A 56,717-nucleotide genomic window follows, 5' to 3' on the forward strand; every position below is an offset into this window, starting at 1 on the left:
GAGTTGCCCGAGCGCAGCTTCAGCACCCTCGACGAACTGCTCGCGGCGGTGCGGCGCGCACTGCGCCGCCACCACCTACGCCTGCGCTACCCTGGACAACATCCGTGTCCGGGCGCTTAGGCGCCGCGCAGCGGGAGGCTGAGGGTGAAGGTGTTGCCGTCGCTCTCGGCGCGCGCCGTGAGCGAGCCGCCGTGCGCCTCTACGAGCGCGCGCGCCACCGAGAGCTCCACCCAGGTGCCGCGCAGCTGCGTGAAGCGCTGGAAGAGGCGCTCCAGCGTCTCGGGCGGCAGGGGGCTTCCGGTATGGCGCACCTCGAGCTGCACCTGGCCCTGGGCCTTCAGCACCGAGATGCGCACGAGGCTCGCGGCAGGCGTGAGGCGCAGGGCGTCGTGCACCAGGGTGATGACCACCGCGTGCAGGCGCTCCTCGTCCGCCTCCTGCAGCGCGGGCAGGGTGTCCGGCAGCTGCAGCACCACGCGCTGTCCCTGCTGCTCGGCGAGCGGCCGCAGCTGCTCCCACACCTCGCGCACCAGGGCGAGCAGGTCCACGGGGTCTCTGCGCAGCTGCAGCCGCCGCGTGCTCAGGCGCGACATGTCCAGCAGCCCGCTCACCGTGGCGAGCAGGACCTCGGCGTTCGCGGCGATGCGCCGCAGGTAGGGCTGCTGCGCCTTGCTCGGGCTGGTGCTCTCCAGCACGTCCGTGGCCCCGAGGATGGCGTGCAGCGGGCTGCTCAGCTGGTAGGAGGCGCCGCCGAGGAAGTCGCCCTTGAGGCGGTCCACCTCCTGCAGCCGCTGGTTCGCCTGCTGCAGCTCGGCGGTGCGCTCCTGCACGCGCGCCTCGAGGCTCGCGTTCAGGTGGCGGATCTGCTCCTGCGCGTGGCGCTGCGCGGTGATGTCGTTGCCCTGCACGAAGATGCCGGAGACCCGGCCGTCCGGCTCGACGATGGGCTGGTAGACGAGGTCGAGGAAGCGCTCGGCGAGCGGCGCGCCCGGCTCGCGCTGCAGCAGCACGCGCAGGTCGTGCCCCACGAAGGCCTCGCCGCTCGTGAACACCTGGTCCAGCAGCTCGAAGTAGCCCTGGCCGGCCACCTCCGGCAGCGCCTCGCGCACCGGCTTGCCGAGGATGTCCCGGTGCCCCACCAGCTGGTAGTACGAGTCGTTGGCCAGCTCGAACACGTGCTCGCGCCCGCGCAGGAAGGCGGTGAAGCCGGGGGCCTGCTTGAAGAGCCGGCGCAGGTGCTGCGTCTCCGCGTGCAGGCTGCGGTTGGCCTCCTGCACGTGCGCCGCGCGCTGCAGCACCCCGGCCTCCACCAGCGGCGCCGCGGCGGCCTGCTTCAGCTGCTGCAGCTCGGTCACGTCCACCGTGTGCTGGAGGAGGAAGGCCACCTCGCCGCGCGCATCCAGGATGGGGGTGTGCGTGGCGCTCCAGAAGCGCTCCACCAGCACGGGGCCCCCGGGCGTCTCCTTCGGCACCCGGTAGGGGATGAGCGCGAGCGTGTCCGCCTGCCCGCTCGCGAGCACGCGGTGCAGCGACTCGCGCAGCATCGTGGCGCTCGCGTTGTTGGGGTCCGCGGGATCGTTGGGGAAGGCGTCCAGGATGTTGCGGCCGAGCAGCTCCTCGAGCCGACTCGCGGTCACCCGCAGGTAGGCCCGGTTCGCCGCCACGTAGCGCAGCTCGCGGTCGAGCAGCATGTACGGGTTGGGGGAGTGCTCGAAGAGCTGCTGGAAGTCGATGGTGGCGGTCATGCGAGGCAGGAGCCAGAGGACTGCTCCGGGCTCCTGCCTAGCGGATCCGCTCCCCCTGCGCAGGGCCCGTGGAGGGCGCCTGCCGAGGACTGGACAGCCGCGCTACTGCGCCTCGTCCTGCGCCTGGTCGTCGAAGGTGTCGCAGGCCTTCACCTGGCCCGTCTCCAGCCCGCGCCGGAACCAGGTGACGCGCTGGGCGCTGGAGCCGTGGGTGAACGACTCGGGCACCACGCGGCCCTGCGCGCGCTTCTGCAGCGTGTCGTCGCCGATGGCGGCCGCCGCGCGCAGGCCCTCCTCCACGTCGCCCGCCTCGAGCAGCTTGCGCTGCTTGTTCGCGTGGTGCGCCCACACGCCCGCGAAGCAGTCCGCCTGCAGCTCCAGGCGCACGCTCAGCGCGTTGGCGCCGGTGCGGCTGCTGCGCTGCTGGAGCTGGTGCACCCGGTCGCTCAGGCCCAGCAGCTTCTGCACGTGGTGGCCGATCTCGTGCGCCACCACGTAGGCCTGCGCGAAGTCGCCCTCGGCGCCGAAGCGCTGCGAGAGCTCGTCGAAGAAGGAGAGGTCCAGGTACACCTGCTGATCACCGGGGCAGTAGAAGGGGCCCACCGCCGCCTGCGCGTAGCCGCACGCGCTCTCCACCGCGTCGCTGAACAGCACCAGGTGCGGCGGCCGGTAGCGCACGCCCATGGGCTGCAGCAGCGCGGGCCAGGTGTCCTCGGTGTCCGCGAGGATGACCGAGACGAAGTCCTTGGCGCGGTCCTCGCGCGGGTCCGTGGTGCCCGCCGCCGGCCCCGAGCCGCCGTAGCCCTGGTCCTGGTCGCGCCCCGCGCTCGAGGGGGCCTGCGAGGGGTCTCCCCCGAGGAGCAGCGACAGCACCAGGCCCAGCAGACCCAGCGCGCCTCCACCGAAGGCGAGCGGCCGCCCCATCCCGCGGCGGTCCTCTACGTTCGAGCTGCGACGTCCCCCTTCCCAGTTCATGTCCTCTCCTCGCCTGGCCTCGTGCAGGGCTGTCCCGAAAAGCTGGCGCGCGCTCCCCCCTCGCACAAGGGGAGTGCAGGCGGGCAGGCAGGCGGTGAAGCGGCTACCCGCGGGCGCCTACCACCGGACCGAGTCCACGTAGGCGGTGCCGTGCGCGCCATTGCGGCTGCGGAACTCCACGCCCAGCTCCAGCAGCGGCACCGCTGCCCCCGCGGGCACCTGCACGCTCAGCGCGTTCCAGGCGCCCACCCGCAGGTCGCGCAACGGGCGGAAGGTGCCCGTGTAGCGCCAGCGGGAGGCGGGCCCCTCCTGCACGTAGGCCTGCACCGCGTCGAGCCCGCTCGCCGGAGGGATCCACACGTGGAAGGTCACCGTCTGCCCTCCGCGCACCGGAGGCGACGCGACGCGCACGCTGGTCGTCCCCGGCGCGCCGTTGAAGCTCACCCCGAGCGAGCGCGTTCCCGCGTAGACCTCGGTCCCGCTGGGGAAGGGCCGGGCCGCGCCCGGGCCCGCACTGCTCCAGCGCTGCGTGCCCGACTCGAAGCCGTAGGGCGCATCGTCGCCCGGCGCCAGCGGCGCTGCGGCAGTGGCTGCGGTGCCCGAGCCTCCCGTCCCCGCGCCTGCGCCGGTGGCGCCGGGAAGCGCGGCGGCGATGGCGGCGGCCGTGCCCACGCCCACGCTCGCCGAGCGCTCCTGCCACAGGTAGCTGGGCACCTCGTTCGGCCCCGAGACCCGCACGCGCACGGCGTAGGTGCCGCCCGTCGCGGGCGTCGTCCAGGGCCACGTGAAGACGGCCACCTGCCCCGAGGGGAAGCGCTGCCCGCGAAAGGCCTGCTGCGCCACCCGGGCCCCGGCCTCGTTCAGGATCTCCAGGCGCACCTCCACGCCCTCCACGGCCGCGCCGTCGTTGCGCAACGTGGTGGTCAGCGTGCTCAGCGCCCCTGGCGCGACGCGTGTCGGGACGGCGCGGGTGGCGGCGCGAAAGCGCGGTGCAGTCGGCCGCGCGAGGTCCGCCGGTGCCGCGGCGCCCGGCGGGGGCGGGAAGGACTCGACCCGCGCCAGCGCAGGCGGCGCGCTCGCAACGGGCGGCTGCTCACGTGGGGCCTGCGCCCCGGTCGCAGACGGGCTCGTTCCCGCCGGGGGAAGCGCGGCGCGGCCCGCTTCCTGTGTCACGGCAGGCGCTGGCCCGGACGTCGAAGGGCTCGAGGAAGGGCTCGAAGGCGCGGGTGGGGCGGCGGCGCGGCCAGTCGCCGTTGCCACGGCGGCTGCCGGCTGCGACGCCGATGCGTTCGGCTGCGTTGGAGACGGCTCGGAGCGACGGGTCTCCTGCGCCACGGCCGGAGAGGGCTGCGGCGCCGAGGTGCTCGACTGAGTCGGCTCGGTGCGAGCAGTCCCCTGCGAAGCGGCGGATGCAGGCTGCGGCGTGGAGGGGCTCGCCTGCGCCGTAGCGGGTGCGGGCCTCGACGTCGACGCGCTCGGCTGTGTCGCGGCTGATGCGGGCTTCGACGTCGACGCGCTCGACTGAGTCGCGGCGGATGGAGATTTCGAAGTCGACGCGCTCGACTGCGCAGGCTCGGAACGTGCGGTCCCCTGCGCCGCGGAGGGTGAAGGCTGCGACGGAGAAGGACCCGCTTGAACCGGTGGAAGGGCGGCGCGACCTGCCGCCTGCGCCACTTCGGATGAGGGCTGCGCGGCCGCCGCTGGAGCTGCCGCCGGTGACGAGGGTGCGGGGGCAGCCTTCGCCGGAGCGGGCGGCGCTGCCGCGGAGGACGCAGCGCCCTGCGTCGAGCCCGTGGCCTTCTGTGCGGGGCCTGCGGCCTGCGCATCGGCCGTTGCACGGGACGTGTCCTGGGAAGGCGCGGACCCGCTGCTGGCGGCGGGGGAGGACGCAGCGCCCTTCTTCGCGGGCGACGGCGCCGGTCGCTGCGCTGCCGCAGTGCTCCCCTTCTCGGGTGCGGCCCCCGGCGCTTGCTTCGAGGAGCCCGCTTCCTGCGCAGCGGCGGTCTCCGGTTCCTCTCCCGCTGGCGTCGAGCGGGACGTGCCCGCGTCGGGCGCCGGACCGGCGGGTGCAGAAGGGGACGGCGGCGCTCGCGAGGCCTCCTCCGGTGCGGCGCTGGCCTCGCGCGAGGGCTCCGACGCCGCGGGCCCGCTGCCGCCCACGGCTGGCGCCGGCTCGGGACGCTCGGGCGCAGCGAAGGGGCCCGCCAGGGCGAGCCCGGGGCCGGAGAGGAAGTCGTGCGCCCGGCTCTCGAGTTGTTGCGCGCCCGCGAGTGCAGCGTCGGTGCGCTCTGCCTCGTGCCGGGTGCCGGAGGCGCGGCCAAAGAGCAGCGCGACGACGCCGGCGTCGACGAAGCGGCGGCGGTGCGCCCCACCTGCGCTGCCGAAGAAGTACTCCACGTGCCCCGCTGCGGCGCGGCCCGGCTCGCTGCCCAGCGGCACCTGCCACAGCAGCCACCGCTTGCCGCTGCGCTGGCTCACGAGCCCGAGCCAGCGCGCGTAGCGGTTGAAGGAGCGGCTGCGCTCGTCCGCGTCGTCGCGCAGGCTCCAGCCGGTCTTCTGCCTGCGCTCGACGCGGTAGTAGTCCGAGTCCAGGTCCAGCGGGTCGCTCGCGAGCAGCGCGTAGCTCTGGCCCGAGGCCGTGGGGCGTAGGCCCAGCGGCGAGAGGAAGCGCACCACCGCGTCCACCTCGGGCTCGAGCGGACGCTTCGCGGCCTCGGCGTCGTAGAGCAGATCCTGGCCGCTCGCCCACGAGGACACGGAGAGGGCGAGCAGCACGTTGCGAGCTCCGGTCGCCTCGCGCAGGCGCAGGAAGGCCTGGCCCCAGGCGGCGACGGTGTCCGGCAGCTGCGCGAGCTCGGGGAGGCCGCTCGAGCCCACCGCGGCGAAGGCCTGCGGGTCCGCGCCGGTCTGCTCCTGCAGCAGGCCGAAGCCGTTGGGCTCCACGATGACGACGACGGGCTGACCGAACTCGCGCGCGCGCTGCATCAGCAGCCGGAAGTCCGCGAAGTAGTCGCGCATCGTCGCCACCACCTGCGTCTTCGCGTAGAAGGCCGCGTCGCCGCCGCCCGGCTCGCCGCGCAGCTGCGCGAAGGCGAGCACCGGCAGGAGCCCTTGCGCCTGGGACTCGCGCATCAGCTGCAGCGCGCGCGTGCCGTCCGGCCCGGGCCCTGCGCTCGCCCAGCCGCGGGTGAGCACCTGGGCGCGCGCGCTCCAGGGGCGCCCGCCCTGCTCGAGCAGGCCCACGAGCAGGTGCGGCGGAAGGCCTCCGGGCAGGGGGCCCAGCGCAGGGGCTGGCGCCAGCGCCACCAGCAGCGCGAGGGCAGCGAGGCAGCGCGTGTACCGGGGTCCCATCAAGCGGGCAACTCCGCGGGTGCGGGCGGCGCTTCCGCCCTCCGCCCGCGGGACAACCCGGCCGCGCGCCTGCCCGCCCGCTAGCGGCGCTGGAGCAGCGCGTCGAGCGCGGGCAGGCGCTGGCGGCTCTTCAGCGCGGGCGCGAAGAGGTCACCCACGGCGTCCAGCCGCCGCTGCAGCGTCTTCAGCCTGAAGCGCTGCGGGTCGAGGCGGCGGTTCACCTCGCGCCACTCGAGCGGCGCGGAGAAGGGGGCGCCGTCGACCGCGCGCAGCGAGTAGGGGGCCACCATGGTCTTGCCGCGCGCGTTCTGCATCGCGTCCAGGTACAGCCGTCCGCCGCGCTTCTGGATGGAGCGCTCGGTCGTCGCCAGCTCGGGCAGCTCGCGCGCGAGCCGCTCCATCACCGCGCTCGCGAAGGCCTGCGTCTCGGCGTAGCTCGCGCCCGGGGCCAGCGGCACCAGCACGTGCAGGCCGCGCTTGCCCGAGGTCTTGGGCACACTCGAGAGCTCGAGCACCTCGAGCAGCTCGCGCAGGCGCGCGGCGACCGCGAGCACGCTCTCCCAGCCGCCCTTGCCCGGGTCCAGGTCGAAGGCCACCCAGTCCGGCGAGTCCAGCGAGGGGCGGTGGCTGCTCCACATGTGCAGCGTCAGGGCGGACTGGTTCGCGAGCCAGTGCAGCTCGCGCGCGCTCTGCACGTCCACGTGCTCGAGCACCTTGTCCTCGTGCTGCACGGTGAAGGTGGGCAGCCACGCGGGCATGCCGTTGAGCTGGTGGCGGAAGAAGCCGGGGGCGCGGATGCCCGCGGGCCACTGCTGCACGGAGATGGGGCGCTCGCGCAGCACGGGCACCAGCAGCGGCGCCACGCGCCCGTAGTGCGCGAACACGTCCGCCTTCGTCAGCCCATCCGCGGGGTAGAGCACGCGCTCGGGGTGGGTGAGCAGGTCCGCGTCGTCGCCCGAGTCCGGGCCCGGCGCGGCCTTCTTGTTCGCGGTGCGCGCGGCGAGCGGGCGGCGCACGCGCTTGTGGCCCTGGTCGTCCGCAGCGGGAGCCGGAGCCGGAGCTGCCGTCCTGCGCGCGGCCGCGACGCGCGGGGCCGCGGCGCCCTTCACCCGCGGCGCGGCGCGCTCGCGCACCACGTCCTCGGGGCGCTTGTCGTCGCGCAGGCCCTGGAACACCGGGTGGCGCAGCCGCCCGTCCTCCGTCCACTCGGTGTAGTTCACGTTGGCCACGTAGCGCGGCTTCACCCAGACGGCGTCCTTCCAGGCGCGCGCGTCCACCGCCACGGGCGCCCTCACGCGGTCCTTGTCCAGCAGGCGCTTGAGCTCGGTGCGCGTCTTGGCCGTATAGCCGGTGCCGATCTTCCCCACCTCGTGGAAGCCGTCCTGCGCGTGCACGCCGACGATGAGCGCGCCGATCTGCGGCTTGCCGTTGGTGATGGGCAGGTAGCCCAGCAGCACCACCTCCTGCCCCGCGATGACCTTGAGCTTGAGCCAGTCCGGCGAGCGCGAGCCCGCGTACGGCGAGCCCACGCGCTTGGCGATGAGCCCCTCCCAGCCGCGGCGGCGCGCCTCGCTCAGCGCGCGCGGAAGCGGCAGGTCCAGCCGCTCGGAGAGTTGCAGCGGCAGCTTCGCGGTGCCCAGCACGCTCTCGAGCAGCTCGCGCCGCTCCTCGAGCGGGCGCTCGCGCAGGTCCTCGCCGTCCAGCCACAGCAGGTCGAAGGCGACGAAGCGCAGGTCCAGGTTCTCGCCCGTGTCCACGTTCTGCAGGAGCTGGAAGCGGCTGCGCCCCTTTGCGTCCAGCGCCACGATCTCCCCGTCCAGCACCGCCTCGCGCACCCGCAGCTTCGAGAGCGCGTCGGCGAGCGCGGGAAAGCGCGGGGCGAGGTCCACGGCGTTGCGGCTCTGGAACGCGAGCTTGCCGCCGCTCAGGGCCGCGAGCGCGCGGAAGCCGTCGTACTTCACCTCGAACACGTGCGGCGCCTCGGAGGCCTCCGCCGGGGTGGAGAGGCGCGCGAGCATGGGCGGCCACACGCGCTGCAGCAGCGTGGCGGGGCGCGGGTGCTTGCCGGTGGCGAGCGCGCGCTTGCGCACGGGCCCGCGGGTGCGCACGCGGCCGCTCTTCACGGACTCGGGCCGCTCCTCGGTGAGCTCCACGCCGGGGCGCGCGTGCGCGTCCTTCGCCTTGAACATCAGCCACTGCGCCTTGCCGCCGCGCGGCCGCGTGCGCACCAGGTGCCAGCGCCCGCGCAGCTTCTGGCCGTTCAGCTCCACCGTGAGCCGGCCGGCGCGCCGCATCTGCACCTCCTGGCCCGGGGGCACGGTCTCGTAGGTGCCGCTCTCCCAGATGATGGAGTCGCCGCCGCCGTAGGCGTCGTCCGGGATGCGCCCCTCGAAGGTGGCGTAGGCGAGCGGGTGGTCCTCGGTCTCCACCGCGAGCCGCTTCACGCTCGGGTCCGGGCTGGGGCCCTTGGGCACCGCCCAGCTCGCGAGCACGCCGCCGATCTCCAGGCGAACGTCGTAGTGCAGCGCCGTGGCGTCGTGCTTGTGGATCATGAAGCGCAAGGCGCCTGCGCGGCCGTGGGGCGCTTCCACCTCGGGCGAGGGCTCGGAGGTGAGGGTGAAGTCGCGCTTCTTCCGGTAGGTCTCGAGCGCGGCGGTGCTCTTGCGGGCGGCGCTCTTCTTTCGCGAGGTGGTCTTCTTCACCCGGCAAACGTCTGCACGCCCGGGCGCGCTGGCAAATGGCTGCCGGCCCGGCGGCTACTGCACGTTCGGGGTGGGCTCGGAGATGGCCTCCAGCGTGCGGCCGGCGAGCGTCTCGTCCTCCACGTCCAGCGCGAGGTCGCCGAGCGCGACGATGCCCACCAGGTGCCCGCGCTCGTCCACCACGAGCAGCCGGCGCACCTGGAGCTCGCGCATCTGCTCGGCTGCCTGCACCACGTCCTCCTCGAGGCCGCAGGTGAAGGCGCCCTCGCTCATCACCTGGCCCACCTGCGCCACTTGCGGATCCAGCCCCTCGGCGATGCCGCGCACCACGAGGTCCCGGTCCGTCACCATGCCGCGCAGCCGCCCGTGCTCCACCACCGGCAGGGGGCCCACGTTCAGCGCCTTCATCAGCTCGGCGGCCTCCCTGAGCGTGCGCTCGGGGCCGATGCCGATCACCTCGCGCGTCATCACTTCGCGGACCTTCATCGCGCACGCTCCTCACGCAGCCGGGTTGGAAGCAGGGGACTGGGAGGAAGCTGGGCCGTGCGGGGCACCGCGTCGACCGCTGCGCCGCGTGCCGCCTGCCTGGCTGCCCTGCGTGCGAAGCGGCTTGCCACGGGCGCCCCGGGCGCGCGTGCGCATCCTGCTGGGCACGGGAGGTTGCATGCAGGAAGCGCTCGGGTGGGTCAGCTCCTTCGTCCTCGTGCTGACCATCGGCAAGCAGGTCTACAAGCAGTGGCGCTCGGGCACGAGCGAGGGCGTGTCCAAGTGGCTCTACATCGGGCAGATCGCCGCGAGCGTGGGCTTCACGCTCTACAGCTGGCTCGTGCACAACTGGGTGTTCGTGGTGACCAACGGGCTCCTGCTGCTGCAGGCGCTGCTGGGCGCGTGGCTGCACTACCGCTTCCTGCGCGCGGACCGGCGGCGCGCCGCGGCCGGCCCGCAGGCGCAGGCGGCTGGGGAACCGCGCGGCGCGCGGCCCGCGCACGCCTGAGGCCTAGCTCAGGTGGGGCTGGAAGCGGCCGGACTCGCCCTGCTGCTTCAGCGCGCTCGCGTGGTCGCCGTGGCGCGCGCGCTGCCACTCGTCATAGGGCGCGGAGAAGGTCTTGGTGATCTTGTTGTAGGTGCCCAGGATGAGGATGGTGGGCGCCCACTGGCCCACGAAGGCCGCCAGGTTCTTGCGCCCCGTGAGGTAGAGCCCGGCGCTCAGCGCCATGGAGCCGATGGCGAGCGCGAGGAAGCCGATCGAGGGGATGCGCTTGGTCTGCTCCTCGACCATGGTCGTGGTCAGGTCTTCGTTCTTCACGGGGGTGCTCCTCCAATGAGGCATGGGGATGCGCTGAAGGTGGGCACGCCCCCACCTCCCGCGCGCGCCCGCCCTCCTGCCTGCCCTTCGGACCGGCTCCCGGCGCCGCCGGCCCACCCCGCTTGGCCCCGGGCGGGGCGGACCCACCTTCTTGACGCAGCCCGGCGCGCCGCCCCCTCGCGCGCCTGCCGGGCCGCCAAGAGGAGGACAGCGCCGTGGACGACACCGACAAGCGGTCCGAAGAGCAGAGGCAGCCCGAGATCCAGAAGCTGCGCAGCCTCGCGCAGCTGGATGCGGACGCGGTGGGGGCCTACGACGCGGCGATCAGCCGGGTGGAGGAGCCGCTCATCCGCGAGAAGCTGAACGAGTTCCGCATCGACCACCTGCGCCACCTGCAGGACCTCAACGTCTTCATCCAGCAGTTCGGCGGCGAGCCGGTGCAGCTCAAGCCGGACCTCAAGGGCGCGGCGATGAAGATGGCCACCGCGGCCAGCAGCCTCATGGGCACGCACGCGGCGCTCGCCGCGATGCTGGGCAACGAGGAGTTCGCCAACCGCGCCTACGAGTACGCGCTGCGCTTCGAGTGGAGTGGCGAGGTGCGCGGGCTCATCCTGCGCAACCGCGAGGACGAGCGGCGCCACCTCGCGTGGATCCAGGACGCGCTCAAGGACCGGCTCTGGGGCGTGGGCCGCACGCAAGTCCATGCCTGACACCCGGAGGGGCCTCTACTAGGCTCGCGCGCGAGCCCCCTCATGCGCGCCACGCTCTACGAGCCCGACTACGTCTTTCGCGACGGCCACCTCTACGCGGGCGCCCTGCTCGCCGTGGGGCCGGATGGCCTCATCCTCCCGGACGGGCATCTGCCCGAGGACGCCGAGCGCGTGCGGCTGCCGGGCCGGGTGCTCCTGCCCGGCCTCGTGAACGGCCACTCGCACGCCTTCCAGCGCCTCATCCGCGGGCGCACCGAGTACGTGGCGAACAGCAGCACGGGGGCGCCGGGCGTCGACGACTTCTGGAGCTGGCGCGAGGCGATGTACCGCGCCGCCGAGGCGCTCTCGCCCGAGGACATCTACGTGGCGAGCCGGCAGGCCTTCCTCGAGATGGCGCTCGCCGGCATCACCAGCGTGGGCGAGTTCCACTACGTGCACCACCAGCCGGACGGGCAGCCCTACGCGGAGCCGCACACGCTCGCGCTGCACGTCATCCGCGCCGCGCGCGAGGTGGGCTTGCGCATCGCGCTGCTGCAGGTGGCGTACGCGCGCGCAGGCCACCAGGTGGCCCCCAACCCGCGCCAGCGCCGCTTCATCGACGTGGACGTGGACGCCTACCTCGCGCGCACCGCGGCGCTGTGCAGCGCGACCCGCACGGACCCGGGCGTGCGCGTGGGGCTCGCCCCGCACAGCGTGCGCGCGGTGCCGAAGCACTGGCTGCAGGCGCTCGCGCGGGTGAAGGACCGGCCGGTGCACATGCACGTGGCCGAGCAGCCCAAGGAGATCGAGGCCTGCCTCGCCGAGCACGGCTGCCGTCCGGTGGAGCTGCTCGCGGAGCTGGGCATGCTCGGGCCGCACTTCACCGCGGTGCACGCGGTGCACCTGGCGGACGGGGAGGTGCGCGACCTGGGCAAGAGCGGCACCACGGTGTGCGCGTGCCCCTCCACCGAGCGCAACCTGGGCGACGGCGTGGTGCCCGCGGACAAGCTGGTGGCGGCCGGGGCGCGCATCAGCTTCGGCTCGGACAGCCAGGCCACGGTGGACCTGCTGGACGAGGCGCGCCAGCTCGAGGGCCACCTGCGCCTCGTGAGGCTGCGCAGGGCGGTGCTGGACCCGGGCGGCGGGCGCCCCGAGGGGCTCGCCGCGCGGCTGCTGGAGATGGCCACCGTGCACGGCGCGCACAGCCTCGGGCTGGGCAGCGGGCGGCTGGTGCCGGGGCACGCGGCGGACTTCTTCACCGTGGACCTCGCGCATCCCTCGCTCGCGGGCGCCACGCCGGGCACGCTGCTCGCGAGCATCGTGCTGGGGGCGGAGAAGGGCGCGGTGCGCGAGGTGGCGGTGGGCGGCGAGCTGAAGGTGAAGGACGGCGTGCACCGGCTCGCCGAGGAGTCGGCGCGCGACTTCGCGCGCCTGGCCAGGAGGCTGTACCCGTGAGCGCTTCCCTCGCAGAGCTGCAGGCCACCCTCGCCGAGCTGGTGGCGCTGGACACCACGTCCTCGCGCCCCAACGCGCCCCTGGTCGCGTACGCGTCCGAGCGGCTCGCGCGCGCGGGCTTCGCGCTCGAGCGCCAGGTGTACCGGGACGACGCGGGCGTGGAGAAGGTGAACCTGGTGGCCCTGAGGGGCGAGGGCGAGCGCGCCCAGCTCGCGCTCGTGGGCCACACGGACTGCGTGCCCTTCGATCCCGCGTGGGCCGAGGCGCTGAAGCTGACCTTGCGCGACGGCAAGCTCTACGGGCGCGGCGCCTGCGACACCAAGGCCTTCATCGCCTGCGCGCTGCACGCGGTGGAGCGGGTGCGCTCGCGCGCGCCGCTGATGGTGGTGCTCACGTCGGACGAGGAGGTGGGGTGCGTGGGGGCGAAGCGCCTCGTGGACGCGGGGCTGGGCCGCGCGCGCCACGCCATCGTGGGCGAGCCCACGCAGCTCACCCCCGTGCGCGCGAACAAGGGCTACTGCCTCGCGGAGGTGGAGGTGCGCGGCAAGGAGGGGCACAGCGCGTACCCGGAGACGGGCGCCTCGGCCATCTTCCGCGCCGGGCGCTTCCTGCAGCGGCTCGAGGCGCTGGTGCTGGGCGCGCTGCGCGAGGAGCAGGACCCGGCCTTCGCGCCCCCCTTCACCACGGTGAACGTGGGGCTCATCCAGGGCGGCAAGGCGAAGAACGTCATCCCCGGCGCCTGCCGCTTCACCGTGGAGTGGCGCCCCATCCCGCGCCAGCCGGTGGAGCGCGTGGCGCAGATGCTCGAGCGCATCCGCCAGGAGCTGGTGGCGGAGGAGCCTGCGTACGACGCCAGCGTGCGCGTGCTGCGCATGGACCGCGGCGTGGACACCGCCGCGGACGCCGAGGTCGTGCGCTACCTGGAGCGCGAGAGCGGCCGCAGCGCGGTGACGGTGCCCTTCGGCACCGAGGCCCCCCAGCTCACGGCGCTAGGGGCGGAGGCCGTGGTCTTCGGCCCCGGGGACATCCGGGTGGCGCACCAGACGGGCGAGTTCGTGCCGGTGGAGGAGCTGATCACCTGCGAGGCGGTGCTCGAGCGCGCCATCGCCCACTTCTGCGCCTGAGCCCCCCTTGACGGCGTGTAACCTGCGCGTTACATCAGGTAACGTAAAGGTTACACCGCCAGGGGAGGTCACATGTCCGTGGGACGCGTGGTGGAGACGCTGGATGCGAGCCGCAGGCGCACGCTGTGGGGGCTCCTGGTGGCGATCGTGCTGTGGCAGGGGCTGGACGTGGTGGCGAAGGTGCTCGCGCTGAGCGGCCACGCGGGCACCTGGCGGCACGCGGCGGTGCTCGTCTCGCTGCCCGCGTGGCTCTACTGGTGCGTGGGCATGGTGCAGCAGCAGCGCTGGCTGCGGCAGGTGCGCGCGGACCCTGCGCTGCGCGAGGCCCTCAACGACGAGCGCACGCGCCACGCGCGTCGGCAGGCCTGGACGGTGGGCTTCTTCGCGATGCTCGCGGTGCAGACGCTCTTCCTCGCGGCCGGCAGCTTCTGGGCGCTGCCCGGCGCGCTGGTGGCGCAGGTGACGCTGCTGGTGGGCGTGGCGGGGAGCACCGCGGCCTTCCTGCACTTCGAGCGGGCATGAGCGCCGAGCGCCTGGACAACGCGCTCAAGGTGCACCGCGCCCGGCTCGGGCTCACCCAGGAGCAGCTCGCCGAGCGCGTGGGGGTGACGCGCAAGACCATCAACACGGTGGAGAACGGCCACTTCGTCCCCTCCACCGTGCTGGCGCTGAGGCTCGCGCGGGCGCTGGGCGCGCGCGTGGAGGAGCTCTTCTTCCTGCCGGACGCGTGAACAGTGCGGCGCGCAGGGGGGTAGGAAGAGGGCGGGGGCGCGCTTAGCTTGAGGGGAGGAGGGAGCCGCGTGGGGCAGTCGAGCAGCGGGCAGGGCACGGGAGCTTCCGCGCGGCGCGCGAAGGCGCTGCAGCTGCCCCTGTTCGCGCCGCGCCCGGACGAGGGAGCCCCGCCCCCGCGCGAGCGGCTCCACGAGCCCGCGGCGGCGCTCGCCCACGCGCTCTCGGCCCACGTGGGCGTGCCGGTGCACCTCACGCTCACCGACAACCGCACGTCCCTGGTCAGCTTCGCGCGCAGCGGCGAGGAGCTGCGGCTGCGGGTGCACCACCTGTTCGTGGATGCGCCCGGGCCCGTGGTGCGGGCGCTCGCGGAGTACGCGGGGCAGGGGCGCACCGAGGCGCGCGCGGCGCTCGAGGCCTACGTGCGCACGCACCGCCGGCAGGTGCGCGCGGAGCGGGGGCCCACGGGCCCGCGGCTGCGCACGCGCGGGCGCTGCTTCGACCTCGGGGCGCTCTTTCGCACCCTCAACGTGCAGCACTTCGCGGGGCAGGTGAGCGCGAAGGTGGGCTGGGCGCGGCGCGCCCCGCGGCGGCGGCGCAAGAGCATCCAGCTCGCCACCTACGACGCGCGCGCCGGCGAGCTGCGCGTGCACCCCGCGCTCGATGCGCCGGACGTGCCGGCCTTCGTGGTGGAGTACTTCGTCTTCCACGCCATGCTGCACGCCCACACGGGCGCGCCCCCGGGCACGCACCCGCCCGAGCTGGCGGCGCAGGACGCGCGCTTCGCCCTGCGCGACGCGGCGCTGCGCTGGCGCGAGGCGCACCTGCCCGCGCTGCTGCGCCGCTGAGCCGCTCGAGGTCCGTCGCGGTGTTGCGGCGCGAGCCGCTTGCCTGCGCCACCACCCGTAGAAGCACTGCGCGGAGGCGCGAGAGTGGCGCGAGGGGCACGGCCTCGAGAAGGAGAGGCCGGGAGGGAACGGGGCTTTTCCAGCTGGGTGAAGCCGTCCACGACGCGCGGGACGGCTGTCCCGAAAGGAGACGCCCCTCTCGGGCGCGAACCGTCGCGTGATGCAAAAAGGTAAAATCCTATTTTACGTTTTTGCGCGACGCGCGCCGCCGCTCCCGAGGGGGCACGCACGCAGAGTGAAGTGCGACCTCGAGCCGGAGGGCTCGCGCGTAGAACCGACGTTTCGCTCCACGCGAAGGCGTGGACCCCAGCGTGTCACCCCTGAGCGCGGCGCACCGGCAGCGCCCCACCGCGAAGGGCCGCAGCGCTCCGTCACCCTTCCGGTCCTGACGCTCCCAAGGGCAAGCCAACGCCTCGTGCAGGAGGCAACGCGCGTGAAGTGACACCGCGGGTGGCCTCGTCGCGGTAGTCCCCGCCCGCAGCGGCGAATGGCCTGGCGCGGCCACGTCGACGCTGCCGAGTGGACACCTGTGCTTCCCAGAGGGCGTGTGTCCCTGCTGTGCGCATCGCGTCTGTCTCGGGGCCTTCCGCGAGAAAGCAGAACCCTTGCCTCGCGGGGCAATGCCCACGGGGGGCCGGGCGTGCGCGGGATGCCCGCTCGCGTCAGGGGGCTTGCCAGGGAAGCGGCGGCGCTCCAGCGTGTGCCTGCACATCGCGCACGCCCAGCCCGCCGAGGAGCCATGATGGAGGACTACAGCCCCCGGGCCCCTGCGGACGCCCCGCCACCCGAGCGCGCGGGCCCGGGCGGCGCGTTCTGGGCCGTGGGCGCGGCCGCGCTCGCCGCCGCCTCCTACCTGCTCGCGCGCTACATCCACCTCGGGCCTCCGCAAGGCCCCTGGGCCTACTGGCCCATCAACGGCCTGCTGTGCGGGTTGCTCTCGCGCAGGCCCCGCAGCGAGCGGCCGTGGATTGCGCTCACGGCCGCGACGGCGCAGGTGGTCACCATCTACCTGGTGCGCGGTAACCTGGCCGGCGGCTCCACGGTGGGAGGCGCGGCCATGGGGGCGGTGCAGGCGCTCGCGGGGGCCTGGCTGCTGCAGCGGCAGCGCAGCGCGGGCACTCCGCTCGGCAGCCTGCGCGAGCTGGCGGCGTTCGTCATCGGCGTGGTGTTCCTCGTGCCGCTCGCCCTCACGCCGATCTCGGCGCTGGGCTTCGCGTACGGCCTGGGGCTGCCCTTCTTCCAGTCCTGGTGGCCGCTCTTCGTCGGCAACTCGCTGAGCATGCTCTTCTTCGCGCCCTTCGCGATGCAGGGCTGGGGGCGCTGGCGCGAGGCGCGCGCGCTGTGGCCCGCCGGGCGCCTCGAGGTGCTGCTGTGCCAGCTGTGCATCCTGGTGCTGTCCGCGGCGAGCTTCGGGGGGCTGGGGCGCTGGCTCGAGTACCTCGCGCTGCCCTACCTGATGTTCCCGCTGCTCGCCTGGGCCGCGCTGCGCAGCGGGCCCAAGTGGACGGCGCTCGCCATCCTCAGCGTGGCCACGGTGGGGGCGTGGTGCACCTCGCGGGGGCTGGGGCCCTTTGCGGTGCAGGATGGGGGACCCCAGGCCTCCGTGGTGGGGCTGCAGGCCTACCTCGCCTTCGTCGCCTTCACGGCGCTCCTGCTCGCGGCGCTCACCGAGCAGCACCAGCGCGCCTTCGCCGAGCTCGCGCTGCAGGGCGCCATCCAGCGCGCCTTCTTCGAGAGCTCGGAGCCGGCCCTGGCGCTCAAGGACCTGGGCGGCCACTACCTGATGCTCAACCGGTCGATGGAGGAGCTGCTGGGCCGCCCCCGCGAGAGGCTGCTGGGCCGCCAGCTGCGCGAGGTGCTGTCGCCGGCGGACGCCGCGCTCGTCGAGGCGCACGACCAGCGGGTGCTCGAGCGCGGCCAGCCGCTCACCTTCCTCGAGTCGCTCGGCGAGGGCGCGCTGCACCGCCAGCTGCTCGTCACCCGCTTCCCGGTGAAGGACAGCGCGGGGACCATCCGCTACGTGGGGATGATCGGCCGCGACGAGACCACCGAGGTCGCGCTGGGCGAGCGCCTGCACCGCGCGCAGCGCGTGGAGCTGCTGGGGCAGCTCGCCGCGGGGCTCGCGCACGACCTCAACAACCTGCTCTCCGTGCTGGTGAACAGCGTCGCCGTGCTGCAGCGCCGCGTGGCGCTGCCGCGCGAGGACGCGGAGATCCTCCAGGACATGGCGGAGGCGGGGGAGCGGGCCGCGAGCCTCACCCGCCGGCTGATGTCCTTCGGGCGGCCGGAGGGCAGCCGCGCGCCGCTGGAGGTGGACGAGGCGCTGCGCAGGCTCGAGCCGCTGCTGCGCGCGCTCGCCCGCGGCGGCATCGACGTGGTGGGCCGCTACGGCGCGCCGGGCGTGAGCGTGGTGGCGGACGCGAGCGAGCTCGAGCAGATCGTGCTCAACCTGGTGAGCAACGCGCGCGACGCCATCGCGGGCGAGGGGCGCATCACCGTCACCACCGAGCTCGCGCTGCGCCCGGGCGCCCCGGACTCCGGGGCCACGGACGGCGCCGTGAGCCGCTGGCTGCAGGTGCGCGTGGAGGACAACGGCGAGGGCATGGACCCGGCCACGCTCGCGCGCCTCTTCCAGCCCTTCTTCACCACCAAGGAAGGCGCGCGCGGCACGGGGCTCGGCCTCTACACCACCGCGCTGCTGGTGCGGCAGCTGGGCGGGGAGATCCACGCGACGAGCACGCCCGGCCAGGGCAGCACCTTCGTGGTGGGGCTGCCGGTGGCCGGGCCACTGCTGGGGAGCTGAAGCGGGCTGCGGGGACCTACGTGCCCAGCGCGCCCTCGAGCGCCGCCTGCACGCGGGGCAGCGCGTCCTGGATCTCCTGGAGCGACGCGGCGCCCACCGAGAGGCGGAACCAGCCCGACTCGTCCTTCAGCCCGAAGGCCTGGAAGGGCACCACGGCGAAGCGCGCCTTCTCCAGCAGCAGCTTGCGCACGGCGTCGTTGGTGGGCAGGCCGGGCTTGCCCACCAGGTCGAACTGCACCGAGAGGTAGATGGCCCCTTGCGGCGCGATGGCGCGCACCGGCAGGCCGCGCGCGCGCATGGCGTCGAAGCCCTGGTAGAGCGCCTCGAGCCGCGCGTCCACCTGCTGGCGCATCGCCTGGAGGAACTCCGCGGTGGCCTTCTCGTCGTCCAGGTAGCGCGCCACGGCGACCTGCTCGGCCTTGGGCGCCCAGGCGCCCACGTGGCCGAGGATGTCGCGCATGCGGCTGATGAGCGCGGGCGGCCCGATGCCCCAGCCCACGCGCACGCCCGTGGCCGCGAAGGCCTTGGAGATGCCGTCCACGAAGACGGTGTACGGGGCCATCTCCGGCACCAGCTCGATGGGCGTCACGTGCTTCGCGCGCCCGAACGCGAGCACCCAGTAGATCTGGTCGTACATGACGATGAGCGGGCGCCGCCCGTCCTTCGCGCGCGCGCGGTTCTCCGCCACCACGGCCTCGCTGATCTCCTTCAGGCCCTCCGCGGAGATCATCGTGCCGGTGGGGTTGAGCGGGCTGCACAGGCAGAGCAGGCGCGCGGTGGGCAGGTGCGGCGCGAGCTGCTTCAGCGTGGGCATGAAGCCGTGCTCGGGGTCGGTGGGCACCACCACGCTCTTCGCGCCGAGCATGTGCGCGTAGTGGTTGTTGTTCCAGCTGGGCACCGGGAACACCACGGTGTCGCCCGCGTCCAGCACCGCGCGGAAGAGGGCGTAGATGATGGGCCGCGCGCCGCCCGCGATGACCACGCCCTCCAGCGGGTACTGCAGCCCGAGCGCGCGCGCGTAGAAGCGCTGCACGCTCTGGCGCAGCGCGAGCACGCCGTCGCTGGGCGGGTAGTTCGTCTCGCCCGCCTGCAGCGCCTGGGCGATCTGCTGCCCCAGCTGCGCCGGGATGGGGAACTCCTTGGGGCTGAAGTCGCCCACCGTGAGGTTGCACACCTCTTTGCCCTGGGCCACCAGCTCGCGGATCTCTCCGGCGATTTTCAGGATCTCGCTGCCGACGAGACCGCGGGCCATGGTGCTGACGGGCGCTTCATCGCGCGCCGCGCCGAGGAGGGGGGCAAGCTCGAGAGCCATGTGCGTTCGCTGCTCCAATTGCTGCTCCGGTAGGGGGAACTGTGCTCCGGAAGGCGAGCGGCGGCGACCTTAACGCGGCTGGCCATGCGCGCGCCGCGCTTCTCCTCCGGCCGGGATGTAGGCGTCGCACACCCTGAAAGCCCGCCAGGCAGCCCACCCTGAAAAAATGTCAGGGTGCGGGGGCCCGCGATCGCCTGCCTGCTACCAAAACCCAGTGAATCCGATGGGTTCGGTGCGTCCCGGCGATCGGCACGCCGGCTGCTATGTCCCCCCGCGTGAGCCGCAGGGCAGCAGGCGGCGGCCAGAGCTTCGGCAAGACGACCTCGAAAACGAAGGAGCACACACCATGGCGAAGGCGACTCGGAACGGGCAGGCGGTGGCGGTGAAGCGGCAGGGTCGGCGGGTGATGCCCAAGGTGCAGGCGCGCCGCGCGGCGCCCGCAGCCAAGCCCGTGCGCCTCACGCTCGGTGACCTGGTGGCGGCGGCCTTCGAGGCGGCGGGCAACGAGGTGCGCGGCGCGGCCCGCATCCTGTCCAGCAACGACCTGGCCTGCGCCATCCAGAAGCGCATCGTGCTGGTCTGATCGTCCTCGTTTGATCACTCTGCGCCGCCCTGGCGCCCGCGTGCGAGCGACGGCGGCGGAGGAAGGCTGTAGGGGGGAGCTGTAGGGGAAGCAGGGCCGGGCGCGCGCGGCGCGGGGGTGCCGCAAGCGCCCGGATGCAGATGTGGAGCTGACCGAGGCATGGGGGTGCCGACGGACGGCTCTCGGGCGCGCCGCAAGGCTGTGCCCACGGGTGCCCGCGCCTCTGGGGAGGGGCGCGGGCACCTGTTTTTTTGGGGCCCAGGCTTCCCCCACAGGCTTCCGGAGGGCGCGCGCCGCGTGCGGCCCGCTGCACACACGCCGCCCGAGAGGCCTCCTGCTGGAAGGCCGCCACTGCGAGCGCAGGTCCGCAGGCTGGGTGCGCGCGGGCCCGCACCTGCGGAGCTTCAGGGTGCAGGAGGACCGTCCATGGCCACCACCCCTCGCTCACCCTCGCCCGAGCCCGCCTCGACTCCGGAGCCCACCCGTGAGGCCCGCGCGCCCGAGCCGCCGCACGTGAAAGAGACCTGCCCGAAGGAGGCGCTCAACGGGCTGCCCGGCTACGGCGAGCCGCCCTTCGACGTGCGCAAGGATCGCCTCGCCGACCAGAGCTGGTAGGACCCTGCGCGCCGCGCCCAGGCGCGTCCCGAGCCCCACGCGAGCAGCGTCACGGCCGCGAGCGCGGCGAGCTGCGCGAGCGTGAGGCCGCCCGGCGCGAGCAGGGGCTCGGCCCTCAGCGCCTGCAGGGTGAGTACTCCCACCAGCCCGAGGTAGCCCAGCGCCGCGGCCGCGAGGTCCGCGAGCCGCTCGCGCTCCCTCTCCGGGCGGCGGCGCAGCTGCAGGAGCGCGAGCAGGGGCAGCAGCTGCATCGCGTGCAGGCCGAGGAAGTGCGGCACGCGCAGGTCCCCGCCGCGCGTGCTCCAGCCCGCGACCGGGAGCCCCGGCGCATCGTCCGCGGCGCCCACCGCGTGCGCCCCCATGCGCGCGGGCACCTGCCCCCGGGCGAGCTCGGCGCGCTGCGCCGCCGTGGGCCGGGTCATCAGCCCGCCGAGCCCCGCGCCCAGCAGCGAGAGGAGCAGGCCTGCGCGCAGCGCGAGCGCGAAGGCGCGGTCCGCGAAGCGCTGGCGCATCAGCAGCGCGAGCGCCCCGAAGCCCGCGAGCCACGCGACGAGGATGGACACGCCCATTGCGCTGAAGAGCGCCCCGTCCAGCGCGTGCGCGGTGTTGAAGTGGCTCGCGTGGCCGCGCGCCGCCTGCCCTCCGATGATGAGGATCTCCACCCACAGGGTCGCGGCCGTCACCGCGCCCACCGCGCGCACCGCGCGCCGGTGTCCCTCCACGTGCGCGAGCAGCCATGCGAGCGTGACGGTGTAGAGCGCGATGGAGGCGGCGAACTTCGCGGGCTTGAGCCACACGGGCTGCCCCGTCACCAGGCGCCCGTCGAAGAGCCCCGCCAGGAGGAAGAGCGCGAGCAGCGCGAGGTGCGCCGCGCCCGTGCCCACCAGCGCGGGGCTCACCGCCCACAGCCGCCGCAGCCTCGAGGTCCCCGCGCTCATGGCCGCACCTCCGCCACCGCCGCCGTCCTCGGAGCGAGCAGCGCGCGCAGGCCGAGGTACGCGAGCAGCCCCAGCGGCCCCATCATCAGCGTGAGCAGCAGCACCGGCGCCATCAGCCACGGGCTCACGCCCCGCTCGCGGGCGTCGAGGTAGGCCCAGCGCCCCACGAAGAGGTCGAAGGCGAGGAAGTGCACCCAGCCGATGGTCGCGCCCTCGGGCGTGCCCAGCAGCGCCGCCACCGGGGGCAGCTGGGGGCGCGCGAGCAGGGGCAAGAGCGCGCCCGCGCGCGGCAGCACGAGCACGGCGTAGAGCAGCGCGAGCAGCGCGGGGGCCCACGGCGCGCGCATCACGCGCTCCGTCAGCCGCGCGCGCGGCAGCAGGATCATCAGCGCCCAGAAGGGCAGCACCGCCAGGGACGAGATTTCGAAGAGGGCCTGCATGCTCCACCTCCACTGCGGGCGCGTGTCAACGCGCGTTAACCTGTACGCCAAAAAAAAGTCAGGGGGCCAGCCCCGCGAAGAGCCGGCGCACCGAGGCGCGGTAGGCCTCGCGGAAGGCGGGCTCCTCCACGCCCAGCGCCCCACTGAGGTGCAGGGAGACGAGGCCGTGCACGTGGGCCCAGATGGCGAGCGCCACCGCGTCCGGCCCGTCCTCGCGCAGGAGCCCCGCGTCCATGCACTCGCGCACCCGGTCCACGAGGAAGCGGAAGGTGGCGGCGCCGCCCGGGGGCTCGCGCTCGCCCGGCTCGCAGGGCTGCGCGGGCTGCATGAAGAGGGTGCGGTAGGCCTCCGGCTGCTGCAGCGCGAACTCGAGGTAGCGCTCGCCGCTGTCCTGCAGCCGCTCCCAGGGCCCCCCGCGCACCTCGAGCGAGCGGTAGAGGTAGCTGCCGAAGAGCGCGTGGCCCTCGCGCATCACCGCCTCCAGCAGCGCCTCCTTGCCCTCGAAGTGGCGGTAGAGCGCGGTCGCCGTCACCCCCACGCGCTCGGCCACCGCGCGCATGGTCAGCGCCTCCGCCCCTCCGGAGAGGAACAGCGCGCGCGCAGCGGCGAGGATGCGGTCCCGGGCTTCACTCATGTTTACATACGTAAACCTCCGCGCGGCCGCCGTCAAGGCCTCGCCGGAGGGGGGCCGGGCAGGCGTTCACCGGGCGCATGCACGGGGCCGCGCGGCGCGCAGCGCGGTTGACAGGGTGCGGGGGCGGACCTTACGCAGAGCGTCATGACCCACCCGTCTCCTGCCGCGAAGCGCTCCCACCCGGTCAAAGTCGATGGCCCCCCGCGGGTCCTGCTGCTCGAGGGCATCCACCCCTCCGCCGAGGAGATGCTGCGCGCGGACGGGCTGCAGGTGGAGCGGCTGAAGGGGGCGCTGAAGCCGGAGGAGCTCGCGCTCAAGCTGCAGGACGTGCACCTGCTGGGCATCCGCAGCAAGACGACGGTGCCCTCGGAGGTGCTCGCGCGCGCGCCGCACCTGCTCGCGGTGGGCGCCTTCTGCATCGGCACGAACCAGGTGGACCTGAAGGCGGCGAACGTGGGCGGGGTGCCGGTGTTCAACGCGCCCTTCAGCAACACGCGCAGCGTGGCGGAGCTGGTCATCGCGGAGATCATCGCCCTCACGCGTCAGCTCGGAGACCGCAGCCGCGAGGTGCACCAGGGGCAGTGGCGCAAGGTGGCCACCGGCAGCCACGAGGTGCGCGGCAAGACGCTGGGCATCGTGGGCTACGGGCACATCGGCAGCCAGGTGGGCGTGCTCGCCGAGGCGCTGGGCATGCGGGTGCTCTTCTACGACGTGATGACGAAGCTGCCGCTGGGCAACGTGCGCCCGGTGGCCACGCTCCCCGAGCTGCTGCAGGCGAGCGACTTCGTCACCCTGCACGTGCCGGCGCTGCCCACCACGGTGAACCTCATCGGCGCGGACGCGCTCGCGCACATGCGCCCCGGCGCGGCCCTCATCAACGCGAGCCGCGGCACGGTGGTGGACATCCCGGCGCTCGCGCGCGCGCTCAAGAGCGGGCACCTGAGCGGCGCGGCGGTGGACGTGTACCCGGAGGAGCCGGAGACCAACAGCGACGGCTTCGTCACCGAGCTGCAGGGGCTGCCCAACGTCATCCTCACCCCGCACATCGGCGGCTCCACCGAGGAGGCCCAGGAGGCGATCGGCCGCGAGGTGGCCACCAGCCTGCTCAAGTTCTACCGGGCCGGCGCGACGACGGGCGCGGTGAACTTCCCCAACGTGGAGAGCCCGCTGGTCCCCGGCACCCACCGCATCCTCAACGTGCACCGCAACGTGCCCGGCGTGCTGCGCGACATCAACCGCATCGTCTCGGACCTCAACGCGAACATCCACGCGCAGGTGCTGCAGACGGACCAGAACGTGGGCTACCTCGTCATGGACCTGGACCAGGACGTCTCGGCGCCGGTGTGCGCGGCCATCGCGGGGCTGGGCACGGACATCAAGACGCGCATCGTGAGCTAGGGACGTCAGCTAGGGCGCGTCCACCACCTTGCCGGGGTTGAGGATGCCCAGCGGGTCCAGCGCGCGCTTGAGCGTGCGCAGGAGCGCGAGCTCCCCGGGGCTGCGCGAGTAGGCGAGGTAGGGCTTCTTGAGCAGCCCCACGCCGTGCTCGGCGCTGATGCTGCCCGCGTGGCGCTTCACGAGCTCGAACATCGTGGGGTCCGCCTCGCGGGTGTGGGCGAGGAACTCCGCCTTGTCCATGCCGTCCGGCTTCATCACGTTCACGTGCAGGTTGCCGTCCCCGATGTGGCCGAAGAGGCAGATCTCCCAGCCCGGGTAGCGCGCGCTGAACACGCTCTCGAGCTCGCTGCAGAAGGCCTCGAGCCGGGCCACCGGCAGCGAGATGTCGTTCTTGTGCGGCAGGCCCGTCGCCGCGAGGCTCTCGCTGATGCTCTCGCGCAGCGCCCACAGCTCCTGTGCCTGCTGCGCGCCCTGCGCGAGCGTGCCGTCGGTGACGAGCCCGCGCTCGAAGAGCGACCCGAGCCAGGCCTCCACCGCCTCGGCGTTCGCGCTCTCCGCCTCCATCAGCACGTAGCAGCCGCTCGGGGCCTCGAAGGGGCTGCGCAGCCTGCGGTGGCGCTGCACGCGCGCGAGGCAGCGGTCGGTGAAGAACTCGTACGCGGAGAGGGAGAGGGGCGCGCGGCGCGCCTCGCGAAACAGCCGCAGCACCGCCGCCACGTCCGGCACCGCGAAGAGGAACACGCTCTGGGGCCCGGGCAGCGGCGCGAGCTTCAGCGTGGCCTCGGTGATGACCCCCAGCGTGCCCTCGCTGCCGATGAAGAGCTGGCGCAGGTCGGTGCCGGTGTTGTTCTTCTCCAGCGCGCCGTTGAGCTCCAGCACCTCACCGGAGGCGAGCACCACCTGCAGCCCCAGCACCCACTGGCGGGTGAGGCCGTAGCGGATGACCTTCACCCCGCCCGCGTTGGTGGCGATGTTCCCGCCCACCTGCGAGCTGCCCTTGGAGGCGAAGTCCACCGGCCAGGTGAGCCCGTGGGCGCCAGCGTGCTGGTGCACCGCCTCGGTGACCGCGCCCGCCTGCACGCGCACGGTGTTGCCCAGCAGGTCCACCTCGCCCAGCGCGCTCATGCGCTGCAGGCTGAGCACCAGCTCCCCGCGCGCCGCCACCGCGCCGCCCGCGAGCCCCGTGCGCCCGCCGCTGGGCACCACCGCCACCCGGTGGGCGCTGCACAGCGCGAGCAGCCGGCTCACCTCCTGCGTGGTGCGCGGGAAGGCCACCGCCGCGGGCGCAGGCGCGTACACCTTCGTCCAGTCCCGGCCGTACTCGGCCAGGTCCCCGGGCTCGCGGGTGAGGAAGTCCTCGGGGAAGCCCTCCTCGAGGGCGCGCAGGAACTCGGGCGGCAGGGGAGTGGAGGCCATGGCCCTCCGAGCACTAGTGCAGTGCCCCTGCGGGCACAAGCGCGCGGGGTGGGGGGGCTGGTCGGGGAGTTCAAGGCTGGTGTTATATTCGCGCTTCCATGCTCTCTCCCGCTCGCTCTCTCCTCGCCCTCTCGCTCGCCGCGCTCGCGTCGGGCTGCGCCATCGCGCCCCGCAACGACTGTCCCCAGCTCAAGGGCCCTGCCTGGCAGGAGCTGCGCAGCGAGCACTTCCAGCTGCGCACGGACCTGGACCCGAAGGACGCGCAGGCGGCGCTGGTGCGCTTCGAGCAGTTCCGCAGCGCGCTGCTCAACGCCTGGGGCGCGGGCTACCGGCCGCCCGGCGTGGTGGACGTGGTCGTGTTCGCGAAGCCCTCGGAGCTGGAGGCCATCTACGGGCGGGACGAGCACGGCCAGGTCATCTGGGGCTCGGGCTCGCACACCGGCACCGGCCTGCGCATGGTGCTCAGCGGCAAGGGCGGCAGCATCCTGGGCGGCACCGGCTACAAGGACGTGGCCCCCATGTACCTGATGGCCTGGGAGCTCACCCGCCAGGCCATGCCCTCCGCCCCCACCTGGGTGCGCGAGGGCTTCGCCACCTACCTCGAGACGGCGAACATCGACGACACCGAGACGAAGACCATTCTCGGCAAGCCCTACCGCAACAAGCTCTACTACCTGGCCCAGCACAGCCGCCTCACGCTCGAGCAGCTCTGGGACTACGAGAAGTACCCGGACGAGCAGGCCGAGGCCTCCGCGTGGCTGTGGACGCACTACCTGCTCGCCGCCCACGGCGACCGCTTCGCGGACTTCCAGGCGCGCCTCACGCGCGGCGAGCCCGCGCGCCCCGCGTTCCAGAAGGCCTTCGCGGGGGTGGACTGGGACCGCGAGCAGCTGGAGATCCACGCCTACCTGCGCGAGCAGCACTTCCGCGTGTACCAGTACGCCCTCGCCACGCCGGCCGTGACGCCGCAGGTGCGCGTGCTGGAGGACGGCGAGGTGCACGCGCTCAAGGCCGAGCTCTGGGAGGGCGGCCGGCGCAGCGAGGCGCAGAAGAAGGCGGAGGTCGCGGAGCAGCTGCGCCAGGCGCAGGCGCACGACCCTGCGGGCGTGGGCACCCGCCTCATGCTCGCCCAGCGGCTCACCGGCGCGGACGAGCGCCTGGTGGCCGCGCGCCAGCTCGCCCACGACTTCCCGCAGAGCCTGGCCGCCTGGAAGTTCCTCGACGCGGAGCTGCCCCACGGCGACGCCACCCGCGAGGAGCGCGGCGAGGCGCTCACCCGCGCGCTCGCGCTCGCCCCCTCGGACCCCGAGGTGCTCAACGCCTACGCGTGGCACTTCGCCTGGGGCGAGACCGCCCAGCGCGCCTACGAGGCCGCCCGCCAGGCGCGCCTGATGATGCCCTACAGCGCCAACACCCTGGACACCTACGCCCTGGCGGCCGCGGCCGTGGGCCGCTGCAACGAGGCGCTCAGCGTGCAGCGGGTGGCGGTGTCGCTCGTGGACTCGGCCGGCCCGGAGATGCTCAAGCGGCTGCGGCGCTACGAGGGCGGCTGCAAGGAGCACTGAGCCCCGCGCGGGGGGCGGGGGCTGGTAGAAGGGCGGCATGAGCGCCTCCCCTGCCACCGCCACCCGCCTCCTCGAGCTGCTCTGGGACCGCTACGCCGCGGAGGTCGCGCCCGCGCGCACCTTCGCCCAGCTGTCCGGCGGCACCTTCCGCAACGACCACGTCGCCTTCCGCTCGCTCGCGCGGCCCGGCGGCGGCATCGCCCTGTTCCGCCGCGTCTTCGAGCCCCTGGGCTGGCGCCCCGCCGGCGCCTACGGCTTCCCGGACGCGAAGCTGGACGCCATCTACCTCGCGCACCCCGCGGGGCTGCCGCGCGTGTTCCTCTCCGAGCTGCGCGCGCACGAGCTCTCGGCCGGCGCGCAGGCGCTGCTCGCGGCGCTCGCGCCGGACCCCGCGCCCCCCGGGGGCCAGGACGCCGAGGCGCTCGCCGCGTGGTTCGACGCGCCCCCGCCGCCGCAGGAGGAGGAGGCGCTGCTCGCGCTGGAGAAGGAGAGCCAGTACGGCGCGTGGCTGCTCGCCTTCGGGCGCAAGGTGAACCACTTCACCGGCGCGGTGGACGACATCGAGGCGTGGGTCGCCCGGATGCGCGCGGCCGGGGTGGGGATGAAGGCGGAGATCGAGGGCGCCCCCGGCACGGCGCTGCGCCAGACGGCGACCCAGGCGCACCCGCTGCCGGTGCGGCTCGTGGGCGGGGGCAGCCGCCCCTGGCCCTACGCGTACTTCGAGATCGCCCAGCGCTCGGCCGGCTTCGACGGCTTCCTCGGGCCGCAGGCGCGCGCCCTCTTCGACATGACGAAGCGCGAGGCGTGAGGATTGGAGATGGCTTCGGGCCTAGAACCTCTCGCACTGCTCTTTATAGAAGGCTGCCCGAAGTTGGCAGGGCGCTTGCGCTACGACGCCTCGGCGGAACTCTCAGCGGGCACCGGTGTCCTCACTGCGGCGCTCAAGTTCTGATGACGGCACTATTGACACCGAAGTCCAGCAGTTCTGCTCCGATGCCTCTGTGCGTCGCAGTGGTGGATTCTTAGTCAGAACGTGCAGGAATGTAATTTCAGGCTCCAGGAGAGCTGCAAGTCCTAGTCCGAGCGCGTGTGGTTTGGGGCCCAGCGGAACAATTACGAGGCCTGCGTCTGGACCACCGACGCCGAGCAGGTCGCGAGTAACACCGACGACCTCTGTTACCCCGCCTATCGGAAGTCTAATTAACGCCTCCGCCCGATTAATGACGCCCCTGTTGCGCCGAATCGCTTCTTCTCCAGCGCCCACATCTGCTCCCGGGTCTGCCACGAGGGCATACGACATATGAGGCTGAAAAATCTCTTCTAGCGCGCCAGCTTGAGCGCCATCGAATCCAAGGCTAAAGAGATGAAGTTGCCGACCATCTCCAGCCGACAGGCCTTCAAGGCCAGGGATGGCATAAATCGCGTCGACTTCAGCTACCTGCCACTCCTCGAGAGTTCGGGTCCCGTAGTTGTAACCGAGGACTATATCCGCTCCGACTTCGTATGCGGCAGCGACTAAGGCCCCGATGTAGAAAGGCTTGGGCATGCACGTGTAGTCAATGAAGACGCGCGGAATCCGCCCGTGAATAGTCTTGATCTTTCGCAGTTCGGCTGCGAACCATTGAAGGTAGTGTCCGTAGGCAGACGTCGAGAAGGAATGTTTGCGGTCGCGACAAAGACGAACGAGCTCTGCCTCCGTAGAGAGCCGCACGGGGTCTGCTTGAAGTGAATCCAAGCAAATAACATGGCCGCTCGCCTCGAAGACGGCGTGCAACTTCCTAGGAATCGCCGTTGCACGAGGTTCGAAGCCGGCCGCAGCGATTGCAAGATCGAACGTTTGTTCACGAAGCTCGTCTTCTTGAACGTCCCTGATTTGGACGATCGTATTACGAGCTGCGCCGACGGCCACGGGGCCGGTCATTCGTCATCTCCTGATTGAGGAGTTGCTGCCGACGACTCTAGAGAAAGCTGCAGCTGGCCGTCCGCTGGGATGGGTAGCTCTTCGTTGGAGAGTTCGTTGAAGTCGATTGGCTTACCCTTGCGAAGTACAAGCCAATACCTCGGAGCTAATCCAAACGAAAGCCAATAGTCATGATCCCCGGTCGGATATCCGCTTCGCGGATCGAACGCCCAGGGGAAGAGGACGCCATACGCAATGGCAGTCTGCACAGCGGAGGCTTCTGTGGCGGTCAGTGATGCCAAATTCAAGGAGATCGAACACGAGTCCCTGCGCAGGCGTCTGCCGCTATGAAGGCGCTCCTCAAGCTTCGTGCCCAAGGCATCGACCCAATCCTGAATCCACCGTCCGCAGCGGGGAAGAGCCACCAATCTATCGAAGGCGCTGTCTGCAACGCTTCGGATTACGCTACTCTGCTGCTCCGGTGATATCGTCGTGGCTCCCTCGGACGCTTCATACAGACGGTCAAGTAGCCGGAGTAGGCGTCGGGGATTGCCATCAGAGGCTGCCATTACGTCTGTCCAGCCTGCATATGCAGTGACAGAAGCATTGCCAGTTGCTGCGCGACGGAGAAGTCGCATTGCCAAAGCTGGGACGTACTGTCTAGCTGAGTCGGCGTTGATTTTTCGCTCAGGGAGGGGAGGAGCTGTTTCGGAAAGGCTTGGGATTACGTCCTCCCATGTCCTGCCTTTAAACCTCTTCTCTAGGTACGTCGTCGCCCTGTGTCGAATGGAGGTGTCGCCTAGCCATTGGACCGGGCTCTTGGGTAGGTCCGTGGCGCCTGCGCCAGCCAATCGCGTTGCGTACAGTCTTAGTGCAAACCGCTTTCCGGCAACGGATTTGGGATCCAAGGAGAGCGCGACATACTCAAAATCCTCGCCAGGCATTACAGGATTATCTTCTGCCTGAGTCTTCAGAGTTCGATGGCCGTGCGGAAGGCATGCGCCTTTAATGGCAATTGGTCTGGAGACGTTCCGGAGCACCGTGTTGAAAAGAACCTGTTGCTCTTCACTGAGATTGTCGAGCTCGTCGAAGGCAAAAACCCAGAGCGGCGGGCGCGGCAAGAAGGCGCTTATGTCGATGTCTGAAATCAGCGAGCCGAACGGTTCGAACAATTCGCTGAGCAATAGCCCAGTCGGCAGGGTTGGAGTTTCTCCAGGAGCAAATGCTGCTCGCAATGTGACATCTCGCAGCTCCCGCTGCATTGCCTTGCAGTGCTCTATGAAGCCTTTGACTTCTACACCAGTCGGGGGCGCGACTGTAAAAAAGCGTTCCCATAGGTTCTTGACTAGACGAGCTTCAACGCTAGCGGCGCGTTCTGGGGCATCACATACGAAGTGTGCCAAGCGGCTCAATGACTGCGCGAACTGCTGCGCAATTAAGAGGTTGAACCCCTGGATGAAGAGCACGTCTCGTTGTGCAGATGGCAGCCAGCCACGTCGTTGGTACGCTGCAACCCACTGTTGTGCAACAGTGACATATGTCCCAACGAGCAGCTCGCCCTCAGGTGAGACAGCACCCTTCAGCGCACTGGGGGATTCCGCGATATTGCGAAGGATCGTTGATTTGCCCGACCCGCGCGGCCCTTGAAGAATTACATGTCGAGCGTCGTCGAGCTGGAACTGTGTCTCAGGGGGGCAGTAAGTTGAGATGACTTCGTCTGGGCGCATCCGCTCGACGCGGCGAAGTCTGAACGGGTTTGGTTTTGAGTGGCGCATGCGTTTAGGGCAGCGTTGGATAGGCGACCCAGTCGTGTAGGTCACGGCTGCTCTCGCCAAGGGTTAGTCCTGCACTCCCAAGGTGCTTGCTTGCTGCATGTTTAATTTCGTCCAACGCCACTCCGCGCAAAGCTGTGAGGCCCGCCAGCGCTTGTCCAATGCGTCCGCCATGTTTTGGGAGCACAGAAACAACCCCAACGACTAGTTGATCCAGTTCTTGCGGAGTGATGATTCTTCCGAAGCGCTTGAGTGAGGGGAACTCGTCTTCTTGAGTCTTCCACGACCACGCTCCCGAGCTGCCGTAAAGCCGGATGGTTCGTATTTCGCCGTACGCAATTCCCCCGTCCCGATTCTCAATGTTAATCAAGTGAGCGCTGCAGTGTATGTCGCCGCCGCCGCGCTCAGTGGGCACGGTTGCGAGCGACCCTGCTCCAAATACATGTGTCATCCAGGTCGACGAGACTGCGACATCGTAGTTTGGGCAGTGGCGGTGGCCGTGGATCACAAGATCGATTTTGTGCTTCCCAAGAAGGTCTGTCAGCGCTTGTGCGTTCGTTGCAGTTGAGTAATCACGCCATTTCGGCGGGTCCTTCAAGGGGCGCAGATGGTGGTGAAGTGCAACGATCCGATAGTCGGCGTGCGTGCTTTCGAGAATCGCTTCGAGCATCTCAAGCTGCTTCGGAGCGACATAGCCATGGTGAGGACTTGCGTCATGATCCTCCTCGACAGCGCTATTGATTCCCGTGATTAACAGTCCAGCTTGGGGGATCAAAAGGCTGTGAACGAAGTGCGAGCTCTCGCTTGGCTTTAGTTTGTGCGCGCAGCGAGTTTCACCGTCGAGATTCTCTGTCGCCAACAGGTATGGCGCAAACCGCATCCCCCGAAATCCTGGCGCTTCGGCCCCGTCCAATTTCGAGATGTCCCAAGAAACGTCATGGTTTCCAGGAACCATGAAGGTCGGAATAGCTTCTCCTCCCCAATGCATTGACAGGCGCGACAAAAAGGCTTCGGCCTGCAGAAACTCAACTGGCGCTGCCCGCGTTGTCACGTCCCCGGTGAGCGTGATGGCGTCCGGTTTGGGCCACTTCTGGACCGTTGAGAAGAACTGCACGATCAGGGGGTCGTTGTTAATTGACTCTGGCTTGTTCGGATCTGTTGGCTTCGCCATGCAGAGGCTGCCGAACTGACAGTCAGAGATATGCAGAATGATGGGCATGCGATCAGTGGTTCGGCGGCCAAGGGCAACTGACGCAAGACTTCCGCTTGGCTCGAAAACTCATCTCGTTTGGGCGACTTAGAAGGAACTCACCTTGGGTCCACGCGAGAGCCTCGTGAGGGCAAGTCTTGAGCTTAGTTCGCTAGAGGCTTTGGGGCGAGGCTACATCATAGGCGCGGACATGGCAGCCATTCACTTTAGAAGAGCATTGCCATGTGCCCGAGGTGATAACGCCGTCCAACGCGGTCTTGGGCCGAGGAAGCTACCAACCAACGGTGGCTAGAGGATCGGCGCCTCAATTTTGAGAGCTGGCTCCGAACTAGACCAGTGAAGGGTGGCCGCTTTGACACCGAACACAGGTAGAGCCACTCCGGGCAATTCGTCGGTGCGCCTAAACAGAGCCCTGCAGCATCTCGTTGCGCGCTCAGTACATTCGGGTCGAGCAGACGACTGGGCACCTTGTCTGCCCCCGGTCACGCCCCTGTCACGCCCCCTGCCGCATAAGCCGCCCCACTTTGCGACGGGGGGCCGATTTCCCCGCGCTGCAGATGGGGGGAAGCACGTGAACAGGCAGGCATCGAAGTGGGGGGCAGTGCTCGCAGTGGTGTTGTCGGCAGTGGGCTGTGGCGGGGACGACGCGGGCGGCGGGGACACGGCGAAGGGGACGGAGCACTTCTTCCTGCCCACGGGGGAGCCGGACAACACGACCAACCCCACGGTGGAGACGGACGCCGCGGGCAACGTGCACATGGTGTATCCGGCGTACGCGGGGGGCGACGCCTACTACGCCACGTGCTCGGGCAACTGCACGGACGAGAAGCAGGTGAAGGTGGTGACCCTGCCCACGCAGGGCACCGTGGCCAACGCGATGCTCGCGCTGGGGCCGGACGGCAAGCCCCGCGTGCTGCTGAGCACCTTCAGCCGCGTCTACTACGGCGTGTGCACGGGGGACTGCACGGTGGCCTCCGGCTGGAGCCTCGACGTCATCCTCGAGCACGGCTCGAAGCAGGAGGTGAGCGGCGAGGCCTTCGCGCTCACCCGCGACGGCCGCCCGCGCTTCCTGCTGCACACCTACCGCGCGTACCTGGGCATCGGGCAGGAGGCGCCGGAGACGTACTTCGCGCAGTGCGACGCGAACTGCGCGAGCCCCTCGGGCTGGCAGTACGGGCGCATCGCGGAGCAGATCTGGGAGGAGGCGAGCCTGCGGCTGGACGCGCAGGACCGGCCGCGCATCGCCACCGTGGCGCGCGTGGGGACGGAGGGCGGCACCGTGCTGATGGGCGCCTACGTGGCGTGTGACGCGGACTGCCTGAAGGAGGCGAGCTGGAGCCCGGTGGCGCTGCAGAACGCGTACGCGGACCCCTATGTCGCGGAGATCGACGCGGCCGTCTCGCTCGCGCTCACCGGCACCGGGGCGCCGCGCGTGCTGCTGCTGGCGAAGGACCCGCAGGGCGTGAAGTCGCTCGTCTACGCCGAGTGCGACGCGGCCTGCACCGCGGACAGCAGCTGGCGCGGCGGCTTCATCAACCAGAGCGACAAGATCGGCGCCGGCCTGGACCTCGCGCTGGACGCGCAGGGGCGCCCGCGCTTCGTGTACACCGCGGATGGCAACATCCTGCTCGGCCACTGCGACAAGGACTGCGCCGGGGCGAGCGCGGACTGGAAGCTCACCCAGGTCGAGCTCGGCGCGGACATGCCGCCGGACGACATCTTCCTCTACCCGAACTGCAACGTGGGGGCCTGGTTCCTGCGCCACCCCTCGCTCGCGCTCGGCAAGGACGGGCTGCCGCGCGTGGCCTACCGCGCCGAGGACATCAGCGGCGGCTGGAGCAACCCGGAGCCCACCCAGCCGGGCTGCCAGGCGGGGGCGGACATGACGCTCGCGCGCTTCGCCCAGCTCTCCTCGCTGGACTGAGTGCAGCGCAGGGGGCTACTCCGCCGAGGCCACCTCCACGCGGTTTCCGCCGGCCGCCTTGGCCTCGCGCAGGGCGCGCTCGCCGGCCTGGATGAGCGCCTGCTCGCTGCCACCGTGCTCTGGGAACAGCGCCACGGACACGCTCACGGTGATGCGCGCGCCGCCGGGCAGCTCGAGCCGCTCCGCGCCCGCGCGGATGCGCTCGGCGGTCTCGAGCGCGCGCGCCCGCTCGGTCTGGGGCAGCAGCAGGCTGAAGCGGTTGCTGCCGTAGCGCGCGGCGATGTCCTGGGGGCTGGCGCTGCGCACCGGGGTGACCTCGGGCACGGCGAGCAGGCGCGCGAGCTCGCGCAGGAGCGCGTCTCCTTCCGCGTAGCCGCGCGCGAGGTTGTAGGCGCGAAAGCCGTCCACGTCCGCGAAGAGCAGCGCGAAGCAGCGGGTGCGGCGGCGCACGCGGGCGAGCTCCGCGCTGAGCGCCTCCTGGAAGTAGCGGTGGGTGAAGAGGCTGGTGAGCCCGTCGCGGAAGGCGAGCCCCTCCAGCTTCTTGAGCAACCCCTGGTCGCGCACCTCCAGCGCCTCCAGCGTGCGCGACAGGTGGCTGTTGCGCTCCTTCAGCTCGGCCACCAGCTGGGTCTTGATCTCCCCGAGCGCCGCCTCGTGCACGGCCTCGCCCACGGTGGAGAGCAGCTCCCCCGTGCGAAAGGGCTTGGCGAGGAAGCGCTTCACCTTGGCCACGTTGATGGCGTCCTGCGCGTCCTCCACCCGGGCGCTCGCGGTGACGAGGATGCGGGCGGCGTGCGGCTGCTCCACGCTCACCTGGCGCAAGAGCTCCACCCCCACGATGCCCGGCAGCATCTGGTCCGCCACCACCGCGTGCACGCGCTCGGCGCGCAGCACCGCGAGCGCCTCCTCGCCCGAGGCGGCGGTGAAGACGTTGAAGTCCTGCGAGAGCACCTGCTGCATCAGGCGCAGGATGGCCGGGTCGTCCTCGACCACCAGCACCCTCGCTGCGACCCGCTCCGCCATGGGACACGCCCTCGCTGTGCCAGGGCGCTCCTGGGTGGCGGCCTGCAGCGCGGCGCAGTGTAGCGGCCCCCTCGCGCCCCCAGCCACCCGCAAGATCAGGCCGGCCCGGAGGGCAGGCAGACCCGGTCCGGTTCGAGTTTGTTCAGCAATTTGCAATGCCAGCGCAGCCATGCGATGCCCCCGGGCGGAAGAACGCCAAAAACGAGGTTTTCCTGCATGTCGAAGCGGTGGGGGAGTGCAGTGGCAGTGGTGGGTGTGGTGCTCGGTGCGGCCTGCCAGGAGGACCCGGCGGCAGGGCCCTGGATCGTGGGCTCCGAAGGCGCGCACGTGGAGCTCTACGTCGAGCAGGCCTACCTGCCCGCGGGCGCCAGCACGCGCGTGACGGCGGTGGCGTACGACGAGAAGGGGGAGCGCGGCACGGGGTCGGTGCGGCTCGCGGCGAACGCGGGCAGCTTCGCGGGGGGCTCCCAGGTGGAGCTCGCGCTCGCCGGCGGCAGCGCCACCACGACCTACCGCTGCGACGCGGCCGCCGACCCGCGCTGCACGGGCATCGTGGCGCTGGAGGCCACGTGGGGGGAGCAGCGCACCGCGAACACCGTGAACCTGGACTACGCGGTCACCTCGGGCGGTGGCGCCGCGATGGGCGGCGGCGGGAGCAGCAGCAGCGGCGCGCCCGCGGCCGCGAGGAACCTCGGGGATCCCAACAAGGTGTACCTCAAGGCCTTCGGCGTCTCTCCCGTGGAGGACCCCGACAAGGTCACCACGAGCCTGGACGTGAGCTCGGGCGACGGCGACGCGGTGGTCCGGCCGACGGACGGCGCGATCCTCTACGTCGCGTCTGCGCCGCGCGCGGTGCTCGTCTTCGTCCCCGATGCGCTGGTGCACCCCCCGGGCTCCACCGCGTGGACCCTGCCGGACAGCCTGCGCGCCAATGACCAGCCCGTCCCCACGCCAAGCTGCGACGGCCCCGTCTTCCTCCACATGCGGCCCGTCTCCGGCGCGATCGTGTACAGCTGTGGCGGCGACTCCTACTATGACGTCAGCGCTCCCGGCGGGGGCGCCGTGCTGAGCGGCAACGACTCGGTGATCGCTGCCGCGCCCCAACGCAACCTGCTGGTGTGGCGCAACGGCACCGTGCAGGTCGGCACCCTCGACGGCGGCTTCAAGCAGTTCTCGGGCTTCTCCAACCCCATCTCCTCGGTCCAGGCAGCCCGGTGGCGCCGCTCCGGGGGCGGGTGGTGGATGGTCGGCTCGTTCAACGGCGAGACCGGCCTCAGCCTGTGGAGCCTGACCGAGGCCGGGTCGGCGACCCGGGTGGGCAGCTATCCCGCCTCCCTCAGCTCCTTCGATCGCATCACGCTGGACGGCGATGGCAACGCGTACACCATCAAGAGCCGCACGTCGCCCGCGGGGGCGGGGTACGGCGTGGTCGTGCGCTACGAGCCGCCTCCCGACGACACGCCGACCGACATCGCCTCGGACCTGAACGGGACGCCGACGAACCTCACGCAGACCCCGCCCCACCTGCGCAACAAGGTGCTGGGCGGCTACCTGTTCACGGGGCCTTGAGCGCGGCCCGCGCCGCGCGCCCCTCCCCCTCCGCAGCAGCACGGGGGCAGGGCGCGCGGGGCTCCCGGGCTCACTTGCCCGGGTTCACGATCACCGGGCCGAAGGGCTTCACCTGCTTCTCGATGGCCTTCTTGTCGCCGGTGATGACCACCACCATGTTCTCGTCCTTGAGGTACTTGCGCGCCATCTGCTGCACGTCCTCGGGCGTCACCGCCATCACGTTCTTCACGTAGTCCTCGAGGTAGCTGTCCGGCAGCTCGTGCAGGTCCATGAAGCGCAGCCGGGAGAGGATCCCGCCGCGCGCCGAGTTCTGCAGCACGAAGGTGCCCACCACGTAGTTCTTGATGGCGTCCAGCTCCGCCTGCGAGGGCGGCTGCGCCTGCAGGCGGTTCACCTCGCCGAAGATCTCCTTGAGCGAGGGGCCGGTCACGTTGGTGGTGACGTCCGCGACCTCCGTCCAGAAGGTGTCGCGGTAGCGTGAGCTGAGCTGGCTGTAGGGCGAGTAGGTGTAGCCCTTGGCCTCGCGGATGTTGCGCGTGATGCGGCTGCCGAAGGAGCCGCCCAGCAGCGTGTTGGTGACCATCAGCTTGATGTAGTCCGGGTTGCTGGGGTCCACGACGGGCAGCCCCACCCGCAGCGCGCTCTGCACCGAGCCCGGCCGGTCGATGACGTGCACCGCGCGCTTCACCGTGGGCTTGGGCACGTGGTGCTCGGGCGCGGGGCCTGCCTCCCAGTCGCCGAAGGCCTCGCGCAGCGCCGCCTCCACCGCGCGCTCGTCGAAGCGGCCCACCACGTAGAGGTGGCTGCGGCGCGCCCCGAAGTTCTTCGCGTAGAAGTCCTTCACCTGCTGCACCGAGTAGCCCTGCAGCTGCGCCTCGGGCGGGAGCATGCGGCCGTAGGGGTGGTTCGGGTAGGTGACGGCGAGGAAGCGCTCCTGGCTCAGCGTCTGCGGCTGGCTCTTCGCGATGCTCAGGTTGCGCAGCGCATCCGCGCGCACCCGCTGGAAGTCCTGCTCGGGGAAGGCGGGGTGGCGCACGACCTCGGCCACCAGGCGCACCAGGTCGGGCGCGTACTCGCTGAGCACGGTGCCGCCCACGCTGGTCTCGTCCGGGCTGACGCTCTGCTCGATGGCGCCGCCCATCTTCGCGGCCTGCTGCGCGAGCTGCTCGGCGCTGTGCTGGGTGCTGCCCTCCGGCAGCATCTGGGCGGTGAGGTCCGCGAGCCAGGTCTCGGTGGGCCCCTCGTGCACGTTGCCCGTGGCCACCACGAGCTCCACGTCCACCTTGGGCATGTTGCCGTACGGGGCGAGCGTCACCTGCAGCCCGTTGGGCAGGGAGAGCTCGCGGCGCTGCGGGATGCGGATGTCCGCGGGCTTGCCGGGCGCGGGCGGCTGCTCGCGCTGGCCCGGAGGCGCCGTGGGAGTCGGAGTGGGGGTGGCCGTCAGGGCTGCCGAGAGGGCGAGGGCGATGAGTGCGTGCATGGCGTCTGGCTCCTCAGGACTTCGGCTTCGTCTTCACGACGAGGACGGTGCGGTTGGTGGGGCGCAGGTACTCCTGCGCCGTCTTCTGGATGAGCTCGGGGGTGACCTTGAGCAGCTCGCCCTCCAGCCGGTTGATGCGGCCCGGGTCGTTGTCGAAGAGGGCGAAGGAGGCGAGCAGGTCCGCGGTGCCGAAGCCGAAGGTCTGCTCCAGCTGGCCGTACAGGTCGGAGCGCACCTTCACCCGCGCGCGCTCGAGCGAGGCCGCGTCCACGGGCTGCGTGCGCACGCGCTCGATGGACTCGTCCATCGCCTGCACCAGCTGCTCGGGCGTCTTGTCCGGGTCGTGGAACAGGGCCACGGTCCAGAGCATGGGGCCGTTGTAGTCGAAGGGGTTGCCCAGCAGGTTGATGCCGCCGCTCACGTCTCCCGTGAGCTGCTTCTGCTGCACCAGGTTCTGGTAGAGCGCGCTGTCCTTGCCGTCGAGCAGCAGCTCGTGCAGCAGCACCATCGCGTAGAACTCGGGCGTGTTGCGCTGGGGGACGTGGTAGGCCACCGCGAGCGCGGGCCGCTGCGCGAGCGCGTCCACCTTCTCCGCGCGCCGCTCCTCTTCCTGGCGCGGCTCGGTGATGTCCGGCTGCGCGGGCAGCTGCGCGCGCGGGAGGTTGCCGAAGTACTTCTGCACCCACGCGAGCGCCTGCGCGGGCTCGAAGTCCCCCACCAGCACCAGCGCCGCGTTGTTGGGCGCGTAGTAGGTCTTGAAGAAGGACTGCACGTCCTCGAGCGTGGCCGCGTCCAGGTCCTTCAGGTCACCGTAGAAGTTGTGCGCGTTGTACCAGTTGGTGTTCGCGTGCTGCGGCATGTCCAGCCAGGGGAAGCCCCCGTAGGGCTGGTTGAGCACGTTCACCCGCACCTCGTTCTTCACCACGTTCTGCTGGTTGACGAGGTTGTCCTGCGTGACGGCGAGCCCGCGCATGCGGTCCGCCTCCGCCCACAGCATCGTCTCCAGCGTGTGCGACGGGACGATCTCGAAGTAGTTGGTGAAGTCGAAGCGCGTGGAGCCGTTGAGGATGCCGCCGTTGGCCTGCACCAGGCCGATGAAGGCGTTCTTCCCCAGGTTCTTCGAGCCCTGGAACATCATGTGCTCGAAGAGGTGCGCGAAGCCGGTGCGGTCGCGCGGCTCGATGCGGAAGCCGATGTTGTAATAGACGGCCACCGCCACCTTGGGCGCCGTTGCGTCGCGACTGAGCACCACCTTCAGGCCGTTGTCCAGCGTGTGGTACTCCACCGGCACCTGGAAGGCCGGCTGCGCGGGGGCCTCCTGCCTGGGCGGCGCGGCCTGGGCGGCCGGAGCGGCCGGCGGCGGCGCGGCGGGCGCCTCGGTGCGCTGCGCGGCCTTCGGTCCTCCACACGCCAGGCTGCCTGCGGCCAGCATGGCGGCGGCGGCGAGCGGCGGGGTCCTCCAACGCCTCACTGCAGGGCTTCGCTTCATGTGCATCCCCTCCCGGGTCCGGTTGCGGATCTCGGCGGGCCGCGAACCGGTGGGGAAGGGCTTTGTTCCCCGCAGGGATGACTTTCGTGCAGCGCGCCCGCGCTACCAGCCGAGCGGCTGCCCGCGGAAGTCGAGGAAGCGGCCGCTCTGCTCGGGGCAGAGCCCGTCGATGACCGCGAGCAGCCCCGCGGCGCTCTCCTCCACCCCCACGGGCGCCTCCCCGCCGCCCATGTCCGTGCGCACCCAGCCGGGGCTCAGGGCCACCGCGAGCAGGCCCTCGGGGCGCAGGTCCCCGGCGAGCGAGCGCGTGGCCATGTTCAGGGCCGCCTTGGACATGCGGTAGCCGTACGCCCCGCCCGAGTCGTTGCCCGCGATGGAGCCGAGCGACGAGGAGAGGTTCACCACCCGCGCGCCGCTCCCCGCCTCGCGCAGCCGCGGCAGCAGCGCCCCCGTCACCCGCAGCGCGCCCAGCGCGTTGACCTGGAAGGCCTGCAGCGCCCCGTCCAGGTCCAGGGGCTCCAGCGCGTCCGGGCGCACGCGCAGGCCCGCGTTGTTCACCAGCACGTGCACGGGCCCCTGCACCTGCGCGGCGAAGGCGCGCACGCTCGCATCGCTCGCCACGTCCAGCGCGCCCACGCGCAGGCGGCCCTGCGCGCCCTCTGCGAGCGCGGTGAGCGCCTCGGCGCGCGCGGGCTCGCGCACGCCAGCGTGGATGCGGTCTCCGCGCGCGAGCGCCTGGCGCACGAGCTCGAGGCCGATGCCGCGGTTGGCTCCGGTGATGACCAGGTTCATGGCCGTGCACCCTAGCGCCTCGCAGCGCCCGGACGACACGGGGTGGCCCCGCCCGCGCCGAACCCCCCTGCGCGGGCGGAGGCCACCCCGCCTCGACTCGTCCAGCCGTCGCCGGCGCGCCCAGGCAGCTTGGAGGTCCCCTCCCGGGCGCGCCGTCCCCCCCGGCCGGCGGGGCCTGCCCACTGCAAGTCTCCGACCAGCCGGATCGGCCCCGGAGCGAGGTCCCCGCGCGCCCCGGAGGCGGCTTTCGACGTGTCGGACCCGGGGGCACCGACATGTCGCCCCGACTTCTGCGACACTGGGGGCTCCGCCGGCCGCCCCTCTGGAGTCGCCCCGATGCACCCCGACGACGACGATTCGCTGAGCGATCTCCCCAGCGACGCCTCGCTGGACTCTTCCAGCGACCTGTCCAGCGAGGCCGCCGGCGACCCGGTGGAGCCCTCCACCCCGGAGGCCGGCTCGGTGCTCCCCGCGGCGCGCCGCGCGGACGTGTTCCCCGCGCCCGGGTGGGACCGCTACCAGTCGGTGCGCCTGCTGGGGCAGGGCGGCATGGGCCGGGTGTTCCTCGCCTACGACCCGCGGCTGCGCCGCAACGTGGCGCTGAAGTTCCTCCACTCCAACGCGCCGGTGCGCACGAGCCGCTTCTTCGCCGAGGCGCGCGCCCAGGCGCGCGTGCAGCACGACCGCGTGTGCAAGGTGTTCGAGGTCGGCGAGGTGCAGGGCAAGCCCTTCATCGCCATGCAGTACGTGGACGGCAAGTCGCTGCGCCAGCTGAGCCCCGAGCTCACGCTGGAGCAGAAGGTGCGGCTCCTGCGCGACGCCGCCGAGGGCGTGCACGCCGCCCACCGCGCGGGCCTCATCCACCGCGACTTGAAGCCCAGCAACATCATGGTCGAGCGCACCGAGGACGGTCAGCTCAAGCCCTACGTGATGGACTTCGGCATCGCGCGCGACTGGCAGGGCGAGGGCACGGCCACGGGCGCGGTGCTGGGCACGCCCCAGTACATGGCGCCGGAGCAGGCGCGCGGCGAGGTGAAGGAGCTGGACCGGCGCGCGGACGTGTACTCGCTGGGGGCCACGCTCTACTTCCTGCTCACCGGCAAGCCGCCCATCACGGGAGACAACGGCCTGGAGGTCATCAGCCGCGTGAACAACCTGGAGCCCACGCCGCCGCGCCAGGTGGTGCCGGGGCTGCCCGCGGAGCTCGAGAGCATCGTGCTCAAGTGCCTCGAGAAGGAGCGCGCCCAGCGCTACGACTCGGCACGCGCGCTCGCGGAGGACCTGGACCGCTACCTGGACGGAGAGCCGGTGCTCGCGCGCTCCACGGGGCGGCTGTACCGGCTGCGCAAGCGGCTGCGAAAGCACAAGCTGCTGGTCGGGGTGGTGGCGGCCAGCGTGCTGCTGGTGCTGCTCGCGGGCGCGCAGGCCGTGCGGGCGCGGCGCGAGGCGGCCGAGCGCGAGCGCCTGGCGCGCCGCTTCACCGAGCAGGTGGAGCACATCGAGGCGCGCGCCCGCTACTCCGGGCTCTCGCCGCTGCACGACACCCGCGCCGACCGCAAGGCGCTGCAGCAGAGCATGGGGCAGCTCGAGGCGGAGATCGCGCGCGCGGGCTCGCTGGGCGAGGGCCCGGGCCGCTACGCGCTGGGCCGCGGCCACCTCGCGCTGGGAGACCTGCCCCGCGCGCACGAAGCGCTGCGCTCCGCCTGGGAGCAGGGCTACCAGGAGCCGCGCGTGGCGTACGCGCTCGCGCTGGTGCTGGGGCGCCTCTACAAGGAGCAGCGCCTGGAGGCCGAGCACCTGCGGTCCGCCGAGCTGCGCGACGCGGAGCTGCGCCGCGCGGAGCAGCGCTACCGCGACCCGGCGCTGCGCTTCCTCAAGCTCAGCGAGGGCAGCGAGGTGCCCAGCCGCCCCTACGTCACCGCGCTGCTCGCCTTCTACGAGGGGCGCCTGGACGAGGCGCTGCGCCAGCTGGACACCGAGGGCGGCGCGCCCCCCTGGTTCTACGAGGCCCCCACGCTGCGCGGCGACGTGCTCGTCGCGCGCGCGATGCAGCACTGGAACCAGGGCGAGCGGGAGGCGGCCCTCGCGGACTTCGAGGCGGGCCGCACGGCCTACGCCCGGGCGGCCGCCGTGGGCGAGAGCGTGCCGGAGGTGTACGACGCGCTCGCGGACCTGGAGTATTCCGCCACGCTGGTGGAGCTGTACGGGAAGGGGGACGTCACGCCGCGCTTCGCGCGCGGCATGGAGGCGGTGCAGCGCGCGCGCGCCGCGAACCCGGAGGACTACACCGCGCGCCTGCTCGAGGCCCGCTTCCAGGGCCGGCTCGCCGAGTACCAGCTCAACGTCGGCGCGGATGCGACCGAGGCGCTGCAGCGCTCGCTCGAGGCGGCCCACGCCGCGCTCGCGCTCGCTCCCGAGCGCGCGGAGGCGCGCATCGAGCTGGCGCGCAACCTGCGCTTCGGGGCCTCCATGCGCCAGCAGCGGGGCCTGGACCCGCGCGAGCAGCTCACGGCGGCGCTCGCCGCCCTGGACGAGGTCCCGGCGAAGCAGCGCGACTACGTCTTCCACACCCTTCACGGCCTCGTCTCCAAGGTCTGGGCGGACTACGAGGACGAGGCCGGGCTGGACTCGCTCCAGCACTGGGCCCAGGCCATCGAGGCGTACCAGGCGGCGATCGCCCTGGACCCGGAGATCGCCGACGCGCGGATCAACCTGGGCCGCGCCTACCTCGCCCGCGCCCGCCTCCCGCAGCAGAAGGACCCGGACGCCGAGCTGCGGCTGGCGCGCGCTGCGCTCGAGTCCGCGCAGGCCCTCAGCTCCAAGAACGTCGCGCTCCCCTTCCAGCGCGCACAGGTCAGCGAGCTGGAGGCTCTGCGCCTGCGCGACCGGGGGCAGGACCCCATCCCGCGGCTGCGGGAAGCGCTGGAGCTCTACCGGCAGGGCCTGGAGATCAATGCCCGCATGCCCCAGCTCCACAACGGCCAGGGCCTCGTGCACCTCGCGCTCGCGCGCGCAGAGTGGGACGCGGGGCGCTCGCCGGACGCGGAGCTGAAGCAGGCCGAGGCCTCCTTCCTGCGCGCCCAGGAGGTGGCCCCGCAGCAGGGGCTCGCGGAGCTCAACCTCGGCGAGCTGTACGCCGACCGGGCCTCCTATGCGCTCGCGCGCGGAGAGGACCCTACCCCCAGCGTGGCGCAGGCCTCCCGATGGGGGCGCCGCGCGGCGCAGCAGGTGCCCGGGTTCGCCGCGCCCTGGGTGACGACGGCGCGCGCCCAGGACCTGCTCGCCGCCTCGCTGCTCGAGCGCGGTCGCAACCCCTCCGCGCCCCTCGCCCAGGCGCGCGACGCGCTCCACCAAGCCTTCGAGCGCAACCCCCGGGAGGCGGGCGCCTGGGGCCAGCTCGGCGAGACGCGGGCGCTCGAGGCCCGGTGGCAGGCGCGGCGGGGCGGGGCGCGGGCACAGCACTTCGAGGAGGCCGCCGAGGCCTTCCGCCGGGCGCTGGAGCTGCAGCCGCGCAGCCTCGAGTGGCGGCTGGCCTACGGCCAGCTCTGCCGCGCCTGGGCGCAGTGGCTGCACGGGGCGCGGCAGCCGCCGCGCCCTGCGCTCGAGCGCGGGCTCGCGCTCGCCGGCGAGGTCCTCGCCGCGCGCCCCGGGCTCGCCGAGGCCCGGCTGCTGCACGCGAGCCTCCTGGGCGTGGACGCCGAGGTCTCGGAGCCCCCGCAGCGGGAGGCGCTGCTCGCGCGCGCCCGGTCGGAGCTCGCCCGGGGCGTGTCCCTCAACCCCCGGCTGCGGCCGCCGGGGAGCGAGCCGCAGGGGCTCCAGGGCGGGCTGACGGCCGTGGGTCCGCCTTAGGGAGGGGTGACCTCGATGTCGCCCGCCTTGCCGCCCGTGGACGTGGGGTCGGGGTCCCCGCTGCCGGTGTCGGTGCCGCCCTCGTCGGTGGGGGGCGGCTCGGTGCCGGTGGGGTCGGAGCTGCCGGTGGGCGACTGGGTCTCCATCGCGTAGGTCATTCCCACGCTGCCGTCCTGCAGCGAGAGCGCCCCGGAGCCCGAGGCGCTCACGCGCACCGGGTTCACACCGAAGGGGCTGCCCGCGGAGAAGTACACGTCCGTGTCCGGCGCGCCGTCCACCAGGTTGAACTGCACGCGCTGGCTCTTCTTCACCTTGTACTTCGGCTTGTTCTTGCCCGGAGGGTCGATGAAGCCGCCGGGACCGATGTCGATGGTGTACGTGTCGGGCATGGTGCTTCTCCAGAGTGCTGCGGGTGGGATGCGACGGTGAGGCGCTTCAGCGCCCGCGCGGCTCGAGCGCGAGCTCCTTGAGACGGCGGGTGAGGGCGCGCCGGCTGACCTCGAGGCGCTGCACCATCCGGTCGAGGTCTCCCTCGCACTCGGCAAACGCGCGCTGCAGCTCCGCGGGGGAGAGGTCTCCGGCGGTGCGGATGCCGGGGCTGCGGTCGATGAGATCGTAGAGCGAGGGGCGCGAGATGCCGAGGCGCGCCGCGCTGGCCTTCAGGTCCCACGCGCTCTCGCGCAGCGCCGCGAGCAGCTCGGCCTCCGTCACGTCCGAGGGCTTGCGCCGCGCGGGCTCTTGCGCGGCGGGCTCGGGTGCCGCGGGCTCCGGTGCACGCGCGGAGGGCGCCTGCGCGAGCTCCTGGGCGAGCGCCGCGTCCAGCTGCAGCACCGCCTGCCCGCGGTTGCCGATGACCAGCTGGCGCGCCACGTTGCGCAGCTGGCGGATGTTGCCCGGCCAGGGGTGGCGCAGCAGCTGCGCGGCGAGCGGGGCGGGCAGCCAGGGCTCGGCGTAGGGGTCCTCGGGCTGCAGGCGGTGCACCTCTCCGAGCAGCTCCAGCTCCTCGCGTGCGAAGTGGTGGAAGAGCGGCCCGACGTCCTCGCGGCGCTCGCGCAAGGGGGGCACGCGGATCTCGTAGCCCGCGAGCCGGTGCAGCAGCGGGGCCTTGAAGCTGCCGCTCTGGATGCGCTCCTCGAGGTCCGCGTCCGTGGCGGCGATGATGCGCACGTCCACCGGGACGGGGCGGGTGGCGCCCACCGGGAACAGCTCGCCGGCCTCGAGCACCCGCAGCAGCATCACCTGCACCTCGGGCGGCGCCTCGCCCACCTCGTCGAGGAAGAGGGTGCCGCCGTGGGCGGCGTGGAAGAGCCCCTCGCGGTCCTTCAGCGCGCCGGTGAAGGCGCCCTTCACCGCGCCGAACAGCTCCGCGGCCGCGAGCTCGCGCGGGATGGCGCCCAGGTTCACGCTGATGAAGCGGCTGCCGGGGCGCACGCTGCGCTGGTAGATGGCGCGCGCCACCAGCTCCTTGCCCGTGCCGGTCTCGCCGCGCAGCAGCACCGGCACGCGCAGGTCCGCCACGCGCTCCACGTGCCGGCGCACCTCGTGCAGCGCCGCGCTCTCGCCCACCATGCCCAGCGCGTAGGGGGTGGGCGGCGGGCCTTCCGCCGGGGCCAGGTGCGCGAGCAGCACCACGCGGCCCGCGAGCTCCAGCGCCACGCCCGCCTGCAGCGCCGCGGCCGGGAGCACGCACTCGCCCGCGAGCGGCCGGCCGTCCACCACCACGCGCGTGCCGCCCTCGGGCGCCGCGAGCCGCAGCGCCCCGCCCTCGGCCGCCGAGAGCACCAGCGGCTTGCGGCTCACGAAGGGGTCCAGCAGCGGGGTGCCCAGCAGCGAGCCCGGGGCCGTGAAGTCCGGGCTGCTGCGCGCGAGCAGCACCTGCCTTCCGCCGCCGAGCCCCGTGAGCAGCAGCCGCTCACCCACGCGGCGCGGGACGGGGTGGGAGGCGATGGTGAGGGCCGGGACGAGGTGCGCGCCCGGCGCGTGCGCACCGCGCTCGTCGCCGATCGCCGTCGACACCTCGCCCATCCCTTCGCCCGGCATGTGGTCCCCCTCGAAACGTCGAGAGGCGGACTATGGCGCAAGCCCCACCGGGCGGCCAACTTCCAGGCACACTGGACGGACCCCGGGCGGGGCCTAGCGCGCGCGGAGGCGGCGGCGCGTCTCGCGGTGCGCGAGCGCCGCGCCCGGCAGCAGCGGGAGCCAGAAGGAGAGGCCGCGGAACACCAGGGTGGCGGCGAGCGCGGGCACGGCCGGGATGCCGAAGGCCACCAGCGCGCCCACCGAGCCGGCCTCGAAGGTGCCCAGGCCCCCGGGCACCACCGCCACGCTGCGGAAGGCCGAGGCGAGCATGAAGGCGGCGAGCACCGGCAAGAGCGCCCCGCGCTCGCCCACCGCCGCGAGCCCCGCCCACAGGGTCGCGGCGTCCAGCACCTGCACCGCGAGCTGCAGCCACGAGGCGCGCGCGAAGAGCGAGGGGGACTGCATCACCCCTGCGTCCGCCGCGAGCACCCAGCGCACCACGCCGCGCAAGGGCTTCACCCGCTCGAGCAGCGGGTGCGCCTTCTGCGGCGGGCTCCACATCAGCCACACCAGCAGGCCGGAGAGCGCGAAGAGCCCCAGGGTGAAGAGGGCCGCCGCGCCCAGCGCCGCGTCCGGCAGCTTCGACCAGGCCAGCGCTGCGCCCAGCGCGAGCAGCAGCGCGAGCGCGTAGGTGAGCCAGCGCGTGGCGAGCCGCAGCACCAGCGCCGCGGACGCCGTGGAGGGGGCGACCCCGCTGCGCGTGAGCGAGCGCACCACCAGCACCGTGCCGCTCACGCCCCCGGAAGGGAAGGCCTGGTCGAGGAAGTACTTGGCCACGGTGAGCTGCAGCAGCCGGCGCAGCGGGCGGTGCGTGCCGGCCTCCACCAGGATGTGCTCCCACAGCCGCGCGTCCGCCACGTAGGTGAGCGCCTGCAGCGCGAGCGCGAGCAGCAGCCACGCGGGGCGCGCCTCGCGGGCGATCTCCAGCAGCTGCCGCTGCTCGCCGAAGCGCGCCACCGCGATGCCCAGCGCCACCAGGATGGCGCCGCCCACCCCCCACTGGCCCACGCGCAGCCAGAAGGTGCGCCGCGGCGAGGGCGCCTCCGCCTCCGCGACCAGCGCCTCCATCTCCGGATCCGCCGGCAGCTCGGCCTCGTCATCGATGGTGTCATCGATGTCGTCTGGCCCACCGGAGGGCGGCGTGGGAGGGGGAGCGCTCACGGCACCCCGGCGTCCGGCGCGGCGGAGGGCGGCGGGGCCGCGGGCGGCGTGCCCGGAGCCGCTGGAGCCGCCGGAGCTGCGGGCTGCGTCAGCTTCCCGGTGTCCTCCACCCGGCCGCGGTTGCTGATGGAGTAGCGCACCAGGGCGCGCAGGATGCGGTTGCGCTTCACGTTGCCCAGCACCGTCTTCAGGTCCTCGTACACGGTGGGGTCGTTGATGATGCCGCCGAGGCTGCCCTCGCCCTGGGCCACCTTCGCGGTGATGCTCTTGATGTCCGCGGCGGCGCTGCTCAGGTCCTTCATCATGCTGCCCGAGTCGCCGTAGGTGAGCTCGTGCAGCGCGCTGCCCTGGTGGGTGCGCGCGTCGGCGAGCAGCTTGGAGACCTCTTCCGCGGCGCTGCCCAGCTGCTCGACCGCGCGGATGCCGCCGCGCTCGTACAGCAGCGCGTGGGCGCTGCCCTTGCCGCTGCGCACCTGCTCGAGCAGCTGCTGCACCTCGCCCGCCGTGGCGTCCAGGCGCTGGGCCGCGCCGGCCGCGTTCGCCATCAGCGCGGGCACCTGCGCGCCCGCCTTCTTGTCGTAGATGAGCGCGTGCAGCACGCCGTTGCCCGTGCGCACCTCGCTCAGGATGCCGTGCAGGCTGTCCAGGGTGCCGGCCACGTCCTCCACGAGGCGCGGGTCGGTGTACGCGTCCACCGCGCGGCGCACCTGCGCGGTGATGGCCATGGAGTCCTCCATCAGCTGCCCGGCCGTCTTCATCAGGCTGCTCAGGTCCGAGCTGGGCCCGGTGGGGATGAGGCTGCCGGGCTGCAGCCGCTCGCCCTTCGCGGTGCCCAGGCTGATGTCCACCGCCTTCTCCCCCAGCACGCCGAGGCTGGTGAGGCGCGCGACCGAGTCCGAGCGCACGCGGTCCGCGAAGGCCTCGCTCATCTCCAGCGTCGCCTCGATGCGCGTGTCGTCCAGGTCCTGGGCAAAGTGGATGGCGCTCACCTTGCCCACCGCGCGCCCGCCGATCCACACCGGCGACTGCTCGGTGAGCCCGTCCACGTTGGTGAAGAGCACGCGGTAGGTCACCTGCCGCTCGAAGAGCCGGTTCTCGCGGCCGATCAGCACCACCACCAGCCCCGCGAGCACCAGCCCCGCGAGCACGAAGAGCCCCACGCGCAGCGTGAGCCGGCGCTCGCGGGGGGTGAAGGACGGGGCGCTCATGGCTCCTCCGGCGGCAGCTGCACGGGCGGGCGCGCATCCAGGAACGCGCGCACCTCGGGCACCGTGGAGGCGCGCATCTGCTCCGGGGTGCCCACCTCCAGGATGCGGTGGCGCGCGAGCATGGCGATGCGGTCCGAGACGTCGAAGGCGCTCGACATGTCGTGCGTGACGACGATGGAGGTGCAGCCGAGCTGCTCCTTCATGCTCTTGATCATCGAGTCGATGGTCTCCGTGGTGAGAGGGTCCAGCCCCGTGGTGGGCTCGTCCCAGAGGATGACCTCGGGGTCGGTGGCGATGGCGCGCGCGAGCCCCACGCGCTTGCGCATGCCGCCGGAGAGCTCGCTGGGCTTCTGGTGCTCGATGCCCGGCAGGTTCACCAGCGCGAGCTTCTCCGCCACGCGCTTGCGCACCTCGGCGAGCTTCATGCGCGGGAAGTGCTCGCGCAGCGGGTAGGCCACGTTCTCGCCCACGGTGAGCGAGTCGAAGAGGGCGCTGCCCTGGAACACCATCGCCACCTTGCGGCGCACCTCGAGGAAGTCCTCCTCGCGGAAGTCCGTGAGGTCGTGGCCCTGGAACACCACGCGGCCTGCGTCCGGGCGCAGCAGACCGATGAGGCACTTGAGCAGCACGCTCTTGCCCGTGCCCGAGCCGCCGATGACCGTGAGCGTCTCGCCCGCGTTCACCGTGAGGTTCAGGTCCTCGTAGATGACCTTGGGCCCGAAGGCCTTCTTCAGGTGCTCGAAGCGGATGAGCTCCGCGCCCTGGGGCACGGGCTGGAACTCGGGCGGTGGGTGACGGCGGGCGAACAGCATGGCGGCGGGAGGCACGGGGCCTTCGAGGGTCCTAGAGGAAGAGGGTGAGCTTGGTGATGAAGAAGTCCGCGAGGCACACCGCCACGCTGGCGATGGCCACCGTCTGGGTGGTGGCGCGGCCCACGCCCTCGGTGCCGCCCTCCACCTCGAGGCCCTGGTAGCAGCCCACCAGCCCCACGATCGCGCCGAACACCGCCCCCTTCACCACGCCGGAGACGAAGTCCGTCATGCTCAGCACGTCCAGGCAGCCCTGCAGGAAGGTGGCGTAGGGGATGCCGAACTCGCTCTTCACCACCGCCATGCCGCCCACCACGCCGATCACGTCCGCGAGCACGGTGAGGCCGGGCAGCACCACGAGGCAGGCGAGCACCCGCGGCAGCACCAGCTTGCGCAAGGGGTCCGCGCCCAGCGCCCGGATGGCGTCCACCTGCTCGGTGACCGCCATGGCGCCCAGCTCCGCGGCGATGCCCGAGCCGATGCGCGCGCCCACCGTGAGCGCGGTGAGCACCGGCGCGAGCTCGCGGAACAGCGTGAGCGCCACCACGCGGCCCACCGTGTTCGCCACCCCGAAGCGCGCGAGGAAGAAGGCGAACTGCAGCGAGATGACCAGGCCCGCGAAGGTGGAGGTGAGCAGCGCGATGGGCAGCGAGCGGATGCCCAGCACCTCGATCTGCCGCGCCAGCTCCGTGATGGGCCAGGGCGGCGTCACCGCGCGCCGGGCCACCTTGCCCGCCATCACGCTCATGCCGCCCACGCGCCACAGCATGCGCTCGAAGCGCTCGCGCACGCTGCGCTGGCCGCGCCCCAGGGCTCGCGGGCTCGCGGGCTCCGGGGTGGACGCCGTGGTGAGCGCGCTCACGACGCGCGCCCCCCGGCGTGGAAGCCCGCCACCAGCTGCTCGAAGTCCCGCAGGCGGCTCTCGAAGAGCGCGGGGGGCGAGACGTAGCTGAAGTCGTAGACGCAGCCGTCCTTCTTGAGCACCAGCAGGTCCAGCTCCACCGGCACCCCGTCCAGCTTCGCCCCGTAGCGCGAGCGCAGCGCCTCGCGCCCGTCCACCGGCACGCGGGCTTGCGCGCGCAGCTGCTGATCGGTGAAGCCCATCAGCAGGTGGCGGGTGAGCACGTCCAGGGGCGGGTCGCCGTGCTCCTCGCAGGTGGCGTTGGCCTGCAGGAGCTGTCCGGTGCCCTCGATGGCGTAGGCGCGGTCGTTGTCCTTCACCCCCAGGGGCCGCCACGGGGCGCCGGGCAGCCCCACCTGGTAGCCGCCCTCGGGGCGGGGCCGCGGCGCGGCGCAGCCGAGCAGGGGCAGCAGCAGGAGCAGGAGGGAGGGGCGGGGGCGGAGCATGGGCGCGAGGACGTTAATAACGGGCGCGCAGGGGGGAACTGCCGCGGGAGCTTCTGTCCGCTGGCGAGCAGGGAATCAACCGGTCCGCGGTGGGTTGAGAGGGTCTCCTCTCCCGGTCTGGGCGAGGCTTGGTCCCCCCTCCAGCAAGCGAGTCCCCGCCCATGCCCTGTGCCTCTCGCCGCTCCCTCCTCGCCGCCCTGCTGCTCGCGGGCGCCGGCCCCGCCCTCGCCGCCCCGCCCAAGGGGGCCGGCGGCGCCGCGCCCTCCGCCGCGGTGGCCAACGCCTGGTGGAGGCACGTGCAGTTCCTCGCGGACGACTCGCTGCAGGGCCGCGACACCGGCAGCGAGGGCTACGCGAAGGCGGCCGCCTACGTGGTGGAGCAGCTGAAGGCGGCCGGGGTGCGCCCCGGCGCGGGCGGCGACAGCTACCTGCAGCCGGTGGCGCTGCAGTCGCGGCGCCTGGACGAGTCGCGCTCGCGCCTCGCGCTGGTGCGCGACGGCCAGGAGCACCCCGTCACCCTGGGCAAGGAGGCCGTGCTCACCTCGCGCACGGGCGAGCCGGGCAAGGTGGAGGCCCCGCTCGTCTTCGTGGGCTACGGCCTCACCATCCCCGAGGCGGGCTACGACGACCTGAAGGGCGTGGACCTCAAGGGCAAGGTGGCGGTGCTGCTCTACGGCGGGCCGGGCACGGTGAGCGGGCCCCTGCGCGCGCACCACGCCTCCTCGTCCGAGCGCTACAACGCGCTCAAGGCGGCGGGCGCCGTGGGCGTGCTGATGCTGCAGAACCCGAAGCAGATGGAGGTGCCGTGGTCGCGCGTCGCCGGGGCGCGCAAGATGCCCGCGATGATGTTCGAGGACGCGGCGCTGAACGACCCGTCCCTGCAGCTGGGCGGCGCCTTCGACCCCGCGGCCGCCGAGCTGCTCTTCGAGGGCAGCGGGCACAGCTTCCAGGAGGTGCTCGCGCTCGCGGACGCGGACAAGCCGCTGCCGCACTTCCCGCTGCCCACGCGCGTGCGCGCCGAGCTCGCCTTCGACACCGCGCCGGTGCAGGCGCACAACGTGGTGGGCGTGCTGCCCGGCTCGGACCCCGCGCTCGCCCAGGAGTACGTGGTGCTCAGCGCGCACCTGGACCACGTGGGCGTGGGCGAGCCGGTGAAGGGCGACCGCATCTACAACGGCGCCATGGACAACGCCTCGGGCGTGGCCGCGGTGCTCGAGGTCGCGCGCGCGCTGCACGCGCAGGGCACCGCGCCCAAGCGCTCGGTGCTCTTCCTCCTGGTGACGGGCGAGGAGAAGGGGCTGATGGGCTCGAAGTTCTTCGCCGCCCACCCCACCGTCCCGAAGGGGGCGCTGGTGGCGGACCTCAACCTGGACATGTTCCTCCCGCTCTTCCCGCTCACCCACCTGACGGCGTACGGCGCGGACGAGTCCACGCTCGCGGAGCCCCTGAAGCGCATCGCCGAGGCGCGCGGCGTGAAGCTCACGCCCGACCCCGAGCCCAACCGCATGGCCTTCGTGCGCAGCGACCAGTACTCCTTCATCCGCGCCGGCATCCCCGCGCTCGCCTTCAAGTTCGGCTTCGAGAAGGGCTCGGCGCAGGAGCGGCTGCAGAAGCGCTGGTACCGCGAGCGCTACCACGGCCCCGCGGACGACCTCTCGCAGCCGGTGAGCAAGGAGGGCGCGGCGAAGTTCGTGGGGCTGCTCGCCGAGCTCACCCGCGCGGTGGCGGACGCTCCCGAGCGCCCCCAGTGGAACGCGCAGAGCTTCTTCGCCCGCTTCGCGCAGGCCCCGGCCGGCAGCAGCAGCGGCGCGGCGGCGCCCGCGGCCCACTAGCCTGCCTGCCCCACGGGCGAGGGGCCGGGGGGCCCCGTCTTCCCGGTGCGGGCGGGTGCGGGGATGATGCGTCCTCCCGTGGCCGAATCCGACCCTCTCCTCGCTCCCGCCCAGGGCCTCGACGCCTACCACGCCTCGCTGCAGAGGCGCTGGGTGCCCCGCGCCCAGCTCATCGGCCGGCTCGCCCTCGCTGCGAGCCCCTTCTTCCTGCTGATGGACGCGGTGGGGCGGCAGGTGGCGGGTGAGTCCGTGAGCTGGGGCCGGCTCGCGCTGCTGCGCCTGCCCTGGGCGCTGCTGCCACTGCTGGGGCTGGTGGCGATGGCGCTGCCCGCCGCGCGCCAGCGCGTGGCCGCCCTCGCCGTGCCCCTCTCGCTCGGCTACTGCCTGGGTAACGACTGGGTCTTCTACCGGCTGGGCGAGGCGCTGGGCACGCGGCACCTGGTGGTGCTGCTCGTCACCTTCATCGCGCCGCTGTCGCTGCTGCCCCTGCGCGGGCGCGACCGCTGGCTGCTGTGCGGCCTCTTCGGCGCCGGGCACCTCGCGGTGGAGCTCACGACGGCGGACGGGCGCCCGCTCGCGGTGAAGCTGTGGGGCGCCTTCCTCCTCTTGCTCGGCTCCGGTGTGCTCGCGGTGCTGCTCAACGGCGTGTTCCGCCAGCACCGGCGCATGTTCCTCCTGCGCCAGGAGATGCAGTCCACGCTCGGCGCGCTGAAGGCGAGCCGCGGCCAGGTGTCGCAGGCGGTGACCACGCTCGCGGCTTCCGTGTTGCAACTCACCGAGGGCGCGGCAGAGCTCTCCCAGGGCAGCGCCGAGAGCCGCAGCGCGAGCGAGCAGATGGCGGCCGCGACCGAGCAGATGGCGCGCGCGGCGCGGGCGCTGCAGGAGCGCAGCCGCGGCGGCGCGAGCACGGCGGCCGGGGCGAGCGCGCACGCGCTCGCAGTGCAGCAGCTGCTCGCCGGCGTGGAGGAGGGCGTGCGCGAGATCGACCAGGCGGTGGCGCGCAGCGAGGCCTCCTTCCGCAAGCTGCAGGCGCACGCGGAGCGCATCGGCCGCTTCGTGGACGGGGTGCAGGAGATGGCGGCGCAGACGCAGATGCTCGCGGTGAACGCGGGCATCGAGGCGAGCCGCTCGGGGGCGCAGGGGGCGGGCTTCGCCGTCATCGCGGCCGAAGTGCGCCAGCTCGCGCAGGCGAGCGCGGCGAGCAGCCGCGACGTGGGCACGGTGGTGCTCGAGCTGCAGCGGCAGATGGACGGCACGGTGGCGAGCGTGGACGCGGTGCGCGAGCGCACCGGGCGCTTCCTCGCCATCTACGGCCAGACGCGCGACACGCTGCAGGACGTGCAGCGCAGCGTCTCGGAGACGGAAGGGGCGATGCGCGAGAACGCCCAGGATGCCGCGGTGCAGGCGGGCGCCACCGAGGCCATCTCGCAGAACACCCTGCAGCTGCTGCAGCGCATGGAGGCCCAGGCGCTGCTCGCCGGGCAGGTGACCCGGACGAGCCAGCAGCTGGGCGAGCTCGCCGCGGGGCTGCGGGCGCTCTTGCCCGAGCAGAGCTAGAGCAGCGTGCGGCGCACGCCCCAGTACAGGTCCTTCGCGCGGCGGTAGGCGCTCGAGTCCGGGCGCAGCGCGCGGCGCAGCGTGTTGGCGCTCTTCTGCTGCAGGGGCAGCAGGTAGTTCGCCTCGAGCCTGTGGCGCAGGAAGCCCAGCGGGTCGCGGGCGCGGTACACGTCGAAGTACGCGTCCACCTCCTCGGCCGTGCGGGCGCGCCCGTTGTCCGAGTACTTGGCCACGTAGGGGGTGAAGTCCGGGTACAGGCCGCGCTCGCCGAAGGGGCCGTGCAGCGTGGTCTTCATGAAGTTGCCGATGAGCAGGTCGTCGAAGATCTCGTAGCGCACGGCCGTCATCAGCGAGTGGCGCGGCACCTCGAAGGTGATGCCCTTGTGGAAGTGGTCCTTGCGGAAGGTGATGACGTGCTCCTGGCCGCCCACCTGGAAGCGCAGGTAGTCCAGGCTCCTCTCCAGGTGGCGCACCTGGCGGAAGTAGCGCTCCAGGGCCTCGGGCTCCCCGGGCTCGAGCCGCTCGCTCCAGTCGTCGCCGAAGTCCGCGGGCGGGCGCGCCACGATGTCGCGCTCCTTCGGGTGGATCTCCTCGAGCTGCTCCTTCGCGCAGTCGTAGCGGATGAAGGCGGGCAAGAGCTCCACCGTGCGCGAGGCGAAGCCGCGCGGGTAGTCCTGCAGCGTGGTGGTGTACTGCCCGGCCCAGGCGCTGTCCGCGCGCTGGTACTTGTGCATGGAGCTGAAGGGCACGAAGTACTTCACCCCGTAGAGCTCCGCCTGCCGCGCGATGGTCTGCCCCACCGGCGTGCGCTGCGCCGCGGGCGGCGGGATGCGGCGCCCGTCCTCGGTGAAGTAGTTGATCATGTCCGCGTCCCCGTACCCGGAGAGCGCGAGCAGGAAGCTCTTCGGGTAGGCGCGGATGATGCCGCGCACGAAGCGACCCCAGCCGCGGTCGCTCGCGTCGTTCAGGTTCACCACCAGCGTGCCGCCCACGTCGATGAGCAGCACCGCGTCCTGGTTCACGTCAGGGATGCACATCGCGCGCACCCGCGGAGAGAGCTGCATCCAGGTGCGGTCCTCCATCACCTGCACCCGGTAACCCTGCGCCATCAGATCGTCGCGGATGCGGTGGCCGAAGTGGTTGGGCACCAGCACCGTCTTGTCCTTGAGCAGCGCGAGCGAGTCGCCCGAGAGGTGGTCCGGGTGCCCGTGGCTCACCCAGACGTAGGGGCAGGCGAGCAGCGCCTCGCGCTGCTCGGCGGGCACCTCGTGGCTCAGGGTCCAGCTGCCGAAGTAGGCGTCTCCCTCGAACCACGGGTCCGTGGCCAGCACCGGCCCGCCGTCGTGCGCAATCACCGTCGCATTGCCGATCGTCTCGAAGCCCAGCTCCATGCGCTGCTCCCCCTGGTAGGTCTCCGGCCAAGGTGCGCGGAGGGGCAGGGGGTGCCCACGCCCCCGGAGCGGGGGTCGGTGTGGGGCGCTGAGCAGTCGTGACCTGCTGGCTGCAGGGCGGGCGGGCGGGCTTCTAAGGGCGCTCGCCTCAGCGGTCCGCGGGCTTCGCGCGCTGCCTCGCGTAGTGCCGGCGCGCCTTCGCGCGGTTGCCGCAGTCCTTCATGCTGCACCAGCGCCGCCGCCCGTTGCGCGTCTCGTCGAGGAACACCCAGCCGCAGCCGTCCTCGTAGCTCAGGCCGCACAGCCGCACCCGCGCGCGCTCCTCCGGCTGGGTGAGCAGCTGCACGGCGGAGACCGCCACGCGCCACAGCGGCGCCTCGAGCCGCTCGCCCACCGGCTCCCACGCGAGCGCGAAGCCGCCCTCCCTGGCGCCCTCCGCAGCCGCGACCAGGTGCTGCCGCTCGACTGCGCGCGCATGCCACGCGTCCAGCAGCGCGAGGTCCTCCGCCTGCGCGGGCTCCCCCTCCGCGAGCACCACGTAGAGCCGGAACAGCGCCTCGCGCAGCTCGAGCGCCTCGGCGAGCACCCGCTCGGCCTCCCGCGGCGAGCGTTCCGCCCGCGCGAGCAGCGCCCGCGCGCCCGCCGCGTCCACCACCCCCACCTGCTCGGCCCAGGACACCAGGTCCGCGTAGCGCAGCAGCCGCTCCACCGGCGCGCGCAGCCGGCTGCCGCCCACCGTGTTCGCGAAGTCCAGGCACAGCCTTCCCCCGAGCAGGTCGAAGTGGGGGGAGGGCGGGGCGGGGTCGGAAATCGTCATCTCACCACCAAAATAGGGGTTGAAAGGTTAGGGCGCCAGCCTTACTTCTCTAACTGATGAAACGACACTAGCTGGTTAGAGAGGCCTGCCATGAAGACCCCCCTGCTTTCGACCCCTTCGCCCGCCGCCCCCCGCCTGGAGGGCACGCTGCTGGCGGGCCTGCTGCCGCTCGTGCTGTGGCTGCTGCTCTGGGTGGGCGTCACCTTCGCAGTGCTTGCGCCGCTGGGGCAGCTGCTCGCGCAGCCGCCCGTGGCGGGCGCGCTGACGGCCTGAGGCGCGCCCGGGCTTCGCGAGACACGCGAGAGTGGCGCGAGGGGCACGGCCTCGAGAAGGAGAGGCCGGGAGGAGACGGGGCTTCTCCGGGTGGGAGAGGCCGTCCACGCGCGCGCGGGACGGCTGTCCCGAGCGGAGACGCCCCTCCCGGGCGCGGACGGGCGCGCGATGCAAAAAGGTAAAATCCTATTTTACGTTTTTGCGCGACGCGGGCCGCCGCTCCCGAGCGGGGACACACGCAGAGTGAAGGGCGCCTTGGAGCCGGAGGGCTCGCGCGTGGAATGGACGTTTCGCTCCATACGAGGGCCCCTCGGCGGGCAGCGCGGACGAGCATGGAAAGGAGCTTCCTTCCAGGCGACGGCCGCGGAGGCGCGAGGAGGTGGACGCCCGCGTGTCACCCCTGAGCGCTGCGGAACCGGCGACGCCCCGCCGCGAAGGGCCGCCGCGCTCCGTCACCCTTCCGGTCCTGACGCCTCCACCGGCACGCCAGCGCACGCACACGAGGCGACGCGCGTGCATCCCGAGGATGCGCACGCTGCGGGACGTG

At 72.4% G+C, this 56,717-nt stretch carries 46 protein-coding genes; 19 read left to right on the forward strand and 27 right to left on the reverse strand.

The genetic code is table 11. The annotated features are described in order from the left end of the window. Positions 1-116 precede the first annotated feature (116 nt). From FGE12_RS21405 to FGE12_RS21425, 5 genes are all read right to left on the reverse strand, one after another. Positions 117-1,745, reverse strand: a complete 1,629-nt coding sequence (locus tag FGE12_RS21405) for a PAS domain-containing protein (protein ID WP_153868409.1) — start codon at positions 1,743-1,745, stop codon at positions 117-119. A 102-nt stretch (positions 1,746-1,847) separates the two neighbouring features. Then, a complete protein-coding gene (locus tag FGE12_RS21410) occupies positions 1,848-2,669 on the reverse strand; it encodes a neutral zinc metallopeptidase (RefSeq protein WP_370459095.1) in 822 nt (273 codons plus the stop codon). 168 nt (positions 2,670-2,837) lie between these two features. Continuing rightward, positions 2,838-6,071: a hypothetical protein gene (locus FGE12_RS21415; protein ID WP_153868411.1), complete on the reverse strand. Its 3,234-nt coding sequence runs from the start codon at positions 6,069-6,071 to the stop codon at positions 2,838-2,840. Between the two features lie 80 nt (positions 6,072-6,151). After that, positions 6,152-8,773, reverse strand: coding sequence for a DNA ligase D (ligD, locus tag FGE12_RS21420; protein ID WP_194798140.1), 2,622 nt, complete (start codon positions 8,771-8,773; stop codon positions 6,152-6,154). Positions 8,774-8,827: 54 nt separating this feature from the next. Further along, entirely contained in the window at positions 8,828-9,259 is a 432-nt protein-coding gene (locus FGE12_RS21425) for a CBS domain-containing protein (protein WP_153868412.1), read from the reverse strand. 178 nt (positions 9,260-9,437) lie between these two features. On the opposite strand from FGE12_RS21425, the gene FGE12_RS21430 reads away from it, so the two are divergent. Next, positions 9,438-9,767 (forward strand): hypothetical protein, encoded by a 330-nt coding sequence (locus FGE12_RS21430; RefSeq protein WP_153868413.1) that lies wholly within the window; start codon positions 9,438-9,440, stop codon positions 9,765-9,767. Between the two features lie 3 nt (positions 9,768-9,770). Here the strand turns inward: FGE12_RS21430 and FGE12_RS21435 are convergent, their stop codons facing one another. Further along, entirely contained in the window at positions 9,771-10,079 is a 309-nt protein-coding gene (locus FGE12_RS21435) for a hypothetical protein (RefSeq protein WP_370459097.1), read from the reverse strand. 215 nt (positions 10,080-10,294) lie between these two features. Between FGE12_RS21435 and FGE12_RS21440 the strand changes: the two genes are divergently transcribed. The 7 genes from FGE12_RS21440 to FGE12_RS21470 all read left to right on the forward strand — a co-directional run bounded on the left by FGE12_RS21440 (position 10,295) and on the right by FGE12_RS21470 (position 17,787). After that, positions 10,295-10,789 (forward strand): ferritin-like domain-containing protein, encoded by a 495-nt coding sequence (locus FGE12_RS21440; protein ID WP_194798141.1) that lies wholly within the window; start codon positions 10,295-10,297, stop codon positions 10,787-10,789. Positions 10,790-10,831: 42 nt separating this feature from the next. Beyond that, on the forward strand, positions 10,832-12,223 hold the full coding sequence (locus FGE12_RS21445) for a formimidoylglutamate deiminase (RefSeq protein WP_153868416.1): 1,392 nt from the start codon (positions 10,832-10,834) through the stop codon (positions 12,221-12,223). After that, positions 12,220-13,347 (forward strand): acetylornithine deacetylase, encoded by a 1,128-nt coding sequence (gene argE, locus FGE12_RS21450; protein ID WP_194798142.1) that lies wholly within the window; start codon positions 12,220-12,222, stop codon positions 13,345-13,347. The genes FGE12_RS21445 and argE overlap by 4 nt, the downstream gene beginning before the upstream one ends. A 72-nt stretch (positions 13,348-13,419) precedes the next feature. Further along, positions 13,420-13,869 carry a hypothetical protein gene (locus tag FGE12_RS21455; RefSeq protein ID WP_153868417.1) on the forward strand — a complete coding sequence of 150 codons (450 nt, stop codon included), beginning with the start codon at positions 13,420-13,422 and terminating at the stop codon, positions 13,867-13,869. Continuing rightward, positions 13,866-14,078: a helix-turn-helix transcriptional regulator gene (locus tag FGE12_RS21460; protein WP_153868418.1), complete on the forward strand. Its 213-nt coding sequence runs from the start codon at positions 13,866-13,868 to the stop codon at positions 14,076-14,078. The genes FGE12_RS21455 and FGE12_RS21460 overlap by 4 nt, the downstream gene beginning before the upstream one ends. Positions 14,079-14,147: 69 nt before the next feature. Continuing rightward, positions 14,148-14,924: a hypothetical protein gene (locus tag FGE12_RS21465; protein WP_153868419.1), complete on the forward strand. Its 777-nt coding sequence runs from the start codon at positions 14,148-14,150 to the stop codon at positions 14,922-14,924. A 799-nt stretch (positions 14,925-15,723) separates the two neighbouring features. Then, positions 15,724-17,787, forward strand: a complete 2,064-nt coding sequence (locus tag FGE12_RS21470) for an ATP-binding protein (RefSeq protein ID WP_194798143.1) — start codon at positions 15,724-15,726, stop codon at positions 17,785-17,787. Positions 17,788-17,803: 16 nt separating this feature from the next. Here the strand turns inward: FGE12_RS21470 and FGE12_RS21475 are convergent, their stop codons facing one another. Further along, positions 17,804-19,099: a pyridoxal phosphate-dependent aminotransferase gene (locus tag FGE12_RS21475; protein ID WP_153868421.1), complete on the reverse strand. Its 1,296-nt coding sequence runs from the start codon at positions 19,097-19,099 to the stop codon at positions 17,804-17,806. A gap of 346 nt (positions 19,100-19,445) precedes the next feature. On the opposite strand from FGE12_RS21475, the gene FGE12_RS21480 reads away from it, so the two are divergent. After that, complete coding sequence (locus FGE12_RS21480) at positions 19,446-19,682, forward strand: chaperonin (RefSeq protein WP_153868422.1); 237 nt, start codon at positions 19,446-19,448, stop codon at positions 19,680-19,682. A gap of 426 nt (positions 19,683-20,108) precedes the next feature. Then, positions 20,109-20,297, forward strand: a complete 189-nt coding sequence (locus FGE12_RS21485; protein ID WP_153868423.1) for a hypothetical protein — start codon at positions 20,109-20,111, stop codon at positions 20,295-20,297. Here FGE12_RS21485 and FGE12_RS21490 read toward each other — a convergent pair. From FGE12_RS21490 to FGE12_RS21500, 3 genes are read right to left on the reverse strand one after another with little or no spacing between them, the layout of a single operon-like run. Further along, positions 20,240-21,235 (reverse strand): hypothetical protein, encoded by a 996-nt coding sequence (locus FGE12_RS21490; protein WP_153868424.1) that lies wholly within the window; start codon positions 21,233-21,235, stop codon positions 20,240-20,242. The two genes, FGE12_RS21485 and FGE12_RS21490, sit on opposite strands and share 58 nt — an antisense overlap. Further along, entirely contained in the window at positions 21,232-21,675 is a 444-nt protein-coding gene (locus FGE12_RS21495) for an ABA4-like family protein (RefSeq protein ID WP_153868425.1), read from the reverse strand. The genes FGE12_RS21490 and FGE12_RS21495 overlap by 4 nt, the downstream gene beginning before the upstream one ends. Positions 21,676-21,733: 58 nt before the next feature. After that, entirely contained in the window at positions 21,734-22,309 is a 576-nt protein-coding gene (locus FGE12_RS21500) for a TetR/AcrR family transcriptional regulator (protein WP_153868426.1), read from the reverse strand. Between the two features lie 144 nt (positions 22,310-22,453). On the opposite strand from FGE12_RS21500, the gene serA reads away from it, so the two are divergent. Continuing rightward, positions 22,454-23,707: a phosphoglycerate dehydrogenase gene (gene serA / locus FGE12_RS21505; protein WP_153868427.1), complete on the forward strand. Its 1,254-nt coding sequence runs from the start codon at positions 22,454-22,456 to the stop codon at positions 23,705-23,707. 9 nt (positions 23,708-23,716) lie between these two features. Here the strand turns inward: serA and FGE12_RS21510 are convergent, their stop codons facing one another. Continuing rightward, complete coding sequence (locus tag FGE12_RS21510) at positions 23,717-25,123, reverse strand: FAD-binding oxidoreductase (protein WP_153868428.1); 1,407 nt, start codon at positions 25,121-25,123, stop codon at positions 23,717-23,719. A gap of 98 nt (positions 25,124-25,221) precedes the next feature. On the opposite strand from FGE12_RS21510, the gene FGE12_RS21515 reads away from it, so the two are divergent. Together FGE12_RS21515 and FGE12_RS21520 are read left to right on the forward strand one after the other, a co-directional pair. Continuing rightward, on the forward strand, positions 25,222-26,688 hold the full coding sequence (locus tag FGE12_RS21515) for a hypothetical protein (protein ID WP_153868429.1): 1,467 nt from the start codon (positions 25,222-25,224) through the stop codon (positions 26,686-26,688). 37 nt (positions 26,689-26,725) lie between these two features. Continuing rightward, positions 26,726-27,496 (forward strand): DUF1338 domain-containing protein, encoded by a 771-nt coding sequence (locus FGE12_RS21520; RefSeq protein WP_153868430.1) that lies wholly within the window; start codon positions 26,726-26,728, stop codon positions 27,494-27,496. A 102-nt stretch (positions 27,497-27,598) separates the two neighbouring features. On the opposite strand, the gene FGE12_RS21525 is transcribed toward FGE12_RS21520, so the two are convergent. From FGE12_RS21525 to FGE12_RS21535, 3 genes are read right to left on the reverse strand one after another with little or no spacing between them, the layout of a single operon-like run. Further along, positions 27,599-28,609 (reverse strand): hypothetical protein, encoded by a 1,011-nt coding sequence (locus FGE12_RS21525; protein WP_153868431.1) that lies wholly within the window; start codon positions 28,607-28,609, stop codon positions 27,599-27,601. Then, positions 28,606-30,408, reverse strand: a complete 1,803-nt coding sequence (locus FGE12_RS21530; RefSeq protein ID WP_153868432.1) for a hypothetical protein — start codon at positions 30,406-30,408, stop codon at positions 28,606-28,608. The genes FGE12_RS21525 and FGE12_RS21530 overlap by 4 nt, the downstream gene beginning before the upstream one ends. Further along, complete coding sequence (locus FGE12_RS21535; protein ID WP_153868433.1) at positions 30,368-31,579, reverse strand: metallophosphoesterase; 1,212 nt, start codon at positions 31,577-31,579, stop codon at positions 30,368-30,370. Before FGE12_RS21535 ends, FGE12_RS21530 begins: the two co-directional genes overlap by 41 nt. Before the next feature lie 592 nt (positions 31,580-32,171). Between FGE12_RS21535 and FGE12_RS21540 the strand changes: the two genes are divergently transcribed. Then, on the forward strand, positions 32,172-33,494 hold the full coding sequence (locus FGE12_RS21540) for a hypothetical protein (RefSeq protein ID WP_153868434.1): 1,323 nt from the start codon (positions 32,172-32,174) through the stop codon (positions 33,492-33,494). A gap of 15 nt (positions 33,495-33,509) precedes the next feature. Here FGE12_RS21540 and FGE12_RS21545 read toward each other — a convergent pair whose 3' ends face one another. Beyond that, complete coding sequence (locus FGE12_RS21545; protein WP_194798144.1) at positions 33,510-34,517, reverse strand: diguanylate cyclase; 1,008 nt, start codon at positions 34,515-34,517, stop codon at positions 33,510-33,512. Positions 34,518-34,733: 216 nt separating this feature from the next. On the opposite strand from FGE12_RS21545, the gene FGE12_RS21550 reads away from it, so the two are divergent. Beyond that, the gene (locus tag FGE12_RS21550) at positions 34,734-36,086 is read left to right on the forward strand and encodes a hypothetical protein (protein WP_153868436.1); all 1,353 of its coding nucleotides are present in this window, start codon (positions 34,734-34,736) and stop codon (positions 36,084-36,086) included. A 70-nt stretch (positions 36,087-36,156) separates the two neighbouring features. Here the strand turns inward: FGE12_RS21550 and FGE12_RS21555 are convergent, their stop codons facing one another. From FGE12_RS21555 to FGE12_RS21565, 3 genes are all read right to left on the reverse strand, one after another. Continuing rightward, the gene (locus FGE12_RS21555) at positions 36,157-37,566 is read right to left on the reverse strand and encodes a pitrilysin family protein (RefSeq protein ID WP_153868437.1); all 1,410 of its coding nucleotides are present in this window, start codon (positions 37,564-37,566) and stop codon (positions 36,157-36,159) included. A gap of 13 nt (positions 37,567-37,579) precedes the next feature. Then, positions 37,580-39,055 (reverse strand): pitrilysin family protein, encoded by a 1,476-nt coding sequence (locus tag FGE12_RS21560; protein ID WP_228530979.1) that lies wholly within the window; start codon positions 39,053-39,055, stop codon positions 37,580-37,582. Positions 39,056-39,157: 102 nt separating this feature from the next. After that, positions 39,158-39,847, reverse strand: a complete 690-nt coding sequence (locus tag FGE12_RS21565; protein ID WP_153868438.1) for an SDR family oxidoreductase — start codon at positions 39,845-39,847, stop codon at positions 39,158-39,160. A gap of 336 nt (positions 39,848-40,183) precedes the next feature. Here FGE12_RS21565 and FGE12_RS21570 point away from each other — a divergent pair, with 336 nt between their 5' ends. Then, positions 40,184-43,696, forward strand: a complete 3,513-nt coding sequence (locus tag FGE12_RS21570; RefSeq protein ID WP_153868439.1) for a serine/threonine-protein kinase — start codon at positions 40,184-40,186, stop codon at positions 43,694-43,696. On the opposite strand, the gene FGE12_RS21575 is transcribed toward FGE12_RS21570, so the two are convergent. From FGE12_RS21575 to FGE12_RS21605, 7 genes are all read right to left on the reverse strand, one after another. Continuing rightward, positions 43,693-44,085, reverse strand: coding sequence for a hypothetical protein (locus tag FGE12_RS21575; protein ID WP_153868440.1), 393 nt, complete (start codon positions 44,083-44,085; stop codon positions 43,693-43,695). The two genes, FGE12_RS21570 and FGE12_RS21575, sit on opposite strands and share 4 nt — an antisense overlap. 46 nt (positions 44,086-44,131) lie before the next feature. After that, on the reverse strand, positions 44,132-45,736 hold the full coding sequence (locus tag FGE12_RS21580; RefSeq protein ID WP_153868441.1) for a sigma 54-interacting transcriptional regulator: 1,605 nt from the start codon (positions 45,734-45,736) through the stop codon (positions 44,132-44,134). A 93-nt stretch (positions 45,737-45,829) separates the two neighbouring features. Then, complete coding sequence (locus tag FGE12_RS21585) at positions 45,830-46,936, reverse strand: lysylphosphatidylglycerol synthase transmembrane domain-containing protein (RefSeq protein WP_153868442.1); 1,107 nt, start codon at positions 46,934-46,936, stop codon at positions 45,830-45,832. Continuing rightward, positions 46,933-48,144 carry an MlaD family protein gene (locus FGE12_RS21590; RefSeq protein ID WP_153868443.1) on the reverse strand — a complete coding sequence of 404 codons (1,212 nt, stop codon included), beginning with the start codon at positions 48,142-48,144 and terminating at the stop codon, positions 46,933-46,935. The genes FGE12_RS21585 and FGE12_RS21590 overlap by 4 nt, the downstream gene beginning before the upstream one ends. Continuing rightward, complete coding sequence (locus FGE12_RS21595) at positions 48,141-48,956, reverse strand: ABC transporter ATP-binding protein (protein ID WP_153868610.1); 816 nt, start codon at positions 48,954-48,956, stop codon at positions 48,141-48,143. The genes FGE12_RS21590 and FGE12_RS21595 overlap by 4 nt, the downstream gene beginning before the upstream one ends. 31 nt (positions 48,957-48,987) lie before the next feature. Further along, on the reverse strand, positions 48,988-49,722 hold the full coding sequence (locus FGE12_RS21600) for an ABC transporter permease (protein WP_153868611.1): 735 nt from the start codon (positions 49,720-49,722) through the stop codon (positions 48,988-48,990). Between the two features lie 89 nt (positions 49,723-49,811). After that, the gene (locus FGE12_RS21605; protein ID WP_153868444.1) at positions 49,812-50,300 is read right to left on the reverse strand and encodes a hypothetical protein; all 489 of its coding nucleotides are present in this window, start codon (positions 50,298-50,300) and stop codon (positions 49,812-49,814) included. Positions 50,301-50,461: 161 nt separating this feature from the next. On the opposite strand from FGE12_RS21605, the gene FGE12_RS21610 reads away from it, so the two are divergent. Together FGE12_RS21610 and FGE12_RS31020 are read left to right on the forward strand one after the other, a co-directional pair. Next, positions 50,462-52,132, forward strand: coding sequence for a M28 family metallopeptidase (locus tag FGE12_RS21610; protein ID WP_153868445.1), 1,671 nt, complete (start codon positions 50,462-50,464; stop codon positions 52,130-52,132). Between the two features lie 78 nt (positions 52,133-52,210). After that, the gene (locus tag FGE12_RS31020; RefSeq protein WP_194798145.1) at positions 52,211-53,689 is read left to right on the forward strand and encodes a methyl-accepting chemotaxis protein; all 1,479 of its coding nucleotides are present in this window, start codon (positions 52,211-52,213) and stop codon (positions 53,687-53,689) included. Here the strand turns inward: FGE12_RS31020 and FGE12_RS21620 are convergent. Continuing rightward, positions 53,686-55,080 (reverse strand): MBL fold metallo-hydrolase, encoded by a 1,395-nt coding sequence (locus tag FGE12_RS21620; RefSeq protein WP_153868447.1) that lies wholly within the window; start codon positions 55,078-55,080, stop codon positions 53,686-53,688. The genes FGE12_RS31020 and FGE12_RS21620 overlap by 4 nt on opposite strands. Before the next feature lie 148 nt (positions 55,081-55,228). Beyond that, positions 55,229-55,897 (reverse strand): CGNR zinc finger domain-containing protein, encoded by a 669-nt coding sequence (locus FGE12_RS21625; protein WP_153868448.1) that lies wholly within the window; start codon positions 55,895-55,897, stop codon positions 55,229-55,231. 90 nt (positions 55,898-55,987) lie between these two features. Between FGE12_RS21625 and FGE12_RS21630 the strand changes: the two genes are divergently transcribed. Further along, a complete protein-coding gene (locus tag FGE12_RS21630; protein WP_153868449.1) occupies positions 55,988-56,170 on the forward strand; it encodes a hypothetical protein in 183 nt (60 codons plus the stop codon). Positions 56,171-56,717 lie beyond the last annotated feature (547 nt).

This window comes from Aggregicoccus sp. 17bor-14 (genome assembly GCF_009659535.1).
In the GTDB taxonomy this organism is placed as follows: domain Bacteria; phylum Myxococcota; class Myxococcia; order Myxococcales; family Myxococcaceae; genus Aggregicoccus.

Coding starts and splice junctions, on each gene's coding strand:
- FGE12_RS21630 (WP_153868449.1), top strand. CDS start 55,988: ATGAAGACCCCCCTGCTTTCGACCCCTTCGCCCGCCGCCCCCCGCCTG.
- FGE12_RS21500 (WP_153868426.1), bottom strand. CDS start 22,309: ATGAGTGAAGCCCGGGACCGCATCCTCGCCGCTGCGCGCGCGCTGTTC.
- FGE12_RS21405 (WP_153868409.1), bottom strand. CDS start 1,745: ATGACCGCCACCATCGACTTCCAGCAGCTCTTCGAGCACTCCCCCAAC.
- FGE12_RS21425 (WP_153868412.1), bottom strand. CDS start 9,259: ATGAAGGTCCGCGAAGTGATGACGCGCGAGGTGATCGGCATCGGCCCC.
- FGE12_RS21590 (WP_153868443.1), bottom strand. CDS start 48,144: ATGAGCGCCCCGTCCTTCACCCCCCGCGAGCGCCGGCTCACGCTGCGC.
- FGE12_RS21490 (WP_153868424.1), bottom strand. CDS start 21,235: ATGAGCGCGGGGACCTCGAGGCTGCGGCGGCTGTGGGCGGTGAGCCCC.
- FGE12_RS21495 (WP_153868425.1), bottom strand. CDS start 21,675: ATGCAGGCCCTCTTCGAAATCTCGTCCCTGGCGGTGCTGCCCTTCTGG.
- serA (WP_153868427.1), top strand. CDS start 22,454: ATGACCCACCCGTCTCCTGCCGCGAAGCGCTCCCACCCGGTCAAAGTC.
- FGE12_RS21580 (WP_153868441.1), bottom strand. CDS start 45,736: ATGCCGGGCGAAGGGATGGGCGAGGTGTCGACGGCGATCGGCGACGAG.
- FGE12_RS21555 (WP_153868437.1), bottom strand. CDS start 37,566: ATGCACGCACTCATCGCCCTCGCCCTCTCGGCAGCCCTGACGGCCACC.
- FGE12_RS21430 (WP_153868413.1), top strand. CDS start 9,438: ATGCAGGAAGCGCTCGGGTGGGTCAGCTCCTTCGTCCTCGTGCTGACC.
- FGE12_RS21445 (WP_153868416.1), top strand. CDS start 10,832: ATGCGCGCCACGCTCTACGAGCCCGACTACGTCTTTCGCGACGGCCAC.
- FGE12_RS21600 (WP_153868611.1), bottom strand. CDS start 49,722: ATGCTGTGGCGCGTGGGCGGCATGAGCGTGATGGCGGGCAAGGTGGCC.
- FGE12_RS21610 (WP_153868445.1), top strand. CDS start 50,462: ATGCCCTGTGCCTCTCGCCGCTCCCTCCTCGCCGCCCTGCTGCTCGCG.
- FGE12_RS21410 (WP_370459095.1), bottom strand. CDS start 2,669: ATGGGGCGGCCGCTCGCCTTCGGTGGAGGCGCGCTGGGTCTGCTGGGC.
- FGE12_RS21475 (WP_153868421.1), bottom strand. CDS start 19,099: ATGGCTCTCGAGCTTGCCCCCCTCCTCGGCGCGGCGCGCGATGAAGCG.
- FGE12_RS21520 (WP_153868430.1), top strand. CDS start 26,726: ATGAGCGCCTCCCCTGCCACCGCCACCCGCCTCCTCGAGCTGCTCTGG.
- FGE12_RS21515 (WP_153868429.1), top strand. CDS start 25,222: ATGCTCTCTCCCGCTCGCTCTCTCCTCGCCCTCTCGCTCGCCGCGCTC.
- FGE12_RS21415 (WP_153868411.1), bottom strand. CDS start 6,071: ATGGGACCCCGGTACACGCGCTGCCTCGCTGCCCTCGCGCTGCTGGTG.
- FGE12_RS21510 (WP_153868428.1), bottom strand. CDS start 25,123: ATGGCCTCCACTCCCCTGCCGCCCGAGTTCCTGCGCGCCCTCGAGGAG.
- FGE12_RS21560 (WP_228530979.1), bottom strand. CDS start 39,055: ATGAAGCGAAGCCCTGCAGTGAGGCGTTGGAGGACCCCGCCGCTCGCC.
- FGE12_RS21525 (WP_153868431.1), bottom strand. CDS start 28,609: ATGACCGGCCCCGTGGCCGTCGGCGCAGCTCGTAATACGATCGTCCAA.
- FGE12_RS21620 (WP_153868447.1), bottom strand. CDS start 55,080: ATGGAGCTGGGCTTCGAGACGATCGGCAATGCGACGGTGATTGCGCAC.
- FGE12_RS21550 (WP_153868436.1), top strand. CDS start 34,734: ATGTCGAAGCGGTGGGGGAGTGCAGTGGCAGTGGTGGGTGTGGTGCTC.
- FGE12_RS21605 (WP_153868444.1), bottom strand. CDS start 50,300: ATGCTCCGCCCCCGCCCCTCCCTCCTGCTCCTGCTGCTGCCCCTGCTC.
- FGE12_RS21535 (WP_153868433.1), bottom strand. CDS start 31,579: ATGCCCATCATTCTGCATATCTCTGACTGTCAGTTCGGCAGCCTCTGC.
- FGE12_RS21485 (WP_153868423.1), top strand. CDS start 20,109: ATGGCCACCACCCCTCGCTCACCCTCGCCCGAGCCCGCCTCGACTCCG.
- FGE12_RS21570 (WP_153868439.1), top strand. CDS start 40,184: ATGCACCCCGACGACGACGATTCGCTGAGCGATCTCCCCAGCGACGCC.
- FGE12_RS21460 (WP_153868418.1), top strand. CDS start 13,866: ATGAGCGCCGAGCGCCTGGACAACGCGCTCAAGGTGCACCGCGCCCGG.
- FGE12_RS21565 (WP_153868438.1), bottom strand. CDS start 39,847: ATGAACCTGGTCATCACCGGAGCCAACCGCGGCATCGGCCTCGAGCTC.
- FGE12_RS21480 (WP_153868422.1), top strand. CDS start 19,446: ATGGCGAAGGCGACTCGGAACGGGCAGGCGGTGGCGGTGAAGCGGCAG.
- FGE12_RS21625 (WP_153868448.1), bottom strand. CDS start 55,897: ATGACGATTTCCGACCCCGCCCCGCCCTCCCCCCACTTCGACCTGCTC.
- FGE12_RS21575 (WP_153868440.1), bottom strand. CDS start 44,085: ATGCCCGACACGTACACCATCGACATCGGTCCCGGCGGCTTCATCGAC.
- FGE12_RS21455 (WP_153868417.1), top strand. CDS start 13,420: ATGTCCGTGGGACGCGTGGTGGAGACGCTGGATGCGAGCCGCAGGCGC.
- FGE12_RS21545 (WP_194798144.1), bottom strand. CDS start 34,517: ATGGCGGAGCGGGTCGCAGCGAGGGTGCTGGTGGTCGAGGACGACCCG.
- FGE12_RS21595 (WP_153868610.1), bottom strand. CDS start 48,956: ATGCTGTTCGCCCGCCGTCACCCACCGCCCGAGTTCCAGCCCGTGCCC.
- FGE12_RS21470 (WP_194798143.1), top strand. CDS start 15,724: ATGATGGAGGACTACAGCCCCCGGGCCCCTGCGGACGCCCCGCCACCC.